At 56.4% G+C, this 42,699-nt stretch carries 63 protein-coding genes (1 of these 63 running past the window's edge); 6 read left to right on the forward strand and 57 right to left on the reverse strand.

Going from position 1 to position 42,699, the window contains the following annotated elements:
- From VQ830_RS05490 to VQ830_RS05620, 27 genes are all read right to left on the reverse strand, one after another.
- Positions 1–280, reverse strand: partial view of a hypothetical protein gene (locus tag VQ830_RS05490; RefSeq protein WP_337267058.1) — the 5' portion only. The gene continues 185 nt to the left of window position 1, outside the view; 280 of the gene's 465 nt are visible here — the first part of the coding sequence; its start codon is at positions 278–280; the stop codon falls past the left edge of the window.
- Between the two features lie 30 nt (positions 281–310).
- Positions 311–1,243, reverse strand: coding sequence for a phage tail tube protein (locus VQ830_RS05495; RefSeq protein ID WP_337267059.1), 933 nt, complete (start codon positions 1,241–1,243; stop codon positions 311–313).
- Entirely contained in the window at positions 1,240–1,392 is a 153-nt protein-coding gene (locus VQ830_RS05500; RefSeq protein WP_337267060.1) for a hypothetical protein, read from the reverse strand. The genes VQ830_RS05495 and VQ830_RS05500 overlap by 4 nt, the downstream gene beginning before the upstream one ends.
- On the reverse strand, positions 1,392–1,814 hold the full coding sequence (locus VQ830_RS05505) for a phage tail terminator protein (protein WP_337267061.1): 423 nt from the start codon (positions 1,812–1,814) through the stop codon (positions 1,392–1,394). Before VQ830_RS05505 ends, VQ830_RS05500 begins: the two co-directional genes overlap by 1 nt.
- Positions 1,811–2,380: a phage virion morphogenesis protein gene (locus VQ830_RS05510; protein WP_337267062.1), complete on the reverse strand. Its 570-nt coding sequence runs from the start codon at positions 2,378–2,380 to the stop codon at positions 1,811–1,813. The genes VQ830_RS05505 and VQ830_RS05510 overlap by 4 nt, the downstream gene beginning before the upstream one ends.
- Entirely contained in the window at positions 2,380–2,814 is a 435-nt protein-coding gene (locus tag VQ830_RS05515) for a gp436 family protein (RefSeq protein ID WP_337267063.1), read from the reverse strand. Before VQ830_RS05515 ends, VQ830_RS05510 begins: the two co-directional genes overlap by 1 nt.
- Before the next feature lie 136 nt (positions 2,815–2,950).
- Complete coding sequence (locus VQ830_RS05520; protein WP_337267064.1) at positions 2,951–3,325, reverse strand: HI1506-related protein; 375 nt, start codon at positions 3,323–3,325, stop codon at positions 2,951–2,953.
- Between the two features lie 101 nt (positions 3,326–3,426).
- A complete protein-coding gene (locus VQ830_RS05525; RefSeq protein ID WP_337267065.1) occupies positions 3,427–4,323 on the reverse strand; it encodes a Mu-like prophage major head subunit gpT family protein in 897 nt (298 codons plus the stop codon).
- 9 nt (positions 4,324–4,332) lie between these two features.
- Positions 4,333–4,743, reverse strand: a complete 411-nt coding sequence (locus tag VQ830_RS05530; RefSeq protein ID WP_337267066.1) for a hypothetical protein — start codon at positions 4,741–4,743, stop codon at positions 4,333–4,335.
- Positions 4,740–5,801: a phage protease gene (locus VQ830_RS05535; protein ID WP_337267067.1), complete on the reverse strand. Its 1,062-nt coding sequence runs from the start codon at positions 5,799–5,801 to the stop codon at positions 4,740–4,742. The genes VQ830_RS05530 and VQ830_RS05535 overlap by 4 nt, the downstream gene beginning before the upstream one ends.
- 358 nt (positions 5,802–6,159) lie before the next feature.
- On the reverse strand, positions 6,160–7,452 hold the full coding sequence (locus VQ830_RS05540; RefSeq protein WP_337267068.1) for a phage head morphogenesis protein: 1,293 nt from the start codon (positions 7,450–7,452) through the stop codon (positions 6,160–6,162).
- Positions 7,449–9,041, reverse strand: coding sequence for a DUF935 domain-containing protein (locus VQ830_RS05545; protein ID WP_337267069.1), 1,593 nt, complete (start codon positions 9,039–9,041; stop codon positions 7,449–7,451). The genes VQ830_RS05540 and VQ830_RS05545 overlap by 4 nt, the downstream gene beginning before the upstream one ends.
- Positions 9,041–10,402: a terminase large subunit domain-containing protein gene (locus tag VQ830_RS05550; protein ID WP_337267070.1), complete on the reverse strand. Its 1,362-nt coding sequence runs from the start codon at positions 10,400–10,402 to the stop codon at positions 9,041–9,043. Before VQ830_RS05550 ends, VQ830_RS05545 begins: the two co-directional genes overlap by 1 nt.
- The gene (locus tag VQ830_RS05555; protein WP_337267071.1) at positions 10,399–10,968 is read right to left on the reverse strand and encodes a phage protein Gp27 family protein; all 570 of its coding nucleotides are present in this window, start codon (positions 10,966–10,968) and stop codon (positions 10,399–10,401) included. The genes VQ830_RS05550 and VQ830_RS05555 overlap by 4 nt, the downstream gene beginning before the upstream one ends.
- A gap of 2 nt (positions 10,969–10,970) precedes the next feature.
- Entirely contained in the window at positions 10,971–11,270 is a 300-nt protein-coding gene (locus VQ830_RS05560) for a VpaChn25_0724 family phage protein (protein ID WP_337267072.1), read from the reverse strand.
- Between the two features lies 1 nt (position 11,271).
- Entirely contained in the window at positions 11,272–11,601 is a 330-nt protein-coding gene (locus VQ830_RS05565) for a DUF2730 family protein (RefSeq protein ID WP_337267073.1), read from the reverse strand.
- Positions 11,601–11,885: a TraR/DksA C4-type zinc finger protein gene (locus VQ830_RS05570; RefSeq protein WP_337267074.1), complete on the reverse strand. Its 285-nt coding sequence runs from the start codon at positions 11,883–11,885 to the stop codon at positions 11,601–11,603. Before VQ830_RS05570 ends, VQ830_RS05565 begins: the two co-directional genes overlap by 1 nt.
- On the reverse strand, positions 11,809–12,000 hold the full coding sequence (locus tag VQ830_RS05575; protein ID WP_337267075.1) for a hypothetical protein: 192 nt from the start codon (positions 11,998–12,000) through the stop codon (positions 11,809–11,811). The genes VQ830_RS05570 and VQ830_RS05575 overlap by 77 nt, the downstream gene beginning before the upstream one ends.
- Before the next feature lie 13 nt (positions 12,001–12,013).
- Positions 12,014–12,367, reverse strand: a complete 354-nt coding sequence (locus VQ830_RS05580) for a hypothetical protein (protein WP_337267076.1) — start codon at positions 12,365–12,367, stop codon at positions 12,014–12,016.
- The gene (locus VQ830_RS05585) at positions 12,364–12,639 is read right to left on the reverse strand and encodes an NAD(P)+ transhydrogenase beta chain (protein ID WP_337267077.1); all 276 of its coding nucleotides are present in this window, start codon (positions 12,637–12,639) and stop codon (positions 12,364–12,366) included. Before VQ830_RS05585 ends, VQ830_RS05580 begins: the two co-directional genes overlap by 4 nt.
- On the reverse strand, positions 12,639–12,800 hold the full coding sequence (locus VQ830_RS05590; protein ID WP_337267078.1) for a hypothetical protein: 162 nt from the start codon (positions 12,798–12,800) through the stop codon (positions 12,639–12,641). The genes VQ830_RS05585 and VQ830_RS05590 overlap by 1 nt, the downstream gene beginning before the upstream one ends.
- Position 12,801: 1 nt before the next feature.
- Complete coding sequence (locus VQ830_RS05595) at positions 12,802–13,308, reverse strand: M15 family metallopeptidase (protein ID WP_337267079.1); 507 nt, start codon at positions 13,306–13,308, stop codon at positions 12,802–12,804.
- A 91-nt stretch (positions 13,309–13,399) separates the two neighbouring features.
- Positions 13,400–13,756, reverse strand: coding sequence for a hypothetical protein (locus VQ830_RS05600; protein WP_337267080.1), 357 nt, complete (start codon positions 13,754–13,756; stop codon positions 13,400–13,402).
- Positions 13,749–13,940, reverse strand: coding sequence for a hypothetical protein (locus VQ830_RS05605; protein ID WP_337267081.1), 192 nt, complete (start codon positions 13,938–13,940; stop codon positions 13,749–13,751). The genes VQ830_RS05600 and VQ830_RS05605 overlap by 8 nt, the downstream gene beginning before the upstream one ends.
- 3 nt (positions 13,941–13,943) lie before the next feature.
- On the reverse strand, positions 13,944–14,390 hold the full coding sequence (locus tag VQ830_RS05610) for an ASCH domain-containing protein (protein ID WP_337267135.1): 447 nt from the start codon (positions 14,388–14,390) through the stop codon (positions 13,944–13,946).
- Positions 14,391–14,585: 195 nt separating this feature from the next.
- Positions 14,586–15,239 (reverse strand): gp16 family protein, encoded by a 654-nt coding sequence (locus VQ830_RS05615; protein WP_337267082.1) that lies wholly within the window; start codon positions 15,237–15,239, stop codon positions 14,586–14,588.
- On the reverse strand, positions 15,236–15,445 hold the full coding sequence (locus VQ830_RS05620; RefSeq protein WP_337267083.1) for a hypothetical protein: 210 nt from the start codon (positions 15,443–15,445) through the stop codon (positions 15,236–15,238). Before VQ830_RS05620 ends, VQ830_RS05615 begins: the two co-directional genes overlap by 4 nt.
- Positions 15,446–15,492: 47 nt before the next feature.
- On the opposite strand from VQ830_RS05620, the gene VQ830_RS05625 reads away from it, so the two are divergent.
- Positions 15,493–16,278: a hypothetical protein gene (locus VQ830_RS05625; RefSeq protein ID WP_337267084.1), complete on the forward strand. Its 786-nt coding sequence runs from the start codon at positions 15,493–15,495 to the stop codon at positions 16,276–16,278.
- Positions 16,279–16,289: 11 nt separating this feature from the next.
- Here VQ830_RS05625 and VQ830_RS05630 read toward each other — a convergent pair whose 3' ends face one another.
- Genes VQ830_RS05630 through VQ830_RS05680 form a run of 11 tightly spaced genes read right to left on the reverse strand, consistent with a single transcriptional unit; the run spans position 16,290 to position 23,267 of the window.
- The gene (locus VQ830_RS05630) at positions 16,290–16,943 is read right to left on the reverse strand and encodes a DUF3164 family protein (RefSeq protein WP_337267085.1); all 654 of its coding nucleotides are present in this window, start codon (positions 16,941–16,943) and stop codon (positions 16,290–16,292) included.
- A gap of 2 nt (positions 16,944–16,945) precedes the next feature.
- Positions 16,946–17,242: a hypothetical protein gene (locus VQ830_RS05635; protein WP_337267086.1), complete on the reverse strand. Its 297-nt coding sequence runs from the start codon at positions 17,240–17,242 to the stop codon at positions 16,946–16,948.
- Positions 17,239–17,493, reverse strand: a complete 255-nt coding sequence (locus VQ830_RS05640; protein ID WP_337267087.1) for a hypothetical protein — start codon at positions 17,491–17,493, stop codon at positions 17,239–17,241. Before VQ830_RS05640 ends, VQ830_RS05635 begins: the two co-directional genes overlap by 4 nt.
- Positions 17,493–17,804 (reverse strand): hypothetical protein, encoded by a 312-nt coding sequence (locus VQ830_RS05645; protein WP_337267088.1) that lies wholly within the window; start codon positions 17,802–17,804, stop codon positions 17,493–17,495. The genes VQ830_RS05640 and VQ830_RS05645 overlap by 1 nt, the downstream gene beginning before the upstream one ends.
- Positions 17,801–18,844, reverse strand: a complete 1,044-nt coding sequence (locus tag VQ830_RS05650) for an AAA family ATPase (protein WP_337267089.1) — start codon at positions 18,842–18,844, stop codon at positions 17,801–17,803. The genes VQ830_RS05645 and VQ830_RS05650 overlap by 4 nt, the downstream gene beginning before the upstream one ends.
- A gap of 50 nt (positions 18,845–18,894) precedes the next feature.
- Positions 18,895–20,922, reverse strand: a complete 2,028-nt coding sequence (locus tag VQ830_RS05655; RefSeq protein ID WP_337267090.1) for a transposase domain-containing protein — start codon at positions 20,920–20,922, stop codon at positions 18,895–18,897.
- Between the two features lie 34 nt (positions 20,923–20,956).
- Entirely contained in the window at positions 20,957–21,424 is a 468-nt protein-coding gene (locus VQ830_RS05660) for an FtsB/FtsL family cell division protein (protein WP_337267091.1), read from the reverse strand.
- Positions 21,414–22,286 carry a ParB/RepB/Spo0J family partition protein gene (locus tag VQ830_RS05665; protein WP_337267092.1) on the reverse strand — a complete coding sequence of 291 codons (873 nt, stop codon included), beginning with the start codon at positions 22,284–22,286 and terminating at the stop codon, positions 21,414–21,416. The genes VQ830_RS05660 and VQ830_RS05665 overlap by 11 nt, the downstream gene beginning before the upstream one ends.
- Positions 22,286–22,633, reverse strand: a complete 348-nt coding sequence (locus VQ830_RS05670; protein ID WP_337267093.1) for a hypothetical protein — start codon at positions 22,631–22,633, stop codon at positions 22,286–22,288. The genes VQ830_RS05665 and VQ830_RS05670 overlap by 1 nt, the downstream gene beginning before the upstream one ends.
- On the reverse strand, positions 22,630–22,941 hold the full coding sequence (locus tag VQ830_RS05675; RefSeq protein WP_337267094.1) for a hypothetical protein: 312 nt from the start codon (positions 22,939–22,941) through the stop codon (positions 22,630–22,632). The genes VQ830_RS05670 and VQ830_RS05675 overlap by 4 nt, the downstream gene beginning before the upstream one ends.
- A complete protein-coding gene (locus tag VQ830_RS05680; RefSeq protein WP_337267095.1) occupies positions 22,938–23,267 on the reverse strand; it encodes a helix-turn-helix domain-containing protein in 330 nt (109 codons plus the stop codon). Before VQ830_RS05680 ends, VQ830_RS05675 begins: the two co-directional genes overlap by 4 nt.
- Before the next feature lie 135 nt (positions 23,268–23,402).
- On the opposite strand from VQ830_RS05680, the gene VQ830_RS05685 reads away from it, so the two are divergent.
- Positions 23,403–24,194: an XRE family transcriptional regulator gene (locus tag VQ830_RS05685; protein WP_337267096.1), complete on the forward strand. Its 792-nt coding sequence runs from the start codon at positions 23,403–23,405 to the stop codon at positions 24,192–24,194.
- 82 nt (positions 24,195–24,276) lie between these two features.
- Entirely contained in the window at positions 24,277–24,519 is a 243-nt protein-coding gene (locus VQ830_RS05690; RefSeq protein ID WP_337267097.1) for a hypothetical protein, read from the forward strand.
- Between the two features lie 621 nt (positions 24,520–25,140).
- Here the strand turns inward: VQ830_RS05690 and VQ830_RS05695 are convergent.
- Together VQ830_RS05695 and VQ830_RS05700 are read right to left on the reverse strand one after the other, a co-directional pair.
- Positions 25,141–26,220: a tyrosine-type recombinase/integrase gene (locus tag VQ830_RS05695; RefSeq protein ID WP_337267136.1), complete on the reverse strand. Its 1,080-nt coding sequence runs from the start codon at positions 26,218–26,220 to the stop codon at positions 25,141–25,143.
- Positions 26,221–26,222: 2 nt separating this feature from the next.
- A complete protein-coding gene (locus VQ830_RS05700; RefSeq protein WP_337267098.1) occupies positions 26,223–26,486 on the reverse strand; it encodes a hypothetical protein in 264 nt (87 codons plus the stop codon).
- Between VQ830_RS05700 and VQ830_RS05705 the strand changes: the two genes are divergently transcribed.
- Positions 26,473–26,685, forward strand: coding sequence for a hypothetical protein (locus VQ830_RS05705; RefSeq protein ID WP_337267099.1), 213 nt, complete (start codon positions 26,473–26,475; stop codon positions 26,683–26,685). The two genes, VQ830_RS05700 and VQ830_RS05705, sit on opposite strands and share 14 nt — an antisense overlap.
- 1,163 nt (positions 26,686–27,848) lie before the next feature.
- Positions 27,849–27,962 carry a hypothetical protein gene (locus tag VQ830_RS28980; protein ID WP_497812703.1) on the forward strand — a complete coding sequence of 38 codons (114 nt, stop codon included), beginning with the start codon at positions 27,849–27,851 and terminating at the stop codon, positions 27,960–27,962.
- 428 nt (positions 27,963–28,390) lie between these two features.
- Here VQ830_RS28980 and VQ830_RS05710 read toward each other — a convergent pair whose 3' ends face one another.
- The 5 genes from VQ830_RS05710 to VQ830_RS05730 form a co-directional block, all read right to left on the reverse strand.
- Positions 28,391–28,732, reverse strand: a complete 342-nt coding sequence (locus VQ830_RS05710) for a hypothetical protein (protein ID WP_337267100.1) — start codon at positions 28,730–28,732, stop codon at positions 28,391–28,393.
- Complete coding sequence (locus tag VQ830_RS05715; RefSeq protein ID WP_337267101.1) at positions 28,732–28,971, reverse strand: hypothetical protein; 240 nt, start codon at positions 28,969–28,971, stop codon at positions 28,732–28,734. The genes VQ830_RS05710 and VQ830_RS05715 overlap by 1 nt, the downstream gene beginning before the upstream one ends.
- A gap of 91 nt (positions 28,972–29,062) precedes the next feature.
- A complete protein-coding gene (locus VQ830_RS05720) occupies positions 29,063–29,284 on the reverse strand; it encodes a hypothetical protein (protein ID WP_337267102.1) in 222 nt (73 codons plus the stop codon).
- 67 nt (positions 29,285–29,351) lie between these two features.
- Positions 29,352–31,337, reverse strand: a complete 1,986-nt coding sequence (locus tag VQ830_RS05725; RefSeq protein ID WP_337267103.1) for a hypothetical protein — start codon at positions 31,335–31,337, stop codon at positions 29,352–29,354.
- Between the two features lie 68 nt (positions 31,338–31,405).
- Positions 31,406–34,546 (reverse strand): phage tail length tape measure family protein, encoded by a 3,141-nt coding sequence (locus VQ830_RS05730; RefSeq protein ID WP_337267104.1) that lies wholly within the window; start codon positions 34,544–34,546, stop codon positions 31,406–31,408.
- Between the two features lie 211 nt (positions 34,547–34,757).
- Here VQ830_RS05730 and VQ830_RS05735 point away from each other — a divergent pair, with 211 nt between their 5' ends.
- Entirely contained in the window at positions 34,758–35,252 is a 495-nt protein-coding gene (locus VQ830_RS05735) for a hypothetical protein (RefSeq protein WP_337267105.1), read from the forward strand.
- 149 nt (positions 35,253–35,401) lie between these two features.
- Here the strand turns inward: VQ830_RS05735 and VQ830_RS05740 are convergent, their stop codons facing one another.
- The 12 genes from VQ830_RS05740 to VQ830_RS05795 all read right to left on the reverse strand — a co-directional run bounded on the left by VQ830_RS05740 (position 35,402) and on the right by VQ830_RS05795 (position 42,376).
- On the reverse strand, positions 35,402–35,701 hold the full coding sequence (locus VQ830_RS05740) for an HNH endonuclease (protein WP_337267106.1): 300 nt from the start codon (positions 35,699–35,701) through the stop codon (positions 35,402–35,404).
- Positions 35,698–36,192 (reverse strand): HK97 family phage prohead protease, encoded by a 495-nt coding sequence (locus VQ830_RS05745; protein ID WP_337267107.1) that lies wholly within the window; start codon positions 36,190–36,192, stop codon positions 35,698–35,700. The genes VQ830_RS05740 and VQ830_RS05745 overlap by 4 nt, the downstream gene beginning before the upstream one ends.
- Entirely contained in the window at positions 36,185–36,367 is a 183-nt protein-coding gene (locus VQ830_RS05750) for a hypothetical protein (RefSeq protein ID WP_337267108.1), read from the reverse strand. The genes VQ830_RS05745 and VQ830_RS05750 overlap by 8 nt, the downstream gene beginning before the upstream one ends.
- Complete coding sequence (locus tag VQ830_RS05755) at positions 36,357–36,911, reverse strand: hypothetical protein (protein WP_337267109.1); 555 nt, start codon at positions 36,909–36,911, stop codon at positions 36,357–36,359. Before VQ830_RS05755 ends, VQ830_RS05750 begins: the two co-directional genes overlap by 11 nt.
- On the reverse strand, positions 36,895–37,431 hold the full coding sequence (locus tag VQ830_RS05760; protein ID WP_337267110.1) for a hypothetical protein: 537 nt from the start codon (positions 37,429–37,431) through the stop codon (positions 36,895–36,897). Before VQ830_RS05760 ends, VQ830_RS05755 begins: the two co-directional genes overlap by 17 nt.
- The gene (locus tag VQ830_RS05765) at positions 37,428–37,739 is read right to left on the reverse strand and encodes a hypothetical protein (RefSeq protein WP_337267111.1); all 312 of its coding nucleotides are present in this window, start codon (positions 37,737–37,739) and stop codon (positions 37,428–37,430) included. Before VQ830_RS05765 ends, VQ830_RS05760 begins: the two co-directional genes overlap by 4 nt.
- A gap of 136 nt (positions 37,740–37,875) precedes the next feature.
- Entirely contained in the window at positions 37,876–38,574 is a 699-nt protein-coding gene (locus VQ830_RS05770; protein ID WP_337267112.1) for a hypothetical protein, read from the reverse strand.
- A gap of 584 nt (positions 38,575–39,158) precedes the next feature.
- The gene (locus VQ830_RS05775; RefSeq protein ID WP_337267113.1) at positions 39,159–39,974 is read right to left on the reverse strand and encodes a hypothetical protein; all 816 of its coding nucleotides are present in this window, start codon (positions 39,972–39,974) and stop codon (positions 39,159–39,161) included.
- The gene (locus VQ830_RS05780; RefSeq protein WP_337267114.1) at positions 39,971–40,462 is read right to left on the reverse strand and encodes a Panacea domain-containing protein; all 492 of its coding nucleotides are present in this window, start codon (positions 40,460–40,462) and stop codon (positions 39,971–39,973) included. The genes VQ830_RS05775 and VQ830_RS05780 overlap by 4 nt, the downstream gene beginning before the upstream one ends.
- 215 nt (positions 40,463–40,677) lie before the next feature.
- Positions 40,678–40,923, reverse strand: a complete 246-nt coding sequence (locus VQ830_RS05785; RefSeq protein WP_337267115.1) for a hypothetical protein — start codon at positions 40,921–40,923, stop codon at positions 40,678–40,680.
- Positions 40,923–42,137 carry an LvrA C-terminal domain-related protein gene (locus VQ830_RS05790; RefSeq protein ID WP_337267116.1) on the reverse strand — a complete coding sequence of 405 codons (1,215 nt, stop codon included), beginning with the start codon at positions 42,135–42,137 and terminating at the stop codon, positions 40,923–40,925. Before VQ830_RS05790 ends, VQ830_RS05785 begins: the two co-directional genes overlap by 1 nt.
- Positions 42,137–42,376 carry a hypothetical protein gene (locus tag VQ830_RS05795; RefSeq protein WP_337267117.1) on the reverse strand — a complete coding sequence of 80 codons (240 nt, stop codon included), beginning with the start codon at positions 42,374–42,376 and terminating at the stop codon, positions 42,137–42,139. The genes VQ830_RS05790 and VQ830_RS05795 overlap by 1 nt, the downstream gene beginning before the upstream one ends.
- Between the last annotated feature and the right edge of the window lie 323 nt (positions 42,377–42,699).

Genomic DNA, 42,699 nt, shown 5'->3' on the forward strand with positions numbered 1-42,699 from the left:
CGTGATCGCGCAGCTCGTCCTGGATCTTCCGGATTTCCTCGGCCGCATCATGGGCAACCTTAAGATCGGCCTGATCGATTTCGACTGCCTTGCTGGCCGCGTCACTCAATCTGTCTGTGATCTCGCGGCGCTTGCTTGCCGACGCCTTGGACACTTCCGGATCGATAAAAGCGAACATGACCGTAAACGTATGCTCGACCAGCTCGCCCGGCTTTTCCGGGTTCGGCTCGATGACCTTAACCGGCCAGGGGAATGTCAGTTCGGACGAAAGCTTGAACAATGGGAACCTCTTTTAAAGCAGCTTCAAAAGCTATTTGAAGGTGAGCTTGAACTCGTCATTTCCGGCCAGAGGCGTTGCCATGATCGGAAGCGTGTAATTGCGGATGCCGTTCGATGCGCCCTGGGTCGGCCGACCGATCTGCGCGTTCGGAATGTCGAGTTTCACGATATTGCCGGCGACATTCCCTTGCTGAGCCGCAAACGCGCCCTTCTGGGTCTGGCGGGCGATCTGGAGCCAATTCTTGTCAGCCAGGAGCCCGGCTTCCATGATCACGCTGCCGGTCATCTTGCGGCCGGTCTGCTCAATGCTCTCATTGTTGATGAGCATGCGCGGCTCGATCTGGTTGGCGACATCGAGCGTGATGCCTTCCGTCGGGCCGGAATAGCCGAACAGGGAAAACGTCGTGTTGGCCTTATTGACCGGCACTGGCGCGATGAATTTCGTGAGATCGATGCCTGCCGGCGTCGGCGTGTCCGCGATCGTGCCGATGAGGCCCGTCAAGGTGTAAGCCATGCGCGGGATCTTGCCGGGCGTCAGGTCGATCGTGAAGGTACCGCGCGTGCCAACGAGGATATGGTTCACGCCGTCGTCGTTGAAGTACATCGACGCGGACTCGAAGGCTTTCGAGATCGGCGAATATTCCGCCATCGATCCGGCCGTCAAAACTTCGCGCATGCCGCAGCAGCGAAGAAGCGGGCCGAATGCCGGAGCAGTCCCGGCCGCGCCGGATCCGGCAAGCTCGACCTCGCCGGAGATCCGCGCATAGTTTCCATCAAGGATAATGCCCTGATTGCCCATGTAAGGAAGGACGAGGTCGCGCGAGAGGTCATTGCCGAGCAATGGCTCGATCGTCGCGTTGACCATCTGCATGGCATTGAGCGCGGCCGTCGGAACTGCATCCGTGCCATAGGTGGCTTCGATCTTCGCCAGGATGGCAAGGTTTGAAACAAACCGCTTCGTCATTTGCTATCCTTCTTTGGCTTGTCGGTTGAGCCCTCTTCAGCCGGCGCGTCCGGCTCCGGAGGCTTTGGCTCTTGCGTGCGCTCGACCAGCTTCAGCGAGCCGTCGGGCTGGCGGATGTAAGAACCGCCTTTCCCTTCATGATCTTCCATTACGCTTCCTCTTCGATGTAGACGGCGGTCCCGAACTGATCTTCAAACCAGACCATGCCGTCCTTTGCCTGGGTGAGTTGCCCCTGAATGTGCTCCAGCGGATCGGCCTGAATGCCGGCAGGAACAAAGCCGAGCAGCTGGCGGCGAACCCATGCCTTCAGAACATCGATGTCGCCCGAAGCAGCGCCAGCGCCGGACAGATTTTCGGCGACGATGACGACAGAGACGTCCACGCTCATTCGCTGGAACACCGGACCTGTCATGCGCGCGTTTTTCTCGGAAACCTCGTTACCGATGTAGACATAGGCAGCCGGCGTGTTCGTCGGCCGGTCCTTGACCTCCGCCAGCTCGTTTGCCCCTTCGACCAAAGCAAAGGGCGTTCCGGACGAGAGGAGCTTTTCCTTGATGGCCGTCGTGATCATTGGACCACCCTTTCAAGGCCGGCTTCGATGATAGCGGCGATCTCCGCCTCGTCGGCTGCGTTGACGCCGAGATAAGGACGCGCCGGGATCGTGATCGACCGAGCGCCGATCGTCACTTCCCGCTCGATCGCACCCTTGCGACCTGAACGGACGAACCGCATCCCGCGCTTTCCGCGAATGCGCTTCAGGCTAAGCTTCTGGCTCCGCTCGCCTTGCTCGATCGTGCCGCCGAACTGATGGATGCCGGCATAGATGACGTTGGTTCCGACGGTGGCAGTCGTGGCATTTGAAGCCGTCGTGAGTGAGTTGTAGAGCCTGACACTATCGCGCAGGATATGATCATAACCGCGTACGCCTCGACCGGCCCTGGCACTGGCAGTGCGCGGCGACAGAGCTTGCCACTTCTTGCCGTCTGGACCGGTCTCGCGCTGGAAGCGTTCCTGTGTCGAAGAGAGCAGGTAGCCGGCGACCTCGCTCATGATCTGCGAGGCGTTCTGTGTCGTTGCAACCAGCCGCTCGATGGCAGGGCTGATTTCATCGGTGACCGTGATCGAGGCTCCCGTCATCAGAAGCCCCTCAGACTGCAGCGGGTAAAGACACGCTCGGCTCCGGAAAACTGGACCATCCCGTCGCCGGCCGGCGCTGGCGCGGTACCGGTGTCCTCGACCAGCTGCACAAGACCTTTCGAGACATTGAGAAGAAGCGTGACAGCCTGATCGTAAGCCCGCTGCACCGGGCTTTCTTTATCGACGCCTTTGAAATGGAGATAATAGCGAGCGATATCGGCCGACGCTTTAACGAGACTGTCGGGAACGGCAGCAAGCGGCAGCTTATAGGCCTTGCCGATATAGCCGTCGATCAATGCTGTCGCGTCGCTCAAAGCACGATTGACCACCGTGTCGTCGATGGTCGATGCGGGCTTATTCATGCGATCGGTCACCTGCACGAGCTCGGTCTCGCCAAAGCGGTCGATCAGATCCTGTTTCGTGCAATAGGTCATTTGATGAGATCCAAGTTGGTGCCGCTGTTTTCAGGGTTGCCGTGCAATCGCTGTGCTCGCCTGGGAGCTTCGGGCCTGCGGTCCGGCTAAATCGCCGGGCTAGTGCCTCTCGCGGCGCTCTCCGCTGGTATTCCGCCTAAGCCTGCTTAGCGTCGTCTGAAGCCTTGTCATCGCCGTCGCCCGACGCCGGAGCGGGAACCAACTCGGCAACGAGGTTCGGCTCTGCCAGGATCTGCTCGACCTGATCTGGATGCATGCTTTCCATATCGTGCAAAACCGCTTCGGTTGGGTGAGCGATACCGCCACGGCGGAAACCAGCGACACGCGAGATGACCTTCAGAACCGGACGTTCGAGGGACTGCCAACCTGCGATCAAGGCATGCAGAAGAGGATAGAGCTTTTTGAATTCCTCTTCTGTCTTCAGCCCCATCTTCTCGATAGCATCGATAAGGCTGTTCTGGTTTTCGCCGCTTTCACCGGCCGTACCGTTGTCGATCTTCTTTGGTGGCATGTTTGTGTCCTCTTCGGTTCCTGGTGAAAAAGCCGCGAACCGGCTCTTGCATCAGGAACCGCCGGCAATGTGCCGGCGGCCTATCTGGCGGCGCTTGGGAGTTAAGCCAGCCAGGAGCAGACGAGGACTTCGGCGGTGTTGTACCACTTGTTGGTGCCGCCAGCCGACGTCAGCTGATTGCCGACGATCTCGCGAGCAGCGCCTTCCAGCGCTGGAGGAACGATCAGGAGGCGCGGATTGATCGCGAGTGGCTGACCAAAATCAGCCTTCAGCGAGCCGAGGCCCACGCGCGCCGCCTCATAATGCGCCGCATCGAGCGTCTGCTTTGAACCCCAGGCCTGCTGCCAGAAACCAAAGCCGACATTGCAACGGCCATCGATACCGTAGACATACTCTTTGCGGTTGAAGACGTTCTCGTCCTCTTCCCGATCGCGTCGGATCAAGTTGTCGAAAGGCTTGCGCTCCTGATAGATGAGCGGCTTCAGCGGCCGGCTGTCATCGACAAGGAACCAGGGAAGGCCATTGCCGCCATCGGTGTTCGCGACCGAAAGCACATTACCGTTTGCGTCCAGGACGGGGTGATCGATGTCAAAGAAGTACTGCCCGTCATAGCAGTTGGTTGTGAAGCCAGCGAGGAGCTGCGCCCAAACGAGCGTGTCAGGAAACGCTGCAGCGTTCTGGCCGAGCTGCTGGAACATCGGCGCATAGATGCCAAGGTTATCGTCTTCGAAATCATCGCGATCGACGCCGACGGTGGTTTCGAACGATCTGTTTGTGATCGAGTAGCCGTGGCGAGCGAGACCATTCACAACGCGATCGCCGATCCATTCCCGCATGCCAGGAAACTTGCCGAGCCAGCCATATTCCTGCGTTTTGGTCGTGGAAGGCACTGTTGTGGCAATCCGCTTATACATCGGCGTTGCCATCGCCAAACCAGCCGCGAAGGCCGCGTTGAAGCCGACGAATGCCGACTGAAGTGTAGCTCTGTTAATCAGCATTGTGCGCCCTTAGAACTTGGTTGTGACCCAGACGCCCTGGCTGTCGACATCGTAAATGGTGCCGGCGACGGGGCGTGCATTGGAGTTGGAGGTTTTGGCGACCGTCTGATCGTCAACGACGTAGCAGTCGTTTCCGATATCGGCGGCCGTGATGAGATCGGTTGAGGCCGAGTTGGCCCAGCGGAACGTTCCCGGCTTTACGTCGGCACGGATCGAGCCGTCCGCGCCGCTATTGGTGACGCGTCGTTCATTGCGGCCGACGACCTTCAGAGCCGCAACCGCCGAGGCGGCCACGAGATTGCCGGTTGCGTCAATGGCGGCCATGCCACCGGCATAGATGGTCGCAGCAGCCTTGACCGGGAAGCTGCGAACATTGCGCTGACGCTGCGGCGTCATCCGATCAGCGGAAAGTGCCGTCATGCTTCACCTGCCTTTTTGCTCTTCAGGAAGGCCTCTTTCGAAAGGCCCATCTGGCTCATGACCGCAAGGTCTTCGGCGCTCAGATCGTCGCTAGCGCTGGAGGGTGTAGCTGCGGATGAGCGCTGCGAAGCGGTCAGAACTGGAGAGTTCTTGATGTAGGCAGCGAAGCCTTCAGCATCCTTCTTGTGGTATTTCAGCCCCCAATCTTTGAGTGCCGGAACCAATTTTCCGTCGGTGATCGCCTTGTTGACGGCTGTCTCGGCGTCCTCTCCTGCGATCCTGTCCTGCAGCTCGGCTAGCCCGGCCTGAAGCGCCGTGACCTGTTCGATCGGGACGAACTTGGATGGATCGACCGAGGCGCGGGCAGAGTTGATTGCCGTCACCACGTCGGCAGGCTTGGCATTTGCGTTGAGGCCAGCCGCCGCTGCAATCGCAGCATTGCCGGTCAGGACGCTGTTGATGGCGGTGAGAATAGCGTTCTCATCCGCGCCCTCGGGAAGCCCCAAGGCAAGCGCGATAGCTTTCATGTTTGGTTCCTGTTTGGTTTGAGCACTCGCAGCCACCGCCGCAAGATCGAGGTTGGGCGAGTTCGTAAGACCCGCCGAGATCAGGCGAAGCACCTTGCCTGTCTTGTCGTGTTGGTAGACCGGCGAGATGTACCGGTATTCGCCGGACCGGATCGACTGCGCAGCGCGGTCGGTCCAGGAGACGAGGCCGTAAAGACCGTCTGGGCGCGCTTCGAGCTGCTTAATCCAGCCGGCAGCCGGCGCAACGCCGCCGACGCCCGGCACGGCCGAGTACTGAGACTGATGATCATAATCGACAACCAGTTCGGTCGGACCCGCACGTTTTACGGTGGCGGCAATAACCGCCTGCATCGCAGCAACGCCATCGACGCTATATGGGCCACGGCCATCACGGCCTGAAAACCCTCCGGCCGGCAACAGCATGATCCAATGGCCGCCCGCGTTGCCTTCGGCATTGGCATCGCCAGCCGTAATGGCGACAGCATGAGCTGCGATCGTGTCGTTTTGGAAAAGAAAGGTGCGCTTCGTCATGGGGCGAAATTGCCCTGCAGGACGATCAGGTAACAGCCGATGGGATTATGGGGACATTGGCCTTTTTTGGCCTAACGCCCCTTAAGATATAACACGGGAGTTCAATCAGGCAACCGCGTCGAATTCGAAGCCGATTTGAAGCCCGTAGACGCGCAAGGAGCACTCTTGCGCAACCATCGGGGCCGAACACGCTCCAGGCGCGTGTGTGGCCGTTTATTCCGCAAACCTTGAAACGACCCTTGAAGGGGCGTATCTTGTCTTCAGGCCATCATGACAACCGGGAAATCGCCGGTCCGGTTTTGCACCTCGAACGAGCTGCAGCTACGGGGAAAGTGGCGTCCCCCCTTGATGGCCGTTTCTACAAATTCCCTGTCAGAAGTTCGTAGCTCCCATCATTCAAATTACGGGCATCCACCAAGCCGGCCGTCCGGACGGCATTGGTCATGATAGACTGTGGCTTTTCCCCAGGCGGTCGGGCCTTGCTCTGGAAGTCAAGACGAACGACCACTTTTGCCAACCGCTGATCGACGTCGCTGTTGAAGACATAAAGCAGCGAACCGTCACGCCGATCGCGAAGCACCGCGTCAGGCTGAGCAAGCTTGCTTGGCAATTGCCGAAGCAGCTCAACTGGGATGGCGCGGCCGGCGTCGGCCTTGCTGTCGCGGACCATATGCTGAGCCGACTGCTGAGACAGCGTGATCGCACCGGATACCGGCTTGGCATCTCTCGCGGCCAGGGCGTCTAGGACATCATCGGAAAGAGCGCCAACCACGACCAGTGAGCGATCGACGCGACCGCCTGCGGCTGCAGCATCGAACCAGTCCGCGAACTCCTTGCCGATCGGCTTCAAGAGCCAGTCTGGGTCTCGGTTGACCTGGGCAGCGAGACGCGGCGGCGCATCGATCAGCTTCTCGGCTGCATCCATGGCACGGAAGCCGGACTTGCCTGGATTGTGATCCCAACCTGGATCAATGCCACGCGGCACCATCCGGACAACGCCGGTCCGCTTGTTGAGGAACGGAACGATGACATTGGCCGGAGGCGTGAAAAACAGATCGCTGCGCATACGATCGACATCCCGATCGGAGAGGCTTTGCAGCGTGCAGCGGCAATTCCATCCGCAGGGCGGTGCCCAGGTGTCCCAATAGGAATCATCGACCGGCAGGCAGAGGTTATGACGGGCTCGATGCTCCGGCCGCGTGCGATCGTCCAGGATGCAAACGTATCGAAGCCATGGCCGCGCCCGCTTGTTGCGCTCAAAATTTGCCCAATGGCCGGCCGCGTAGGAGACGCGCATATTGGCGTTGAAGATCAATTGCAGGCGACTGGTTGATCCCAGTTGCGCCGGCTGCTGCTCGCCCGTGACAGGATCTTCAACGAGCTGCTTGCCCCACCATCCCTTGGCCTGAAGTACTGGCGTGACCTGAGACGCGAAGTCTCGGAACGTACCACCCTGTTCAAGCGTCGTTTCAAGCCCGTCGAAAAGGTCTTTCAGGATGTCAAAGCCGGCCGACTTTGCGACCGTGAACTGATTTGCATGTGCTTCGGCGTAGACATCCTGCCAATCGAAAGAAGGGCTGAGCAGCTCTCCACGAGCCCGCAGCGCCTTCAGCGCCTCGACAGGAGGAAGCGCTTCGAGAACTGCCGTCACGAAAGCGCCTCGCTGGCTTCGCCGGAAATCCGCGCTCCGAAGCTTGCCCTGGCGAGCAGCTCGACGAATTTATCAAGCCCCATTGAATTAACCTGCCGCGCAAGGATGGCCTGTGCCTCCTCGAGCGAGTTCGCCTTTGCCAGCTCATCAGCCAAGCCATCGACGATCGGCGGCGTCATCTCCGTCCAGTCGTCGCCGACGATGTCCTGCGCTCCAAGATCGATGGCGTCATGGTTTGTGGCCGCCAGAGCACTTTGAGCCACGAGGCGCAAGTTCGGCGCGCCTTTGGCTGGAGGTTTCACCTGGGCAGGATCAACCGGTTCCTGCTGTTGATCAGTGGTGGGTGGCCGTGCCGGCGCGAGCAGCTCTTCATCCTTGTCCGGATCCGGCAGGCCGATCTTGTCACGCATGGTCGACATGCCGACTTTGAGGCCGAAGGGCACCAGCTTGACGACGTTATCGACCAGCGCCGACACGTCGACCTCGTCCGGCCGTCCGATCTTCAGCTTCGGATATTTCTTCCTTGGCCCCATGTTGACGGAGACTAGCGGGATTACGAGGTCGCGGCGCAAGGTCGCGGAAAGCTGCTTGGCATCGGCCCGCTCGATGTCGTCGCGCACACCATCATGAACCTTGCCGACGGCATAGCCACCGGCTTGAGCATCCGTCGTCGCGGTTTGCCCCAGGACAATCTTTGAAACCTGCCGGTCGAACCAGTCGGCGCGGTTTTGATAGAGATCCTGACTGCCGGAAAGCTGAGCCTGGATCAACTCGATCTCCATGCTCTGCGGAATGATCGCGCCGAAGTCCGCCGCGATCGAGGAGACCGCGCGCATCAGAACTTCCTTCTGCTTATCATCAGCATCGGGGCCATACTTGCCAATCCGCAATGGCTGGCCGTAGGCTTCGCAGAAGATCGCCCAATCGCTGACGGTGAACGTCTTGAAGAGGTAGGACCAAGCGACAGACCGCGCGAGGCCGCCGCGCACCGTCAGGCCGCTTTTCACCTTGCCGCGATGGACGATCCACTTGTTCGACCAAAGCTGCTCCGGTCCGGACGCGCCACGCAACATCAGGGTCTCGCGGTCCTCCTGGTCGAAGGTGAACCAGCGTGGATCACGCCACTTCAGCGCCGACGGCATCCATTGCCCCTCTGACGTATCCCAGATGATCTCCGTGGCGGAAAAGCCTTTCCCGATCGCATCAAGAATATCGAACAGCTCATCCTCGAATTCGTCGCGTTCGATGAAGTCCCGTACGAGGTCGGCCGCCTTGACGTCATCGGGATCGTCGCTCGCTGCCTCAACGGTGATCTCCAAACCCGAGACCTGACGTTTGCGGACACCGAGGACGCCGGCATAGTGCTCGTTGCGTTCTTCCATATCCTCGGCAAGCTCAAGATAACGTTCCGGATCGCCGTCGATCGCCTCGCGCAACAGCCGTGCAAGTTTTGGCGGTGTCAGGCCGGGAGCTTGATGGTTAGCGACAGGCCTACGAACTCCGACCGTCGTCGGAGCCGCTTGCTCTGCCTTCATCTGCTGTTTCGGGATCGGCCGACCGAACTGGTCGAGCAACTGGACAGGCGCCATTAGTAACCTCCGCGTCTTGACCGCATGGACGTCATGCGGAAGCGCTCTTCATCATCTGACGGCCGCTCATCGGTCGGCCGCGCTCTGGCCGGCGCTGGTTGATAGCCATATTCGTATTGTGGACCTTCTGCGGCATTGATGCCGAGGAACGCCGCCCAAGTCCGGTCCGCGTGGTCCTCATCGCGCTCTGCAACGAAGCGCGGTGCCCCGGTAGCGGAATTGACTTTGCGAAGCTTGTGAAGATCTGCACGAAGCTTCTGATCGCCCTGACTGATACGGACAGTGCGATCCTCGAAGCGCTCCTTGCCCTTTGTCGCCATGATGAGCTTGTTGGGTCCGGTGAAGAGAACACCTTCAACGCGGGAGCCATACCGACCTTGCGCATCTTCAACGACCTTTTCGCCCATGCCTGTCTGGTCGATGCAGGCGCGCGCAACCCGATAGCGGGTCATCACGTCGTCGAAGGCATCATCCATCTCCCTGAAGGTGGCGCGCTTTTGCTCGATCCGCTCACGCTCCCAGAGCACATCGCCGACTTGCTCCCACACCCAAATGACGTGCAAGTCCTCGCGACGGCCGATATCGCGACCGACAAAACAGGGATTTCCCTGATAGCCGTCTGGATCTCCGGCGCGCTCATCTTCGCAGGAAGAAATCAGATCGTAGGACAGCCAGGCGCTCGCCTCATCGAGCCACTTCAGCTCAAATTCCTGCGCCCAGGAATCCTCGTCGGCCAAGCCTGATCGAAGCTCTTCGATGTCACGCGGCAAACCTTCGGCCACCGCTCGGTAGATGTCGACGACATGTCGGCTCCAAACGTCGTCTTCAGGGCCGGTCGCCAGTTCATAGAACTTGTTCCCTTTGCCGTTTGGCGTCGAGGTAACGCGAATGTTCCAGCCTTTGGAGATGACAGGAAACAAAGCCCGCCAAATCTGCTGGCTGTCCTTGTGGAAAGCGAACTCGTCCAAAAAGACGTTTGCCGAAAAACCACGGGCCGTGTCCGGATTGGCCGGTAGCGCAGTGATTTTCGATCCGTGCGGAAGCGTGACTTCGAGCGCTTTATGGCTGCCGGTCTCGCCCTCCCAGTCAAACTCGTTTTCTTCAAAGGCAAGGTCGTATGCTTTGCAGTGCACCTTGATGCCTTCGTTCATGGCCTCGCGCGCCTGACGCTCCCCTCGGGAGAGGATAACCCAACGCTCCCTCTTGGCCTTAACAGCAGCCTCGAAGCAGGTGTCCGCAACCTCCAATGTCGTCGTGAACGTCTTCCCAGTCTGACGCGCAAAGAGACCAAGCTTGAACCGGCTTCGATCCAAGAACCAATTCTTCTGGTAGCCGTAGAGTGGGACCGCTGGTGCACTCATTTATCGAAGATCCCGTAAATGTCTTCGCGGATCTTGCGCAGCACTTCCTGACCGTCAGGTTTAGCCGCCATATCAACCGCGCCGGCCACCTGATCGACAGCCTTCATCAGTTTAGTTTTTGCTTCTCCCTCCGCCTTTCGGCGCATCTCGGCCGAATGACGTTGAGCCACGACAGTTTCCTTGTAGGCCTTGGCAAGTTCCATTGCGTTCTTACTGTCCAGGCCGTCGCTATCGAGGATCTCGTCAATGAGCGTTTTGAGGAACTCACCCAACACCAGATCCGATTTACCCACTTCCTCCGGCGTCAAACGCTCAGCGATGCCGGCATAGATGAATTTGCGCTCCTCCAGCTGCATCGAGCGGCGGGCAAGGCGCATTGCGCGGCGGTTGAAGGCCGAGCGCGAGATGGTCTCGATGCCTTTCACCTCCAGCCGGTCATTCAGCTCAAAGAGGATGTCGGCTTGAGTGCGTTTGCGTTGGTTCAACTCTCCGATCGCCCAGACGAGATCGTCCTGGGCCTCTTCCGGCAATTGATCCAGGCTTGAGAGGCGGCCCCGTCCTGCCATTATCAAGCAACCAGCGAGGGACGGGCAATGCCGTCAATGACAGATCGGCGCTGAACGTGGTCCAGGCCGTCTTGCGTCAGTGTAGCGATCATCACCGTGCCGGCTTCCACGGTTCGAACAGCTCCGAGTTCAGCGAGCTTTATAATCTGAGTTCGCACCCACTGCCTCGACCGCGTGTGGCCGAACGTTTCAAGCACACGCGTCAGGATCGACTCATTCAACGTGTTGTTTGTTTCCTGCGACAAGGCCTTCAGGATGACGAGGCGCGCGTCCTGCGTCAGAAACTCGTCAAAGTTGGACATGTCAGTCACTTCCCTTTTTCAGCAGATACTCTTCGACGCGGTAAACAGTTCGGGTGATGCCGGAGATGCTTTCCTCCATGCGGCCGAACTTCCCGTTCATTTCGGACAAGGCCAGCTTGAGCGCTGTCATTGCCTTTTCGTCAGGCAGATGATTGACCTGCGTCTCTATGGAGGTCAGCCGCTTGTCGACGCCCCCCATCTGCTCTTTCAGCTCTTCCATCTCCGTAGCGGTCGTTTTGGACTGGGAGGTCATCCAGCTGTAAATTGCGGTTAGGATAGCGATCATCGATACGACGAGGCCCGCCCAGTCTTTGAAAAATTGGAGATCCACTAGCGGGCCACCCTTTCGTGTTCATAGGTTTCCTGGCACTCCAGACACCTGGAGGCAGAAGGTATAACGCGCAGACGGGCAACCGCGATCGAGCATCCGCAGTCGCTGCACTCTGTTGAACCTTGCCGACGCAGCTCGGCGCGCACGGCAGCTATTTTTGCCTCACGTTCTTGTTCGGCACGGATGTCAGCAAATTCATAATCGACGTTACTGAACACTGGATGCCACTCCAGCACCGGCAGCCCGCCGCGTCTCACAAATGCGCAGCGCCGTCCGGTCGGCACCCCACAAGCTTCCCGCCTCGCTCTCGGACAGACGCCGATCGGGAATGGTCACAGGTTCCGCGCATGGCTTCTTCGCCTCGGCCGGAACCTCACGCTCGACGAACACCGTCTTCACCGTTGGTTGATCCTTACCGCTTGTTGAGCAGGCGACCGCGCTCACGGCTAATCCCACAAGCATCATCATCCGGCAGAGCCGCATTCTCTATCTCCAACTCTCTTGCGCGGTTTTCGGCGGCCGAGACATTCATCTGGGCTTGGTTCTGCGCGGCCATTGTCTCTCTGAGGTTTTGACTGATCTGCGCCTGAGCGGCCTCGTTCGACTTGGCGATCTCGGCTTTCCAGTAAGCGTCTCTTTCAGCGCGGGCGCTGGAAGCTGCGCGCTCGGTCATCGCGTCGATCTTGCTGATGACTGCGAAAGCGGCACCAACGATTCCTAAAACAAGTGCCAGGGCGATCAGGCCCTGGATCAAATATTTGCTCATTGTGGGCGGCCTCCGTCACCGCAGTCTTCTGGCGGATCAGGCTTCGAGCCTCGCATCATGGCGGCCATGTCGTAGGAGCCGAAGCCGCGATGGACCCCAAGGCAACCGACGATCAAACCGACCATGGCCGGCACGGTGACATCACCAAAGCGAACAGCCTGTTCGGAGCCCATGCAAGCCGCTGCGGTGATAGAAAGGATGACAATCCAGGCCAAGGCAGAGGAAAGCCAGAGATAGCGCTTTGTGGTGGAATAGCGGGGCTTCTGTTGCATCAGTTCCCCACGAAGACGACGGCGGACAGCAGTCCAACGAGAGCACCGCCCGACATCACAAGGATTGCCGTGGTAGACCCACCGACAAAGGCAAGACTGCCGCCAGCAGCACCAGCGCCAGCAAGCGCAGTAAGGATTGGAAAACCGAAGCGCTTGACCATGCTAGAGGCGTGCCGCCTGGAAGTGCATGGCATCCCGAGATTTTGGGCTCCATCGACCGCCCCACACCCAGCCTTCAGCCTCAAAGGCGGCAACGACGCGCATATCCATGGCAGGTGTCGTATCGCCCTGCGCATTATGATCGGGGTCGATGTCGATGGCGCAGCCATAGCCATGCATGGAGAGCCGATTGACTTGGCGCATCTGCCGCCAGTTATAGCCACCACCGATCAGGTGAAGGTTGGCAGCTTCGATCGCTTTCTGATCCTGGCCGAAGTCAGACCAGATTTTCGCGAGGATGCGGGTCAGGCTTTCCGCAACAAGGCGGTGGACCCTGAAGGACTTGATGGCAAGCATCTTGTCCCAGGAGGCGCAGGCGCGCCAAGGAATGGTAACCAGAACAAGGTTTGCCTTTTCCCATGCCGGATCGGAACCGGCGACGCCCTTCGTGAGTTTAACGTTCGCGCCGTAAAACTTCGGCGCGTCTGCCTGTGTCGGCCAGTTGTTCATGAGTGCCCCAAATGCGAAAAACAGCCGTGATGGCTGAGGGGCATTTCAACTTTTTGTGGTAGATAAAAAAGCCGGCAGGATTATCGGGTCATTATCGAAACAGCTCTAGCTGCTTGCTCTCACCGGCCTGGAGCCACTTCCTAACAGTGGCGTGCGTCACATGCAATTGGCGCGCAATGTCGTTGGTCGTCAAGCCGAGATTGAATTTCATGTGCGATGCGATGAATGGCTTTGCCGTCGGCACCGAGATGCCTCCAGAGCCAATTTCGCGAGCGAGGGCGATGGTGGCCTCACGACCGATCTCTTTCGCCACTGGCGAGCGTTCCTGCGGGTTTTCCGACAGGTAGGCATATCCACCACCGAAGGCGAGCAGGAACTTGACCGTCGGCTCGATGCCGATCGCCGTCACGAACGGCTGGACGTGTGCAGGAACACGGATGTCAACCATGTCGCGCCTCCAGCTGCTTTTCGATGACGAGGATCTCACGCGTCACTGCCTTCAACTCTCCGATCTTTTCATGACGACCGCGTGCATGCGGCCGCATTGTTTGAATGCGCTTCAAAAGCGCTTCACGGCGGTCCTGAAGCCTCTTCAAATCATCCTGAAGAAAGAGAGGAAGGACCGCCCGCATCGCTCAGCTCCTGGGCTCGGCTGGTCGCCAGCGAATGATGACACCTTCGAAGCGAGATCCCGGATGGCTTTCGCGCCAGAACCTCCCCATGGTCTCCCTAGCGGTCGATCCGATCAATTTCGCAGGCGCTAAACCCCTGAGCCGATCCGGCGAGAAACCATCAGAGACGGCAAAGGGTTCAATCTCATCGCGGTGAAGTGGGATGCCATTGATCTCAATATAAGCAATTCCGCAATCGAGCAGATCACTGGACATGATGACGATCGGCAGGACAGCCGTGCAGATCGGGTCGCTGATAATGCGCCGCGCGTGGCGTGTGCGCAGTCCAGTGAAGAGTTGCACGGGCTCACGCGGGTGAGCATGACGCCGTCTGTTGCTGCGGATCGTGTGGGCTTTAGAGCCGTCCTCGATCTGCGGTGCGAAATAAGATTTGAAGTTGTATGCGACCATCACTCCATGCCCTCCATGCCGCACTTTCTGGCACAGGACATGCGAGCGTGGTTTTTTCGACCGACCAGCCAGAGAGTAAGCTCGCCCTGGCAGCGGGGGCAGACGACCGTCCGCTTATGCTCCCCCGCCATTATCATCTCACTCTTGTTGCTGGTCATCGTATAGATCACCTCAAAGATGCGCTTCTTGGCCTCGTCACTGACCATCGCGACACCGCCTTTCCTTGCGAATGCGGTCCCCGAAATAGTTCGTGACGCGGACCCATTCGGCGTCATTCAGATGGCGGTGCAAAGGATCATGATCGACTAGATCTGTGACGACGACCCAAAAGTCCTTGAGGCCACCTGGACACAGGATGGCCCACTGAGCACGGGCGATCTTGTACCCAAAGGCACGCATGTAGCTATTGCGATCACGGTTGGTGACATCCCAATCGACTTTCCCTTCGCGCGCAATCCAAGCTTTGAGCGCCTCGATCGCCTTCTGACCATCGACTGGATCATGGCAGAAGCGTACGGCATCAACGCCGGTCTGGCGCTTGACGAAGGTTTCGAGGGCGCTGTCTTCACGAGAGTGAAAAATTCCGAGGTTCCACCCGGCAATCCAGAGAGCCTGGAGCTTCTTTGCAAAACGACCCTTCAGCTTTTGACGACCATCAGCACGTCGTTCGATCGGAGCAGAGCTGAAGCCCTCGTTGCGAAACACGGTCAGAACCTTCTGACGCTCAGTTTCGGACATGTCCTTCGTGGACGCCTTTCCGGTGATGTTCTGCAGCTTCAAGCGGTACGTGTCGTCGTCCAGGCCGAGCTGCTTATTGGCGACGTGAATGGCTGCGATAGAGCTGCTCATGACAAGCGCCTTTCAACTTCTTTGGCAATGTGGGTTAGATCGAGGGAAAGCTCGACTTTGCCTTTGGCTGTGACGATTGAAACTGCTGCGAGCTTCCCGTCAGAAGCCTCGATGACCCATCCTTGGTCACTGAAAACACTAGCAAGAATTTTTAGGATCGTTGCTGATGACGGAGCAACGATAATTGCTTTTGGAAGCGATCTCATGCGAGCCTCCACAGAGGCGAAATCGCGCTGTTGAAGGAGTCGTTAGAATGCGAAATCGTGTAGCAGCAGCCGTTTGGGCGTCTTGTGCAATCTTCGGTGCCGTAGTCGTTGTTCTGATTATTTTTGGCGAACCGCGCGTAATTAAAGAGCAAGAAGGTGGAAACAGATGGCGCAACGCGATTTACGACTTCCAAACTCTGGCAGCTGGCATATTCGCTGTTGGCGCTGCTTACGCGACTGTCAAGCAGATGCAGTACACTGAAGGGAAGTCGGATGATCGACACAATCAGTTGGTCAAATTGAACACCCAAACGGAAGCAAATGCAGCAAAAAGGCATCACGAACTGGTAGAGCTTACCCTGCGCCCAGATAAGCTTCTTGTTGAACGAGCAGTTAATCCGCAAGTACGAGGTTTGAAGGGTCTGATCTCCACGTTGGACAGGCTTCATGGATTTGCGATGGAGAGGCAGACCGATAAGGAAATGCAAGCAGAGATGCTTCGCAATCATAAGCTTCTTAAAAACACTTGCGATAGTGTCGCCACCATCGTTACTCGGCAGCAACTTGTCGATGGCAGTAAGATGTTTAAGGGAGATTTGACCTACGAGCTTGATTGGATAAGAACGCAGTGCGAGCGCACGAGTAATGTCTTGGCTTCTCTTGGATCTGATCTTCAAGTTATCGACGGTAGTGAACCGATAAAGATGACACCTCAGATGGCTGAGATGACGACCCCCTTGCTTGTATTTGCTATGTTGATGCCAAAGGCCGTCCGAGACGCGTGCAAATTGATGGAGGAGGCCGCCACCGAGTACGGAGTAGTAGTTAGGTAGCATAATCCACCTCACGCCTTCGCCAGATCGATGGTGACGGCCTGCCAAGCATCCGTGATGCTGGCGCGCTTGTGGAACCGGACATATTCCTTGCTGCCGGTGACACGCATAGCATCGCGGATCGCTCGCATCGCTTCCTGCCAACGTGCGTCCTCGATATCGAGGCGCAGCAGCATGAAAATCTCGGCTCGGTTGACCTGTCCCTCCTTTTCGGTGTTGAAGGCCTTGGTGATGACAGCGCGGATCTCCGGCCGGCTATCTGACGCCCACTCGTTCAGGCAATCGTCGAGCAGCTTCTTGGCGACCTGCAGCTGCGGCCCGAAGTCGATGAAGTCGGCCACCTGAACTTGAACTTTCATCAAGCCATCGAACGTCTGATAGGTGCGATTGCCCTTTGCGCCGCCTTTGGTGAGACCATATTCCTGCTCGATTAGCGCGTCGAACTCGCCGAGATCGGTCATAGTGTGCCCGCGAAACCGCGCGATCTGCGCCGAAAGCTCTTCGGCAAATGCCATGATCTTGCGGACGGTTTCGTCTTCCAATTTGTCGGCTGGTTTGATCAGTTCGACAGGCACGAGATTGCCCTTGGCATCGGGCATGTAGTTTTTACCGGTGACAACCACAACGCCGGTTGCAGGCTTTTCTTCGAGGATAACGGCTTCCATTTTCACTTTCCTTTTTTGGAAATGGCGCGCAGTTGGCGCACGGAACTGAGAAGGTTTCGGAGGGCGGCTCTTTCGCCCCTTGTGTGCTGGTCCGCGTCAAATCGGTTCATGGCGCGGACCACGCTTGTGACGGCGTCTTGAATGGATGTTGGAATGACGGTGGCCACCGTCGGGATCGCTGCCGGCTTCGGAACGGCCGGCACCTCGGTTCCAATCAAGATCCGCTCGATGCGCGGCGCGATGATTTCAGCCAGTGCGTCTGCATCCATTTCGACGCTGACGACCACTGTGCGTGTCATCGCGGTGGCCTGACCGGCGAGAAAGGAACCACGTTGCCACCAAAGACCATAAGCTGCGGCTTCTTATTGCCCTCAACCTGTCTTCGGAGAATGCGATTTTCCTCCTCAACCTCGGCCACCAAGGCGACCGCCGTATTGAGACGTCTGACCAGAACGCTGAACTCTTCGCCAGAGACAAATGCTCCGCCGTGGACGTTCTGTTTCACCTGTTGGCAAAGCCGATAAAGATAGTCAGAAGCAAGCTCACACATTACTGTCTCCTCCCGAAATCAACGGTGACAACACGCCCTTCAGGATCCTGAACAACGTCACGGATGAAGGCATTTGCGGCAGCTTCCATTTCCTTCCCCATGATCTGGCTGTTCTCGTGCTGCCGGTGGATTGCCATCTCGTGTTCCATCAAGATCGCGTGGCGCTTCAGATAGCGAAGCGTCTTGATGACGGTGCGGGCATGCTTGCCCGAGATCTCAAGAACATCATCGTCAGAGATCGTTTCAGCATCTGCGAAGCCCTTCAGCAGAGCCTCCAATCCGCTGCTCAAAACGCGCAGGTCTTCGGTCATGCGAAGTCCTCCACGTCGCGGTTCTTCCATGCGGCCTGAATATGAGCGAGAGAAACCTCCTCCCCTCGGCCCATGGCGTGCATCGTCGCAAGCTTCATGGTCTTGTCGATCTGGCGGAAAGCTCCGCCCTTCATACCGATACCAATGAGGAACTTGATGGCTGCCTGATCAGTGACGTCCCAGGCGGCGATGAAAGCCTGCAGATCTTCCATGTATGGCTGAGTGCGCTGGAGCCGCTTGCCAATGCGGCTTTTCAGCTGAGCATAGGAAGGGCCATTCGACTTCTCGCGGTCCTTGCGGAAACGGCCATAGACCTCGGCGTTACCGACGATCGCCACCCCGCACTTGTGAACATCGACGAAGTGACGAAGCTGGTTGATCGCCTCGTCATTCAGGTGCTGTGCTTCATCGACGATGAGAAGCGAGCCTTCATCAGACTTGCGCCGGACTTTGCTGCCGATCGCGCGTGCGAGCTTGGCCGGATTGTGCTCCTGGACATCAAGCTCGGCGGCAAGCTCGGTAAGCATGCCGTGAACGGTCTTGGTATTTTCCGAAACCGTCGCCAAAAACACGTAAGGGCGCGTCTGAGCGTAATACTGGCAGGTCATCGTCTTCGACATGCCAGGACCAAGCGTTATCATTACAAGGTCCGGGCACCGCTGAGCCCATAGCAGAGCCTCGTGAACTTCAGTCGATCCCTTCAGCGACATAAACGGCTTTGAAACGGGAATGCGAGCAGCGATCACGCTGCTTTCCTCAAGAGCACTCAGCCACTGTTGGATCGTGGCGTTATGCCCGTCCAGACGGCCAGCATAAGTGCCGCTGAACCACTGGCTGAAGGTCCCTTCCTTCATTCCGGATCGACGGGTGACTTCGGCTTTGCTCCAGCCGTACTTCTTACCGACCTCGATGACGCGGTCGACAAGCTCCCACCAGAGCTTGATATCCTCCTCCGACTTGTTGTCGCTGACTTCAGGCGCACGCAACGGCCTCTCCCAGGAGGTGCCGGCGATGCGGGTTGTGCTAACGTGAGTGTTCATCTAAAAGGTCCTCGGCATTGAAGCCCATTCGGGCTCGTTTTGAGGCGGTCTTAACGACCGCCTTTCTTTTTTCCGGAACCGTACGCACTACTTTTCGGCTCATTATCACCGTCGGCCTTACTCGCCGACGTATTCCCTTTGGGGAATGGGAGGACCGCGCCGCTCTCGATCATGCCGAGGGCGCGGGAAAAACTTGCTTCGAAATCGTCGTCGCTGATCGCCTGGACGTTTTCGATCTGATGGGCGGTGTTGCCGGTCACGAGACGCGTGACGGCTGCGCGGACTGGCTTTGGCTTGGCCGGTGCCTTCTCGCCGCGATAGTAGATCTCCCCGAGCTGCTGTGCCGTGAGCTTGACGTGGCTCTTCGCAACGGCATCGAGCGCCTTGCGGTGTTCCTTGGCAGCCCGTGCGTGTTGACGCGCCTTGTCCTGATCCTGGAAGCCCGTGTCGTCGATGCAGTTGGCAATGCAGATAAGCCGGCTTTTCAGATCGTAGACCCGAACAGGCTCATGCAATGCGTCCGGATCGAACCGGATCACGACCTTCTCGCCCATGTGAGCATTCATCTCACGGGACCAGTAGCGGTTGCCCTGGAAGTGAATTTCGCCACTTCCCTTCCGGGTTTTGATGACTTCCGAGGCCAGCAACCAAAGGAAGCTTTGAGCTGCTGTCGGCGTGCGAACGATCGTTGAGGGCTGCGCCATGCTCTCTGCAAAGGTCTCGTCAAAAGACCTTCCCTTGCAGTTGTCTGCTCGCCGTCCCGTCTGCTCGTTGTGCTCAATGATCTGCGCCGCGACGTGTGCCTTGAACTCTTCGAAGGGAATAGCGCGCGTGCCATAGTTTTCTGGCTTCGCATCGGGTTTGTTACCGGTGTAGGCACCATCGCAAACCGGGTGCTTCGAAATGTTCTCGGCCAAGTCACCCCAGGCGCGCTCGATAGGCTTCGAGCGGCCTGAATATGGACGAACAAAGTGCGGCTGGATCTTCAGCGTTTCCAATAGGCCGCGTGGATCTTCGGGCTTCACCTTGAACCGGAAGCGTCTAACGGCGTCTCCTGTGATCCACTTCGAAGCGAAAGCCTTGCCGTTGTCGATGTAGATGTGCTCGGGCAAACCAAAGGCCTCGACCATATCGCCGATTGCAAGGCGCACCGCCTCCCATGTCTCCGCCTCGGACAAACGCCATGAAAGGATCTTGCCGGAATAAAGGTCCTGGATACCGATGATGTAGAAGCGGACGGGCTTGTCCGACCAGGGCACTTTTACGAACACGTCGAGCTTATGACCATCCATGTTCACGGCCTGCATGGCGTGCAGGTATGAGCGCGAACGACGCTGCGCCGGATGAAGGTCACCCGCCTTTTCCTTGCCTTTGCGCTGAAGGATCTGAACCGCTTCCGGAACTTCAGCATCGAGACGGCGACGGAGCGCACTCTCTGAAGGGATCGGGATCCAACCGAGCTTCTTCGCCACCTTCACCATGCGCCGGTAGCAGGCGGAGAACTTAGGCTCTCCCAGGCGGAGATAATCGGATTTTAGATAGTCCCACGCCTGTCCATCGCATTCAGCGCGCTTTGTCGCGGAGGCAAATGATGGAGCCATCGCAGCCTTCCAGTCCTGCTGATCGAGGCCATCGACTAAGGCGCGCCAGTTGTAGTAGCTCCGAACACTGACCTCGAACTCTCCGCAGACGATATCGACTGCGTCGGCAACCTTTGCCCCGCCGCGAACAAGACGTTCAACCTCGTGAAGCACCTTAAAACGCGCTTCACAGGTGGCCTTATGCTCTTCCGTGAGAGCCTCGTACTTTGCCCAAAGAGCGTCCCGCTTCTCTTTCTCAGCCTGACGCTGAGCGAGGTCCGGGCCGAGGAAGATGACAGTAAGACGGTCCTGTGCTGCGGCAGGCAGTAGAGACGAATGATATTCCCATACACGCTTTGTCTTGCTCTCAACCTGCCGGGAAGTCTCTGGATTGCCGCGCCACTTCGCACGAGCGAATTTGTCCAGACCCTTTTCGGACTGAGGCAATCCAGGCAATTTCATTTCTGCCAATTCCATAATGGTGAACCACTCTTTCAAGCCTGCCCCCTACTGGCGGCTTCACGACCTGCGGTCATAGCTGCGCCTTGCCCCTTCGTTTGATCGTGACAGGCGTCGACAGAAGGTTTTTCACCTTTGCCGCGATCTCACGTTGCTCTTGCTGAAGGCGTGCGATCTCGGCGAGACGCGCCTCATCGCCTTCGAGAATAAGAAGACCGTCCTCCGAGACGATCATGTCCCAAAGCCAGACCGCCCCAGTCGCGTGCACAAAGCCCTTGAAGCGCGCGATGCTGATATCGTGGGTTTCCTTGCTCTCCGCCGTGTAGGCATCGAGCATCGCCTTTGAGACGGATGGAATGCCAAGATACTGCGCCATACGGGCCGCAATCGTCGGGCGATCATACGGGCACTCGCGGATTGCTTGGGCCATCGCGCGCTTCAACTTGGCCCGGAAACGAGCAATATCGATCGTGCGCGCTGGCATCCGGGTCGGAAAGACAGGCTCTAGCCAGAGATCGAGCTGAGAAGGATCACGCTTCATCGCGCATCCCCTCGACATCGAAGTGATCGTTGACAAAGCTCGACAGAAGGCCGTCGGGATCGTGAAGGAGGCCCTTCAGGAACTCAATGCAGGCGGCCTCGTCGGCCTCTTCCCAGGCCTTCTGTAGACGGACCAGAGAAAGCTTGAACTTATCATCCTCGGTCAGTTCGGCCTTTGGCTGCACTTCGACGACCTCGGTAAAGGCCTTCTTGCTATCCTTATGGATGCCCATGGCAGCGGCAAACTGGCGCTGGCGCGTAGGCTCCATCTTGGCAATCTTGAGCAGCTCGGATTGATTATCTGCCGTCGGTGTGCCGCGAACCGCAGTGCGGACGTCCGGATGAAGGCTCTTCGCAATCTTGTTTAGCCGCTCGACTGCTCGCCTAGAGACGCCCATTCGGTCAGCTACGTGCAAGGAGAAGCTTCCGGCTTCAGCCTCCTGCTCCAATAATTGCGACAAGTTGGCGCGATTTCCGGGACGGCCCGCTTCGACCTTTCCAAACTTAGCTTCCCAAACGTCGCGATAGGTTTGAACAAACACCGCCCTATCGATGACGGAAAGGTCATTGCGGAACAGGTTTTCCGTTATCTCGATCAGTTGGGCGTCGGTCTTATCGCCTTCGACGACTGTAGCTTCGATCTCCGCGTCTTTGTTGATCTGGCAAGCCCGCAAACGATGCGCACCAGCTACCAACGTGTAACTCCCGCCTTTTGCGTTGGGGGTGTGTCGAACCGTGATTGGGTTGATCAAGCCATGCTCAACGATGCTTTGCGCGATCGCGAGAGCATGCTCTTCCTCAACCGCGCGGAGCCGTTCCGGAACGACAATCTGATCAAGCGGGATGGATTTGAACTGTACCATCAGGCAGCATCCTCCATGCGCGCGGTCAGCGAGCCTTGGGCAGCAGCTGCGATCCGGCAGTAGTGAGCTTCGAAACGAGGAGAACGGAGCCGATCGTCGATGGTCCGCAGGGCGCGATTTACGGCTTCGCGCGAGCGGTCCTGCTGCTCGACGACGCGGCGCTTCGGAACCATGAAGATCCGCACCATCAGGTGAATAACCACCTGACGGGCAAGCGCCGCATCAAACCACTCATGCGGTGGGTCGATGATGTCGCGTATCGCGAGATGCGGAAAGCCATCGCGAACCGCGAGAACGCAAGCGTGCAACGCGCCATCATGAAGAGATGTCTGAGAATGCAGGTTCATAGCGACACCTTCGAAAGGAGCGCCAAGAGAACGGCAGTGATGCCGATGAGAAGCATGCCCGTCATCATCACCAGATCGGCCAAGCGGCAGACAGACGACGAAGAGGGAATGAAGGGGTTTCGAACGTCTATTTCAGGCTGTTCTTTGGTCGTTGAGACGCGAACCTGATTGCCTGAAAAGGAAATGGTGATGCGGTCGTTGAGCGACCGGACAGCCGGGGCGATATTAGCGCCCTGCCGGTCGGCCAAAGCGGCCGCTACCGGATGGAAAAGGCTAGAACGGCGGAGGGATTGCATCACGCTTTTCATGCTGCGGCTCCCACTTGGTGGCTGTCGCGGCGAGCGTGTCGATAATGGTGGGAGGGCTGAGGATCCCGACGAGTTCCATCGGGATAATACCGAGTGCGCCACAGGAGATGTGGCCTTGTCTTGAGTGCTGCCGCGATGGCACGCTCACCGGCAAGATGCGGCTCATGGACCGCATTTCCAGCAGTACCACGGCGAAGGTTGTAAAGTTCGTCGATCTTCGCCAGCGTAAGCTTGGCGACGATTAGCTTCGCCTTAATCCGGGCGACCTCTTCGAGGCGGCGACGTTCGGCACGATCGGCCTTGTCGTCTTGGGCATCGCAATGCATAAACGAATCCTTGATCCAGAATGGGGAGGCCCTGGCCGGCTTCCCTTTTTTGGGGTGTGAAAGTCTGCGAACACAGAAAGGATTAAACCAGATTCTCGTTTTAGTAAAACGATATTTTGGTTTAATGGGGAAATAGTGGCTAGACCCGAAGCAGCGCCTAAAACGGCGCTCGGTGCCCGGTTACGTGAGATCCGGCGATCGATTGGAGATCCCGAGAGGGATGAAATCGCTGCGCGCCTTGGCATCAGCAAGAATACGCTTGCGTCTTACGAGCGCGGCGAGACCGAACCGACAACGACAGTGTTAGCTTCGTATCGCGAAAAGCTCGGCATCAGCGTCACCTGGATTGTGACCGGCGAAGGCGCGATGTTTGATGATCCGTCGAAGATTAAGAAGCCTGCCGTGGAAGTGGACGCCGGTACCGCCCAAACACTGGTTAGCGCAGTCAAGGAGATAACCAAGGCGGCATCTAGCCTAGTGAACTTTAACGAGCGCAATTACACCCCGATGCCGAAGATGCTTAAGTATTATCCCTACGAAGCATCTGCAGGCGGCGGCCGGGTGATTCTAAATGAAGACGAGGGTTTTGATCTCGACGTCGAGGCTCTGTTGTCTGACCTGCTTGGCCTCGATCCCGAAAAGGTTTTCTTGCTACGGGTGAAGGGCGACAGCATGTCTCCCACGCTTATGGACGGCGATCTTGTCCTCGTCGAGAAGATCTCACGGGACATCCAGGATGGAGAAATCGGCGTGTTCTCAGACGACGGTCACCTCTACATCAAGAGAGCGTTCTGGCAGCCGGACACGTCTTTAAGCTGGGTGTCCGATAACGAAGATCCTCGCTTTGCACCGATCAATATCTTCGGACCCGACTTTGACCTGAAACCCACGCTCGGCCGGGTCGCATGGCTTTGGAGAAGAGCTTAATTAGGATTTTGTTAATAGCGGATTGACTCCGAGCATGATGAGAACAAATATAGAACATCGGAAAAGTAGAAAGGATGTGCCGATGTCTCTCACTCAAAATTTCATGGCGGTTTCATTCCGCAAGTCGCGCAACCATATCGTGCCGGCAGAGCAGCGCCGCGCCACTTCGGCCGTCTCCGCCGAGCGCATTGCTGCCGCTATGGCTAAACGGTATATTGGAGCGGTCGCGGTTTCAGTCATGGTGGAGGGTGAGACAGGAGACATTGCGGAGCCACGTATCCTTTCGCAGCACGGCGAAACCATAAACCTCTTCGAGGACGCTTGACGGTGCCGCAGGTGGATTGGAAACAGGCTCCGAGACAAGCAAAATGGTGGGCTGTTGATGCCGACGGAGCAGCTCATTGGTTTTGTCCACCTGACGTCGCGGCTTTCACCGACTTCTGGTTCGCCGAGTCGATGGACGCGCCGAATTTCGGCTTCGACGGCGATTGGCGGCAAAGTCTTACTGAGCGCCCGGCAGTTATCAAGGCAATCAGGTAAGGCGGGAATCTATTCCGCTCACCATCCTCGTTAAACAGCTGTAATTGCAACGAAAATTTCGATTTCCAGAGATTTCCGCCAGATGGCGGGAATCTTTTTTGCTTTTGCGAACCATTTTTGCCAGTTTACTGCCTGCCCTGCGACGATTTTGAGAACGGAGGAAATCGCCTCAAAGCCTATTTACAGGGCTTTTGAAGACGCTCTAAAAGTCTAAGCGGATTTTCGAAGCTGAATTTGAGCCTAGGCAATACTTTATCGAGATCGGCGCACCGCAACTCGGAATTTCATCATCGAAGTGAAAAATTGTCAAAATCCGATATCGCGCAGCGCTTCGTCTAACTCTCGGAAATTTCTGATTATTTCATCTGATCCCGCTTAATCTCGTTAAATCCCGCCAATTGCAGATCTATGTGACGGACAACAGCGGTACGTTCGGTGGGACATTTGTGTTTTTGACTTCAGGACGTTTTAGGAGCTCCGCCCCGACCTCAGCGAGCTTCTTTCTCTGCGCTGCGCGCGTATAGAGATCGGCCTGCTGACTAGTTGTCCAACCGAAAATTGCCTTCAGTTGGTCGCTCGTGGCGCCGTTTTCTGCAGCAATAGCTGCACCAGCCTTACGAAGGCCGTGCGCACTGCATTGAGGCAAACCCGCCTCATCGCACCAATCCCGCATTTTGTTGCCTAGTCCCTTGATGGCGAATGGCTTGCCGTATTCGGTTACGAGAAACGTAAGCTGTCCCGCAGGCACGTGGCTAAGCTCTGCGTCGAGCTCAGGAAGGATGGGAAGATTGACTTCTACGCCGCTAGATTTTCCAGTTTTTTTAGGTCGAATACGTATCCAGCCGTCAGTGATGTGCTGTCGTCCCAGAATAGCAGCATCCGACAGGCGCAGACCGGTAAATAGAAAGATAGCCAAAGCACGCCGTGCAGTTGAACCCGGCGGATGCCTTGCTTCAAAGGCTGCTATCTCGTCAAGCGTCCAGCTATGAAAGCCGTCGCCGGACTTTAGCCGCTTGATTCCTTGGCAGGGGTTTGTCCTTGCTTCCCCCACCTCGATCGCCCACGCGAAGAGCGCGCTGACCGCCTTCACGAGGTTATTTGCGGCACCAGGCGTCTCGAGCTTACCGTCACGCAGAGCAGTTACATGTCGGCGCTCCATCAGCTCAAACGGTTTGTCGCCATGCAAAGCGCAAATGTCATCAAGCACTCTTCGGCGCCGAGCCATTGTGTCCTCGCTGACAGTCGATGCCGCGCGTCTGTAATATTGCTCGCAAAGCCAACGGAAAGACCTCGCGACTGGCGGCTTCGCTGGTGTGGGCGCCGCTTTTCCGTAAGGTATGCCTTGCTCAGCGCATTCGTACTCTCGCACAAACGCCGCGGTGCCCGGCTTCTCTCGAAGTCGAACCTTAGGTTTGCCTTTGACGCGATAATAAAGCCGCACGTTCCCATGGCGATCGACATCCTCAACGATGCCCTTCAGTTTCACCTTCAAGCTGACACGCCCTGATCCCAAGGATTGTTGCCTGCTTCTTTCGCTGCCGCGTCGGATGGCAGAGCTTCGAACGCCGTATCGATTTCGTATCGGTCCCAAAGAACTCGCCCTCTAGCCCTCTTAGGCGCTGGCATCGAGCCATCAGCAACCATCATATCGAAGGTAGTTGCGCCGATACCGACATAAGCGGCAGCGGCCGTGCGGTTAAGACCGCGAGGCATCAAGCCGGCGGGAAGATAATTGTCGTTGGCTGGTTTCATCGATCCTCCTTTTACAAAAGCTCATCCCATATTTATGGAGATATCGGCATATTTTGCTAGTGATGGGGCGTGGCGATCCCCTGAAACGAGAACCGGCGCGCTGCTGGTGAGGCAGGTGGTGACCGCGCCGGCCGTTGCTCCGCAGGCAGATCCCTGGTGGCGCTCGGCGCTGAAACGCGGCTATGCGTTGATTAAGTAATCACCGAGCACGGTCCGGTGTGGGCGTTCGTCGGCGGCGTCATCTAAGGCAAGCTTATAAAGTTCCCTGCCCGCACCGGTTCGCGATCGCTCAACGATTCGCGAAGGCAGTTGTCCGGACAGATGTCGGACGTGTTCGCCGACGGCGAATCTGAAGGGTGTGCACGAAGGCGCGCTTGATTGAAGAGGTGTCATATCTTACTCGCGGTTTGGGGCTTGTTCAGAGCCACTGGTTGACGGCCGGAAGCCGGGGGTTGAACACCTGCCGCGAGACAAGCAGCGTGATTTTACGCATGACGATAGCTAGTCGACATTTTTTTGCGCTGGACATAGCACGCTCCCCCGGCTTATAACGGCCAGGTGGACGTGGTACTAATCACGTGTAGCCAGCGATCCCGCCAAGGATCGCGAACATAAAGCGGCGCCAACCGCTTTGTTTCTCGTGGAGTTCTTCAGGCCCCACGATTAGGATTAACTAAATCATCCTCGCCAGCAACAGAATATTCCCCTTTTAGGGGTACTAATTCTCGTCATTGATTTCTTGCTAAAGCACTGATTTTGTTACCATTTTGACAAATTTGTAAAAATGGAATTGCCGTTCCTCTAACGGTTTCAAGAGCTTACAGAACCGGCTGCTCAGGCCCTACCATCATAACAAACTCTGCGAACTTTTGACGCTGTTTCCATGCCCTTGACTGTTGACGATCGCGACAGCACGGTTTGGCGCAACATTTTGCCATTCAATGCTGAGGATCGTCATGGCGCCAGACAACTCCCCTCGCCTCATAGGCAGGAAAGAAGCTGCTGCTTACCTTGGAATTGCCGAGTCGACTTTCTCAATGTGGGTAGCGAATAACAAAATGCCTCCGGCGATCTCAGGCACCCGCCGATGGGACAAGCGAGCCATAGATGCCCGGCTTGATGAGATCAGCGGCTTGAATCCCAGCGAACCGGAGGATCCATATGAAAAATGGATGCGAGAGAACGGCGAATGATAACTCACCCGCAAGGAAGAATTTACACGCTAAGCGAGGCCGCGGAGCATCTACGCCTCACGAATAGAGGCGTAGCAAAACTGGCAAAAGCCAATGGACTGTGCATGGTTCGCGGCCGCGACATTCTCTTAACTGAAGCAGATATCGAAGGGATAAAGGATGTTCTAAGATGCCCCTCAAGCTCTACAAGCGTGGCAAAATCTGGTGGATCTCCGGCACTGTCCATGGACAAAAAGTACGAGAAACTACTGGCTCTAACGACAAGGAAGCGTCGCTAGTGTGACAGTCGGGAGCGCCTCTCGCTTAGTGAAACTGCCAAATTGGAACATAAGCGGAACGAAATTCTTTGTGGATGGCAGCGACTGCAGCGTTATTACAGAACCACTAGGGTAGTAGCCAGACCGGAATTTGGAGTAAAAAAGGGGTGCTGAAACACAGCACCCCTTTGTCGCTGTTCGCCGATTAATAACCGGCAACCAGGCTCGCAATTTGGTTATAGCGGCAAAGGGTCAATCGAGCAAACAAGGAGGACAGTTTGTCCACTATTGCAAAGCCCCTCGCCTTCACCGGTTCTTTCGAACTTGAGAAATCGCCTGGATACCTCAAGCTGGCCTGCAGAATCAGATTAGATGGACTTGCTCTATCGCTTCTGACTTCGCTGATGAAGGTATTCTGAAACATTAGATTGGGCAGACGAAAGTCTGCCCCATACTATAAGACCTTACATACTACATCCCAAATGGTGATTTTCTCTGTACGACCGCCGAAAACTTCCATGCCCGTATTGCCGGATTCGATGATCTGGAGGGCCACGTTTTGGATAGTGAACGGTTCGTCACGTTTAAAACTGCCGTTGAAGAAAAGCTGTTCGAAGCGAATCAAACTTCCTTCCTCAATCGGTTGACTAACCATCTCTCCCACTACAACGCCATTCTGAATGATTGAGTTCGGACCTGGAATGGGTGCATGAAGAGTGATCTTATGGCCTATGTCGCCAACCTGGTTGCCGTCACCCATATTAACATTGATGTCGCCTAACTTCCCTTTTTCCATCATTTTTTCACCTTGTGTCCAATATCACCGACCTTGTTGCCGCTGCCCATTTTCACCGAAATATTTGACGAGCTACCGCCATGTTGACGCTTACGTATCTCGAAAAATAGACCGGCAAGCACCAAGCAGACCGACGCCGCAAAGATCGTGTACTGAACAAAAGAAGGTATAGAAGGAAAAAGCATTGGTAGGATCCACCCCAAAAGCGCAAAACCGATGCCAGAAAGAAGCGCCGCCAAGTTGTCATCCCTCGTTCAAACCGATGATCAATAATCGACGGAGCTCTCATTCTTTGCAAGCGATTTCTAATGTTCTAGATATGCGATTATGTCATTGTAGTTCGACAGCAAGATATTGCTTTGCCGCCTCATCAAGCCAATCAGCAAAGACACCTCCACCAATGTCGTCGGCGCGCGTTGTTGCTGCGATTTCGGTGAGCAATCCATGTGCTTCTTTGGTCGACAAGACTCCTTTTACGCAAAGCTTGTGAACGACTTGATTTGCGATATTGAGGGCGAGCGCGGCCGGCGCCGCCGAGTTAGTCTGCTGCATCTTTAGATCCTTATTTTCGGTGGCCTAAAAGCCGCCTTAGTGGACGGCTGGTGGTGGTTCTGGCGGGCTAGAGGACGTCGACATCAACTTCGACTAGTCCCGTGAAGCCAGAGGCAATTACAGACGTGCCGTCCGAGTTAGTAACGCTGAAGCTAGTGCCGTTTGTGAAGACTCCGCCTATCAACTGCTTCACACTGCTCTCGCTTGATGTTCTGATTCCAGAAACCGGTGACGGCAGCGCAGCCGTCAGTCCAAACGGCAGAGGAACATTCAGCGCTCCAGCTCCGCCAGAGGCTGATGTGACGCTTACCACGCCGATAATCTTGAACCTCTTGCCGGTGCGCTGCATGCGGCCACTGAAAGACGCCGAGGTTACGCCAGTGCCTGTTGGCGTCGTGCTGAACGGACGCGTCAGATAGTTGTCTACCTCGCCTTCCGAGTTGATCGAGTATTTTCCCTCATAATTAATGAGATGACCATCCGCAGGGATCGATTCTGCATCGGCGAAGATGCCATTCAGATGATTTCCGCCGTTCGGTCCAGTAGCAAGGTGCAAGCCTGCAAAGTGATCTTCGGCGCTTAGGCTGACCATCTTGTGCATGACGACAATCGGGCCGCTTCGGTCTGTTGCGCGATACCACAAGCCGATTACGTTGGACTCAATGACCGGCGCATAGCCAATGGTGCCTTCCGACACCTCCACAAGTGGATTGATTGCGCCTGTATAAGCGGAGATATGTGTTGCCCCGAACGCTAGGCCAGCTTGAGCACCGCCCTCCATGACTGCTTGAGGGCTGTAAGCGACATTGTTTCCCCTGCGATCTTGGTTGAGCATGTAGTCAACACGACCGATCTTCGAATAAATCTTATCGAAATCAGGGCTGTTACCTTGCGGCAATTGGTCAGTGATGTCCGGTGCCATATAGCGTGAGACATTCCCGAACTCGGTGGACTGATTGTTGAGCGTCGGGCCAACATGGTTCATCAAGTGGGACGTCCTGCGCTGTCCGAGCTGAAATGCGGCTTCAGCTTTAACGCTCCACGCATAGCCATAATCCCAATAGCGCTCGGTCTTCGCTATTGTTTTCGCGATATAAGACGCCTGCTCCCAACTCTCCATAATGTCGTATGGAACAGAACCTGCCGCTGAGCCGCCAAGATTTGCACCTGGCTTCAGTTGAAGGATTACCAATTTTCCGCCGGGCTTCGTGATGGCCGTGTTTACGTTGTAGTATGCAGGGTCACTAAGCACGATGACGTTGGCGATCGCAGTGCTTGACGACAGGCGATTGTAGGTGGTTTGCAACTGCGTTGAGATCGGTGTGGCACCGTCGCCCACAACGCCGTCACGCTTGGCGTCGAGCTCGATCTGCCGGCTAACGCTGATGCCAATATCTGTCGGCTGCAGCGCGCTTTCTGCGGTGTCTCTAATCGTCTCGTACTGACTGATTGCATCTTCGGCCGCAGCTAGGACTGCGGCACTGGCCTGATCGCTTATGAGTCGGAACGTGGAGCCCGTCACATAGCCGGCAACGAGCATTCCACTTGCCAAACCGGACGCAAGGACGTTTTGACCGCTGTTGGTCTTAACGGTGAGGACTGGGCCGCCATTGAATTGAATAGTTACCGGGGAACTGGTGTTGGCTGCAACAATGTTAGCAACCACCAGAGCCGAGCCTGAAACGGGGATGCTCGTCGTCGCCTGGATCGCATTCGCCGTTCCAGCGCCGCTATTGTTGGCAATGATGAAGCTGAATGGCAGATCAGAAACGCGAGTCCACGAGCCAGATCCGGACGCCCCGTTCTTCATGTAGACGCCGTTATAGGCAATGTTCGCGTCGCCGATTACCCATGCAGATGAATTGGCTGGATGAGCAAGGTCAGCGAAAAGAGCGGCGCGGCTTGAAAAGATTAGCCCTCCGCTCTGGCTAGCCAGAAACGAAGCGATAACGTTCTCGACCCATGTGCCCCAATCACGTACTAGTCGCTTTGCAGGTTGCGATGGCATTAAGGCGGGGCCATCTTCCCAAATTCGTGATGCCAATTGTGGCATGCAAATCTCCATGAGAAAGCGCCCCGGCTCGCGACCAAGGGCTGTAAAGTTGTACTTGGATGAAAGCGTCAGGCCTTCTGCGAGTTAAACCGGCCTTGCAGCGTGCCGAGGCCGCCGCGCTGTTGCTGCTGGTTGTATTGGCTAATGCCCTCGCTGACGCCCTGCTTCGTCAGCATGCGGACGTGGTCGTCACCGTTGGCTCCGTCAATACGAACGACTAGAACGCCTGGGCCTGAGCCGGCTTGGGTGCTGCCACCGCCTCTAGCGGTCAGCGTCGGTGCGACCGGAACAGGCACACTGCCAACCATGCCGCCAACAGCAAAATGCCCTACACGGCCGGTGTTGATGGCCTCGAGCATCTTGCGGTTCTTCTTCGTGGCCTTCGCATTGACAACGAACTCGCCGTTTGAGAGCCATGCCGGAATGCTGTCGCTGGTTCCTGTACCGGGTCCGGCGACATGACCGCCGTCAGCAAAAAGACCGGAGCCTGAAAATGCGGCTACAGCCTGCGCGCTCCCAGCAAACTTGGCTGGTATGCTTGAAACGCCACCGAAGATGCTAGACAGAAAACTGCCAAAGCCACCGCCGCCGCCTGCTGGCGCAGCAGGGAAGAAGCTCGACGAAAGCGAGCTGCCCAGTTGACCTAGGCCGTTACCGAAGGTGGACAGTTCATTGGTAGCCGTTCCCAGCTGTTTCGTAAATTTGGCAACATACTCGTTCCCGCTGGTACCGAGGATATCGGTGCCCATGCCGCCCTTACCAACTGAGCCAGGACCGCCGAACCATGCTTGCGCCGCGCCCGATGGCCCATATTTGTCAGCGTAGCCACCGAAGCGATGGGCAAAGATAGCGTCTTGCGCATCCTTGTTGGCTAGGAACTCCTGTGGCGTGAGTGAGTAGCCAAGCGCCTGCTTGCTCCAGTCAGGAATGTTTGCGCCCATTACCTGGTACGCGCCATAAGCGCGATCGCCAGACTTGGTTATGGGGCCTAGCGCTCCATAATTTCCGCTGCTTTCAATTGACTTAATCGCATTGGCATACGCACCAACATCCGGCAACGGGCCGCCGCGCTCAACCTTTCCGATTGGGGCTGTTCCGATGATGCCTGACGCTTTGTCGAGCAGAGCAGATGTTGCGCTACCCTTACCACCCATAACCGCGGAGGCGAATCCGTTTGCGATTTGGCCAAACAAGGACTTGAGCATGTCATTGGACGCGCTTAATGCCGCGTTTTTAACCGCGTCGCCGAAAGCCTCACCAAGGCTCGTGCCCTTCTTCTGTGCCGCGCTCGCGAAGTCGGTGAGAAACCCTTCGGCGTATCCAGCGATCTGCTGCTGATCCAGCCGGCTGCCAATTTGCTGGCCTGTCGCGCTATTAGCGTCTTCAGGCAGGCCGTATTGGCGTTGCATCTGGACAATGCGGCGCTGGCGGTCGCTGAGCAAAGCATCGGCAGCATCACGATTGAGATCCACAGAAAGCTTCGCAGCGCTGATTGCATCGGCAAGCTTGCCATACTGCTCCGTTTTGTCCTTGATCGCCTGGATTTCGGCTTCATCGACCTTGTTACCAGTGCGCGCCGCCTCGTCTCGCAGCTGGGCAATAAGATCGTACTGCTTTTTAAGCGCCTCTGCGGCGCCGCCCGTCTTGCCGACGAGATCTAATTCGTTCTGCTGGTCAGCGAGCATGCGCGACAGCGTGATAGCGCGCTCTTTTTGCGCGTCTGCCAGTTGCTGCTCGGCCTCTGCTTTTGCAAGTATGCCGGCAGCATCAATGCGAGCCTGCCTGACATCGACACTTTCATTGCCGTTGATCGGCTCTGCTGCGACACGCGCTCTTGCGGCGGCGGCAAGTTGGTCTGGCGTTTTGGCGCCGATCGCACTAAGTGCAGCAGCCTGTTGGCGTTGCATGTCGGCAAGCTTGTCCGCATTTTCAACCAGATACTTCTTCTGGTTTTCTGCTGCGGCCGTTCGCGAAAATGCTATCTCGAGTTCGCGACGCTTCTTATTGAGCTCGTCAAGAGCCGTAGCAGCCTCAGTTGCGTCCTTTGTAAGCTCAAGGATCCGCGTCGCCGTTTTCTGAAGCGCCTTGTCCGTTGGATCGGTGTTGGCGATCTCTTGAATCTGGCGATTGAATTCAAGAACGTCAGCATTGCCATCCTGCAAGTCTGACAGAAACTTCTTTACGGTGTCGCTGTATTTGCCGAAGCGGCTAACCTGCTCCGGATCGACTTCTGGCAGTCCAAGGCCTTCCGCCTGGGGAGCGACAAAGAACGAAGAACCTGCATCGGACTGAAAAGCCGTTAGGCTCTTGGCAAGCTGCTTGCGCAGCGCCGTCTGATCCTGGTTGGCAAAATATGAAATGCCGGTCTGCGTTTGCCTACCGAACTGCTCCCCCGCCTTGCCTGCATTGTCGTAAAGCTCTTGGATACGTTTCATCGTATCCTCGTGCTTTTTCATTATCGACTCAATGGCCTCGAAGGCATCCAAAGCCTTTACGCCAAATGCCACAGCAGCAGCAGTCGCGGCGGTAATGCCGACAGCAACAAGGCTGGATGGACCGACAAGCGCCAGAAGGCCCTGCCCCACAGCCTTGAGGCCCTGCGCACCTCCGCCAGCCTCTTTGAGCGCCATAGCCAACTGCGGCGCCTGCTGCGCCGTGATAGTGGATATATTGGATCCACCTACGGCCTGGGTGATGATATCCTGAAACTGGTATGACGCGTTTGTCGCTGCGAAGTTGTTGCGGTTGGCTGCCGCATCTTTCAGAGCGGCATTGCGGCCCTTGATGGCTGTAACCTGATCAGCAAAAGCCGCCTTTTGCTTCTGGATGGCCGCGGTCATCTCGGATGAGCTAATAGCGCCGAGCGCATGCGCTGCCTTGATGTCTTTCAGCGAATCCAGATACGTCTTCTGCGTCGCAAACAGCGGGCTGTATTTAGCCTTGAGCCGGTCTAGCTCCTTGCCCTGGTCGGCGAGCGCCCCGCCCCACTCTTTGCTTGCCGTAACGCCGATGCCAACCATGGCATTGACACGCTGCTGCAAGGCTGTCGTCATCGACGTATCGATCGACTTGCCAGCCGCGTCAAACGACTTCTTAACCGTGCCTGCAAGGCCGCCGATATCGCGCTCAATGCGCTGGATGCTGCGGCGGAGCGTGGCCTGGTCCGCGCTGATGGAAATAATCAGGTCGTCGGCATTGTCAGCGGCCATGCCGATGCACTCCGCGGCCCGATGGGGCGGTGAAATTCGTCATTAATGTTCCCTGTGTTACAAAACGATAGCGACAACCGCTATGCCAGTGAGACCGGCAAGCGATTGTGGGCATACGGTATTGGGTGGCATTTTTTGGAGTTTGGCCGTAGCCTAAAGCGGCGTGCCTTTGAAGTAAGCAGACCTGTCTCTTGAGGAATAGAGTTTACGCATGACGATCAACTGGCTCGATCCACAGCCACTCAGTAATTATGGCATGGCACCGACTGGGCCTGGTATCTATGTAATCGGCAACGCTATTGATGCACTCAAGCCGATTATTCCCACCGAAGAATATGATGACTACGCAGCAAACTGGCCAGACAATCTTCATGGTCTTTACGTCGGAATATCAGAGAGTGCGGGACGTGGAATAAGAAGCCGTTTAAGCTGCCATGCGCGGTCGAAAGGCAATCGCGACATTGCACTCCGACTTCGAAAGCGGGAAGATTTATGGTACATCGCCAGCCCCGGCGCGGAAGGCGCAGACTTTGAGGTGTTATTTTTGACCTTGTTCAATCGCGCCTCCATGTTCACGTCAAACGTTAGAGACGAGTTACGACGGTCAACATTGCGTCGCCATCGCCAAGCTGAGGCCCGAATGAAAGCGGAGGGAAAGCATATAGTTAACTGGGCTGATCTTCCTGATGACTATCTGAGAGGGTAGTGGCATCCTTCCAGCTCTGGTCTAGCCTTATGCACTCATTTTCTCCGCCACCATCACATACCCTCAACATTTCAATCGACAAAATGCGTACGAATGGTGCACGCCGGTAACCTATTTTCGGTTTCCTGAGCGATATGCGGCACCCCTCCCTATATTGGGTAGCCGTCCGCCCCGTACCTTACGATCTTCCGCCCGTTCTCCTCTCGCTGCTTATGGCGAGAATGACAGGATGCGCACAGACTTGCCAGGTTGGCTGGATCGAAAAATAGAGCCTGATCGCCGCGGTGTGGTTTCACATGATCGACGGTGTCGGCGGCAGTGACAGAACCCACCTCACTGCAGAGGTGACATAAGGGCTCTCTAGCCAACTGCGCCTTTCGAAGCTGTTTCCAAATCGCAGTGCGATATAGCTTATGATACTCCTGGGCTGCGGGGCTACGACTAGTCATGTGGAAATCCCCCGCGCTCGCATCGCTGCCTGAGCACGGCTGGCCGCAGACGCACGTCGAACTACCTCAGCGCTCGTGCCTTTCCCGTAGGCGCCCCACAGGACGATGCTGATTTCGCCAAGCCACGCCCTGGTTATGAGCCGCTTAGGAAGCTGACCGCTATCGTCCCATTGTTCTTCAATTGAACCAAAGCCAACACTAACCTCATTGACAAGGCCAGATCCTACGGAGACTACAACCTCCTGCCCCATTGGCGACTTCTCGTCGGGACTGAAGCTATACCAGAGGCCAATCTTATCAGACCGCAGGGTCAGCGTCCGGTTCGACACTCGAGCCAGAGGTCGAGTAGTGTCGTGACCCCACAACACGACCACATCTGGATTATCAATCAGCGACTGATTGAAGGCGCCTTTCGCAAAGCATTCTTCGAATAGACCGCCGATAATGGCGGGCTGGTTCCACTGAATAGCGTAGCCTGATATGTCAGCCATCTAGGCGCTCTTTCATCTTGCGCTCCCGCTTTGCCATGGCGAGCCGCCGTGCGATGGAAGCGGCTGGCTCCGCTGTCGAGCCATGGCGCGCTTCACCCGGGAGCTTCACCGAACGGGGCGCCTTTCGGCCGCCGTCTGCCGGACGCGATTCATATTCACGGCGCTCAGTCGACATAGCCGGCCTCCCGCGCCTCACGAATGAAGCGAGAAATGTGTCCGTCCTGGAGATCGCCAAGAAAATGCGGCCGAACAGCCGGCAGGCGCTCAATTTGGATACCTTCGCGTTCCATCGCATCAAGCAAGTCTTCAGCATGACTGCGAGCGGCATGCACTGTTTCCAGCGCATCAACAAGCGCCCGAACCCGCCGGCCATATTCGGCACGTACAGATGTGCATGCAGCCGCACTAGCTGCCGATTGGCGTTCACGTATGCGCTTCTGGACTTCGCCAATGGCTACTTCGACGGCTTCGGAATGCCTGCGTAACTCTCGCAGCCGCTCTCCGCGCGCTAACAGCTCCTGGGCGATGGTTTCGCCAAGCAACTCTGCGACCGCGTACGAAACACGAGGCGGCGGTCGCGCAACAATGTCATCCTGCAGTTCGGAAATACCGCGAGCTGTTTCCGCGGCGTCTGCGTTCAGCTCTACTAGCTTTTTTTCAAGCGCCGCATACGTTCCGTCGGCCTCTCCGAGTGTTGGGATCTTAATTTGACTGGCCACTGCAGGCCTCCTTTATGATGTGAGCAAAAGCCGGTCCAGGAATCGTCGTAGCGATACGACCCTGATGGCCTGGCTGATGATTTGGGATGGTGCCGACGGCCTGCAGGCGCTGCGTCACGCCGTCTTTCCATTTGACAGCGACCTCAGGCCAGCCATGAACGACCTCGATTGTCAGACCGTCGAGCGTGTCGCCGTCGATCGCCATCCCAGCCAGCACTCCAAGCTGAATTTCGGAATTGCGAGGCACCGACAACGGCGCGGACGTTATGTCGGCGCCGCCTGGCACTGCTGCCAATGTAGCGGTCGTAGCAGCGGCGACGTCAGCCAGCTTGGCACCCGTCGCGACAGCAACGAGGAGCCGGACGGTATCGTCTCTGTCAAAGTCCGGCGGAGTAAACGGACCGCCTCTTGGAAGCTGGCCTGCCTCTTGCAAGGCGCGGGCGACATTTTCTGTTCGCGACGTCCGGACACCCAGATGCTGCTCAATGAGCTCCGCGATTTTCGGGATGGGGTTCGTCATGCAGCAACCCAGGCAAGTTTATCACCACCGTCAACAAACACGTCGTAGTCGGTGTTGGCCGGAACAAGCAGCCGGGGACTATTTGCAGCATTCGGCGTTTGACCAATTGAGACGTAGGCGTCAGCCGAGGTGCGGATGCGGAATATTGCCTGCCCTAGAACGTCATTGACGGGTGGCGCAGCGTTCGTAGTCGCGGCACCAGACGCTGGCGCTTCCGACCAATTGAGTTTGCCGATGATGGCTTGTGTTTTTTCGCGACGGTACGAGCCCGCAAAAGCGCAAACGACGTTAAGCCCAGAGAAGGCCATGGATTGTCCTTTCGGAAAAAATTCGGGAATAGAAACGAAGAAAAACCCGCTGCGGAGCTACGGTGCAGCGGGTGGAAAGTTGGGGACCACATATCCCTTCATATAGATACGTCCCCAGACGCCTGTTTAGGGACTGTCAGGCTGCAATTTCTTGGAATCTTTTGAGTGCCGCATTTATTTTCTCTATTCCCCTGCGCTCTGCGGTCTTGCCGCTGTATCCGAACGCCTCGCCAATCTGCTTTGCAGTGGCATCAGTAATTGCAGCATCAAGCACGGCTGCATCCAGGCCGAGCGAAAGACGGATAGCGCGTTGTTTCCTTGCGCGATCAATCTCGAGCGCAGCCTCATGCTCACCCAGATCCGGTCGAGTTGCATTGCCTTTTGAACGTGTAATGCCACCAAGCCAGCCAGCGCCCTTCGCAATTGGCGTGTTATCGTTGGCGGGCAGCAAAAAGCGGATGGAGTCTTGGGACCTCGGAGGCGGAGCCTTGTGACCCCTTGGTTGCCGGGTTCTTTCAGCTGGCATCTTGCGCATGCCTTTGGCAGTGACGCCAATGGACAGGAGTTTGCCGTTCCGGAATAGCAGATCGCCGATCCGATAACCGTCATATACACCGTCAACATAGGTGACGCCAAATACAGGTTGGCGTCGGGCCATCACCGTCCACTGCCCTTTTACCTTACTGGACAGGACTGAGCAGCGAAGGCCGCCTGAAGCAGCCTTCATAAGCTCGCCCTCGGTAGGGCGCACCTCATGCCGCATATCCGGGTCACCTTCTGGGGCAGCCAAATCATCGGCATTGTCATTAGCAACGACAACGTGAAGCGGAGACATGATCTCTGCGTACCGATAGAGCATTTTGGCAGCATCAGGACTGCTTAGTCTAGCTAGCCTCTCGGCAGTAGGCCACGCCAGCACGGGCTTCGCATTTTCTGGTAGGCTGGCGAGGTACTCTCTCCGCTCGGCAAGGCAAGTAAAATCTTCATTGCGGCGCGGCATATTGTCATTGGCCGCGACAGGATGACTGTGCTGCAAATTCGTAGCTCCGAATTGTGACGGTTGCTCTGGCCGGTTGTGCGGCGCTTACTTGGTTCCGCGATCGCGGTGGACTCGTTGATCCTGTATAAAATCCTACGACATAATTTTGAATTTGTCAATATTTTAATGTTGACAAGATCTGTTTTATGTGAATGACGACAGCGCCTGTTCCAAATTCTTCAACGATTCCTCGCGCACGCGCGCTTGCGCGCGCGCGATCGCGCGCGAGGCAATTTCCTGTATTAGCGCTAGTGCTCGGCTGGGTCGCCGCTACCCAGGACTTTAACTTTAAGGGCCGAAGNCCAAATTCTTCAACGATTCCTCGCGCACGCGCGCTTGCGCGCGCGCGATCGCGCGCGAGGCAATTTCCTGTATTAGCGCTAGTGCTCGGCTGGGTCGCCGCTACCCAGGACTTTAACTTTAAGGGCCGAAGTGCCCCCTCCGCCCTCCGATGAGAGATCTTCCTCGAATTGAAGAAGACCGATTTCTATGACGTCCTTCAAATGGAAATCTTTTATGGACTTCCTTAGGTTCTGTAGACGGTCATAATGCTCCTCGCCAACCTTACAGATAACAACACCTTCGGTTTGAGTGTGGATCTCTCGCTCAATAAAACCCATAAATCCAGACTTTATTGAGCAGTCTGTATTAGAGCATTTGTGTAGATAAGACGCAGTAGCTGAGGCCAGCGAGGTATAGTTGCAAGACCCAGATTTCGTTGGAACTATCGTATAATCATTATACTTTGAGGGCTGGATGTTGTGCTTCGGATCCAGTAGCAATACGTTAAAAACGCTAGCTTCATCAAAAAAACCGACTACGCGTCCCAATGCCTTTGACACGTGGAACTGATAGATTGGGTATTCATCCGGGTTATCCAAATAGTCTTTCGGCAGCCAATCGAAGCTTTTCCGAGTTAGCGGAACATTTTTGCCATTCCAGTCAATGGCATGAAACCGAACGCTGTCCTGGATTACCGTGTCTCTGAGAAACTTTTCTATCGTCATTTCGCAGAGCGAGCTCATTCGCTCAAACAGAGAAACGAACCAGTTCGACTGCATGTCGCCCACGCCGAAGTTGTCTAGCTGTCGCCAGAACCTCATCGAAAACGACCATCGGGCTTTTTCTCCGACATGCCCCGCCGATGGTCTTTGCGACTTTTGAGGAACAATATCCTTATCTAATACTGGTTTCATGCATTAGCGTGCGCAGCCTGAGGCTGAATTCTAGCAGCGTAAAACTCACGCATAACATCGTCTGAGATCAATGTTTCACTCCGGGCTGATGCGGGGACATTAGCGCGCGCCTGAAGCCATGGAGCTTCTCGATGCGTCATCTCTTCCAGTTGGTCCCCAGAGAAATCAGCATATACTTCTAGAACTGCGTCAATATGCGCGCGCTCTGAGTCATGAAGACGAGCAACGCTGAAGTATGGGTCTACGTCGGCAATATCAACCAACGAGTACATTGTCTTGGTATCTTTATATCTGTCGTAAAGCTCACGACTCACCGGTCCGTGCACCCATGCTTGGAAACTTCCATTGAATATGCGTCCACGTCCAAACGCTAAGTGCCACGCCTGGACATAGTAGACCAACTTGTGAAGTTTCAAGACATTAACAAACACTCCGCCGTCGCGAAGCTTGACTACGATGTAGTCTGATACGTCGTAAAGCGCTGCCATTTTTTCTGCTTTCGTTGCGTGAATCTATATTCTCGCAGGCTGTTTTATAACATGTAGTCGTGCGGCGGACAATCTGTCCGCGCATCACCCTTTGTTTCCTGGCAAACGCATCGCCGGCTTCCTGCGTTCCCTCACACGCGCAGTGGAGCAGCAGTCGCTTGTTATCGTTCGCCGCCATCCGCAATACGTGCAGCGGGAGTTTCGCTTCGTGAAGGTCATTCAATTTTCCTCCATAAGTTTGGCTCCAGGCCAGGGAACATCTCTCCGTCATCACTAGTGCGGATAACGATAAACTCCAAGTTATCCTCATCCTGCAGCGTGACGCCTATCACCTTAACTTCGCGACCGTCGTCATTGAGTGCTTCAAAAGGCGATATCCGCATCATCCGCTTCGCTGCATCCCTTGGTAGAGCAAGAGCTAGGCGCTCGTCGATGATCCGATAAATGTCGCGCTCATCCATCAGGCGGCCCTTTCATACGAGATTGCGAGGCGCTTATCGACGGTAACACGAACGGGCAGCCCATGCAGTTGCTCCGTGTCCTCTAGCGGCGCGCTTACGAGTTCGGAAAGCTTCGCTACAAATTCCTGTCCGCGAGCCTGCTTCTTCTCATCCGGGTGGTTGGGAAAAAACGTGTGCTCAAAAGTCAAAGGATAGGTGCTCTCCTTATTCTCACACTCCAAAGAAAGGACGACCTTTTCCGTGAATCTATCAGTCCACTCCACTGAGCTGCCTGTGATCTTACCGGACTGGCTATTTATTAAAGGCGTGAAAGGCCCGACGTCCACGACCATCTCATACGACTCGTCATCGTCCTCTCGGTTGTCGTTGGCTGAGATAGCCTTTTCCATCTTAGCCGGCGCGTTGGCCTTCGCCTTGGCAATTGCCGCGCCCTTGCTGTCGATGTGGATCAGCGGCAAGTCTTCCTTCCACCTTTCATCGCGCAGCCAGTTCGCCGGCTCCGGCACCCATTTCATGTCAACGCCGTGCTTTTGGTAGTGCGCAGCCCAAGCGCGGGCAATTCGGATGATGACTTCGACATCGCTCACGATCTTGGTCCATTCAGCGCGAGCTTTTTTCAAGCCGTGCTTACGCGGCCAGGCTTTCCAAAATTCGTTAAAGCCATCTCCCGATGGCGGAACCGCTGCGGTGCCCGTAGGGGCAACCGCAGGCGGTGGCGTAGCCACGTCATCGAACTTCCCACTTACCCGTACCCCGGTCTGTAGACCGGGTCCGGTAACTGGGTCTTCGTTCGGAGTTTTATGAACGCCATCATCATTAGCGTTCTGATTTTCCCGAACGCTTGTGTTCTGATTTTCCCGAACGCTATTTTCTTCTTCGTTAGCGTTCGGAGTTTTATGAACGCTACGGCCTAAATCCCAGATGGGGATGTACCGTGAAGCCCGACGGCCAGCGCCCAGGTTGACCGTGATATAGCCCCACTCCTCAAGATCTTTTATCGCGGAATGAACGTCGCCCATGTAAAGCCCAATACCTGCGGGGTCGCGTTCCTTTAGCTGCGCTACAATATGTCTCACGCTGGCGAGCGCGTCGCCATACTTGCGATGATACCATTCGAGCAGGAATCCATAGACGGCTAGATGCTTGCGTTTCATTCGTCGATCAAGGGGAGCGGAAGTAGCGAGGCGGAACTTATTCTCAAGGCCATCGTCCATCACGCCGCCCTCTTTAGAGCTTCAAGAGCAAGGGCGGTAAGACGCTCAGCTAATGGCTTCGAGAAGGTCGCGCTGCGGCGGTGCCCAGCTTGTGGCGCGAAAAGAAAGTGATTGCCGTCGGGCTGACGCACGAGCCTCAGACCGTAGAGGCGGATATGCTCGTTGAGCTCAACATCAACGAAAGCAACGCAGGCGCGATCGCCCGTTTCGTTAGTTGGATGGGTATACAGAATCTTCACTGCGCATCCTTTGCGTTAGCGCGCACGAATGCGCGCCTGCCGGCTCTGCCGGCAGGTTGGTTGGGGTCTATGCTGTGATTTTTGGTGGGACTTTCTTCTTGGAAAACCCTAACAACAGGCGGAACGACAAGGCGTCCCACTTCTCGCTAAGATATTGAAATCCCTACTCTATGGTTTGCCCTCCGGGCCCACCATTTTCATTCTGTCCAACCCGGATACATAGGTAACAATCTGTTCCTAAGACATAGGTAACAACCTCGTGCCGAACGGGTTGTCGATGGTTTGCAAAGTCCTCTGTTCCAAGTCGATATATCCGAGATCAT

This window comes from Oryzifoliimicrobium ureilyticum (genome assembly GCF_037199735.1).
GTDB lineage: Bacteria > Pseudomonadota > Alphaproteobacteria > Rhizobiales > Rhizobiaceae > Rhizobium > Rhizobium ureilyticus.

What these genes read in the sequence shown, in the direction of transcription:
- VQ830_RS05720 (WP_337267102.1), bottom strand. Translation starts at nt 29,284, where the DNA reads ATGCAGCAGACTAACTCGGCGGCGCCGGCCGCGCTCGCCCTCAATATC.
- VQ830_RS05525 (WP_337267065.1), bottom strand. Translation starts at nt 4,323, where the DNA reads ATGCTGATTAACAGAGCTACACTTCAGTCGGCATTCGTCGGCTTCAAC.
- VQ830_RS05550 (WP_337267070.1), bottom strand. Translation starts at nt 10,402, where the DNA reads ATGAGTGCACCAGCGGTCCCACTCTACGGCTACCAGAAGAATTGGTTC.
- VQ830_RS05740 (WP_337267106.1), bottom strand. Translation starts at nt 35,701, where the DNA reads ATGACTAGTCGTAGCCCCGCAGCCCAGGAGTATCATAAGCTATATCGC.
- VQ830_RS05500 (WP_337267060.1), bottom strand. Translation starts at nt 1,392, where the DNA reads ATGGAAGATCATGAAGGGAAAGGCGGTTCTTACATCCGCCAGCCCGAC.
- VQ830_RS05630 (WP_337267085.1), bottom strand. Translation starts at nt 16,943, where the DNA reads ATGGAAGCCGTTATCCTCGAAGAAAAGCCTGCAACCGGCGTTGTGGTT.
- VQ830_RS05505 (WP_337267061.1), bottom strand. Translation starts at nt 1,814, where the DNA reads ATGATCACGACGGCCATCAAGGAAAAGCTCCTCTCGTCCGGAACGCCC.
- VQ830_RS05615 (WP_337267082.1), bottom strand. Translation starts at nt 15,239, where the DNA reads ATGAGCAGCTCTATCGCAGCCATTCACGTCGCCAATAAGCAGCTCGGC.
- VQ830_RS05700 (WP_337267098.1), bottom strand. Translation starts at nt 26,486, where the DNA reads ATGAAACCAGCCAACGACAATTATCTTCCCGCCGGCTTGATGCCTCGC.
- VQ830_RS05625 (WP_337267084.1), top strand. Translation starts at nt 15,493, where the DNA reads ATGCGAAATCGTGTAGCAGCAGCCGTTTGGGCGTCTTGTGCAATCTTC.
- VQ830_RS05790 (WP_337267116.1), bottom strand. Translation starts at nt 42,137, where the DNA reads ATGGACGATGGCCTTGAGAATAAGTTCCGCCTCGCTACTTCCGCTCCC.
- VQ830_RS05735 (WP_337267105.1), top strand. Translation starts at nt 34,758, where the DNA reads ATGACGATCAACTGGCTCGATCCACAGCCACTCAGTAATTATGGCATG.
- VQ830_RS05640 (WP_337267087.1), bottom strand. Translation starts at nt 17,493, where the DNA reads ATGTGTGAGCTTGCTTCTGACTATCTTTATCGGCTTTGCCAACAGGTG.
- VQ830_RS05745 (WP_337267107.1), bottom strand. Translation starts at nt 36,192, where the DNA reads ATGGCTGACATATCAGGCTACGCTATTCAGTGGAACCAGCCCGCCATT.
- VQ830_RS05635 (WP_337267086.1), bottom strand. Translation starts at nt 17,242, where the DNA reads ATGACACGCACAGTGGTCGTCAGCGTCGAAATGGATGCAGACGCACTG.
- VQ830_RS05585 (WP_337267077.1), bottom strand. Translation starts at nt 12,639, where the DNA reads ATGCAACAGAAGCCCCGCTATTCCACCACAAAGCGCTATCTCTGGCTT.
- VQ830_RS05660 (WP_337267091.1), bottom strand. Translation starts at nt 21,424, where the DNA reads ATGAAGCGTGATCCTTCTCAGCTCGATCTCTGGCTAGAGCCTGTCTTT.
- VQ830_RS05535 (WP_337267067.1), bottom strand. Translation starts at nt 5,801, where the DNA reads ATGACGAAGCGCACCTTTCTTTTCCAAAACGACACGATCGCAGCTCAT.
- VQ830_RS05555 (WP_337267071.1), bottom strand. Translation starts at nt 10,968, where the DNA reads ATGGCAGGACGGGGCCGCCTCTCAAGCCTGGATCAATTGCCGGAAGAG.
- VQ830_RS05785 (WP_337267115.1), bottom strand. Translation starts at nt 40,923, where the DNA reads ATGGATGAGCGCGACATTTATCGGATCATCGACGAGCGCCTAGCTCTT.
- VQ830_RS05605 (WP_337267081.1), bottom strand. Translation starts at nt 13,940, where the DNA reads ATGCGGGCGGTCCTTCCTCTCTTTCTTCAGGATGATTTGAAGAGGCTT.
- VQ830_RS05645 (WP_337267088.1), bottom strand. Translation starts at nt 17,804, where the DNA reads ATGACCGAAGACCTGCGCGTTTTGAGCAGCGGATTGGAGGCTCTGCTG.
- VQ830_RS05610 (WP_337267135.1), bottom strand. Translation starts at nt 14,390, where the DNA reads ATGGTCGCATACAACTTCAAATCTTATTTCGCACCGCAGATCGAGGAC.
- VQ830_RS05580 (WP_337267076.1), bottom strand. Translation starts at nt 12,367, where the DNA reads ATGAGCAAATATTTGATCCAGGGCCTGATCGCCCTGGCACTTGTTTTA.
- VQ830_RS05560 (WP_337267072.1), bottom strand. Translation starts at nt 11,270, where the DNA reads ATGTCCAACTTTGACGAGTTTCTGACGCAGGACGCGCGCCTCGTCATC.
- VQ830_RS05690 (WP_337267097.1), top strand. Translation starts at nt 24,277, where the DNA reads ATGTCTCTCACTCAAAATTTCATGGCGGTTTCATTCCGCAAGTCGCGC.
- VQ830_RS05725 (WP_337267103.1), bottom strand. Translation starts at nt 31,337, where the DNA reads ATGCCACAATTGGCATCACGAATTTGGGAAGATGGCCCCGCCTTAATG.
- VQ830_RS05665 (WP_337267092.1), bottom strand. Translation starts at nt 22,286, where the DNA reads ATGGTACAGTTCAAATCCATCCCGCTTGATCAGATTGTCGTTCCGGAA.
- VQ830_RS05680 (WP_337267095.1), bottom strand. Translation starts at nt 23,267, where the DNA reads ATGCATTGCGATGCCCAAGACGACAAGGCCGATCGTGCCGAACGTCGC.
- VQ830_RS28980 (WP_497812703.1), top strand. Translation starts at nt 27,849, where the DNA reads ATGCCCCTCAAGCTCTACAAGCGTGGCAAAATCTGGTGGATCTCCGGC.
- VQ830_RS05520 (WP_337267064.1), bottom strand. Translation starts at nt 3,325, where the DNA reads ATGCCACCAAAGAAGATCGACAACGGTACGGCCGGTGAAAGCGGCGAA.
- VQ830_RS05775 (WP_337267113.1), bottom strand. Translation starts at nt 39,974, where the DNA reads ATGAAACCAGTATTAGATAAGGATATTGTTCCTCAAAAGTCGCAAAGA.
- VQ830_RS05590 (WP_337267078.1), bottom strand. Translation starts at nt 12,800, where the DNA reads ATGGTCAAGCGCTTCGGTTTTCCAATCCTTACTGCGCTTGCTGGCGCT.
- VQ830_RS05670 (WP_337267093.1), bottom strand. Translation starts at nt 22,633, where the DNA reads ATGAACCTGCATTCTCAGACATCTCTTCATGATGGCGCGTTGCACGCT.
- VQ830_RS05595 (WP_337267079.1), bottom strand. Translation starts at nt 13,308, where the DNA reads ATGAACAACTGGCCGACACAGGCAGACGCGCCGAAGTTTTACGGCGCG.
- VQ830_RS05530 (WP_337267066.1), bottom strand. Translation starts at nt 4,743, where the DNA reads ATGACGGCACTTTCCGCTGATCGGATGACGCCGCAGCGTCAGCGCAAT.
- VQ830_RS05780 (WP_337267114.1), bottom strand. Translation starts at nt 40,462, where the DNA reads ATGGCAGCGCTTTACGACGTATCAGACTACATCGTAGTCAAGCTTCGC.
- VQ830_RS05495 (WP_337267059.1), bottom strand. Translation starts at nt 1,243, where the DNA reads ATGACGAAGCGGTTTGTTTCAAACCTTGCCATCCTGGCGAAGATCGAA.
- VQ830_RS05675 (WP_337267094.1), bottom strand. Translation starts at nt 22,941, where the DNA reads ATGAAAAGCGTGATGCAATCCCTCCGCCGTTCTAGCCTTTTCCATCCG.
- VQ830_RS05650 (WP_337267089.1), bottom strand. Translation starts at nt 18,844, where the DNA reads ATGAACACTCACGTTAGCACAACCCGCATCGCCGGCACCTCCTGGGAG.
- VQ830_RS05710 (WP_337267100.1), bottom strand. Translation starts at nt 28,732, where the DNA reads ATGGAAAAAGGGAAGTTAGGCGACATCAATGTTAATATGGGTGACGGC.
- VQ830_RS05510 (WP_337267062.1), bottom strand. Translation starts at nt 2,380, where the DNA reads ATGACGGGAGCCTCGATCACGGTCACCGATGAAATCAGCCCTGCCATC.
- VQ830_RS05515 (WP_337267063.1), bottom strand. Translation starts at nt 2,814, where the DNA reads ATGACCTATTGCACGAAACAGGATCTGATCGACCGCTTTGGCGAGACC.
- VQ830_RS05545 (WP_337267069.1), bottom strand. Translation starts at nt 9,041, where the DNA reads ATGGCGCCTGTCCAGTTGCTCGACCAGTTCGGTCGGCCGATCCCGAAA.
- VQ830_RS05765 (WP_337267111.1), bottom strand. Translation starts at nt 37,739, where the DNA reads ATGGCCTTCTCTGGGCTTAACGTCGTTTGCGCTTTTGCGGGCTCGTAC.
- VQ830_RS05730 (WP_337267104.1), bottom strand. Translation starts at nt 34,546, where the DNA reads ATGGCCGCTGACAATGCCGACGACCTGATTATTTCCATCAGCGCGGAC.
- VQ830_RS05760 (WP_337267110.1), bottom strand. Translation starts at nt 37,431, where the DNA reads ATGACGAACCCCATCCCGAAAATCGCGGAGCTCATTGAGCAGCATCTG.
- VQ830_RS05750 (WP_337267108.1), bottom strand. Translation starts at nt 36,367, where the DNA reads ATGTCGACTGAGCGCCGTGAATATGAATCGCGTCCGGCAGACGGCGGC.
- VQ830_RS05770 (WP_337267112.1), bottom strand. Translation starts at nt 38,574, where the DNA reads ATGTCTCCGCTTCACGTTGTCGTTGCTAATGACAATGCCGATGATTTG.
- VQ830_RS05600 (WP_337267080.1), bottom strand. Translation starts at nt 13,756, where the DNA reads ATGGTTGACATCCGTGTTCCTGCACACGTCCAGCCGTTCGTGACGGCG.
- VQ830_RS05620 (WP_337267083.1), bottom strand. Translation starts at nt 15,445, where the DNA reads ATGAGATCGCTTCCAAAAGCAATTATCGTTGCTCCGTCATCAGCAACG.